The following is a 55958-nucleotide window of genomic DNA, read 5'->3' as shown; positions in this document are numbered from 1 at the left end:
GCAGATCCTCGTCGGCCGCCTCTCGATCGTCGCGCTGGGCGCGCTGACCACGCTGGCCGCGCTCAACCCCGCGTCCTCGATCGCGGCGCTCGTGGGCTACGCGTTCTCGCTCGCCGGCTCCGTGCTGTTCCCGATGTTCTTCCTCGGCATGTGGTGGGAGAACGCCAACCGCCAGGGCGCGCTGGCCGGCATGACGACCGGGCTGACCCTCTGGTCGATCCCGATGATCAACGAGATCGTCCCGACGTACATCGGCTCGCTCGAGGCGCCGCTGTCGGCCGGGTTGGCGACGTGGATGCCCGCCATCGGCTCGGCGCTCATCACGCTCCCGGTCGTGCTCGCCGTCACCGTCGTCGTCTCGATGGCGACCGACGAGCCGTCGCTCGAAACGAAGCGGATCGTCAGGCAGTGTCACAGCCCCGAACCGATGGGACAGCAGGAGACCGCCGAGGACGTCGTCGCCGACGGCGGCGAAGACATCGCGACGGATGGCGGCCGCGCAATGGACGACGCGGCTGCGGACGGCGGCCGCGCAATGGACGACGCGGCCGCGGACGGCGGCCGCGCTGACGACGCGGCCACGGAGGAGTAATCCATGTACGAACGCATCCTCGTCCCCACGGACGGAAGCGACGTCGCAGAGTCTGCCGTCGACCACGCGCTCGACCTCGCTGAGAAGTACGACGCCGAGGTCCACGCGCTGTACGTGGTCGACATCGACTCGGTGAACTTCAGTCTCGGCACCGAGCAGGTCGACCGGCTCAAGCAGGGTCGGTTCGACGAGATGGGCGAGCTGAAAGAGCAGGCCGACGAGGCGACCGGCGTGGTCGCCCACCGCGGCGCCGACCGCGGCGTCGACGTGGTCGAACACGTCTCGGGCGGCCGACCGCACAAGGTGATCGCCGACTACGCCGAGAACCACGGCGTCGACCTCATCGTGATGGGCAGTCACGGCCGGGCCGGCGTGCGCCGCGCGCTGCTGGGCAGCGTTACGGAGCGCACCCTGCGGTCGACGCACGTCCCGGTCCTCGTCGTCGACTACCTCGACGAGAACTGAGGGCGGCGCACCGGTCCGCGGTCCCGTTCCTCGCGCAGTCGACCCGCGCGATTCCGCAACACCGACGTAACCCCCCACATACACTCATAGCATGCCCGACTCGGACGCCGCGGAGACGCCGGACGACCAGCCGACCGACCCGAGCGTCGCCGACCGCGCCCGACACGTGCTCAGCGAGAACGGCACCGGGATGCTTCAAGACCTGCTGTTCGCGCTCGTCTGGGTGGGACTCGCGTCGGCGCTGTACAACGTCGCCTTCCCGACGGCGCCGCAGTGGGTGCTGTACATGTTCATGCTCGCAGGGATCCCGGCGTACTTCGGCTTCTTCATCTCGCTGGAGATGGCCAAGGAGCGCCGCGCGCGCTGACGCGGCGACGCCGAGAGACCGGTCCCACGTCGCGGGCCGCCCCGCCGCTCAGCCCGCGAGGTCCCGGATGTCGGAGACGTCGAGCAGCCGTTCGTCCGGGTCCAGCGCGGCGCGGTACGTCGCCCGCGCGACGGTGTCCACCGAGAGCGGTCGCGACTCGCCGAGTCGGGAGGCGATGGGCGGCGCGCTCGCGGCGAACCGGAGAACGCGGTCGGCGACGCTGGGGATGTGCGGCTGCCCCTCCCCGTACACCGGTCCCGGGCGGAGGGTGACGACGTCGAGGTCGAGATCGGTGAGAGACGCCTCCGCCCGGCGCTTGGCCGTCAGGTAGGCGTTTCGGATACCGGGCGGCTTCGCGGCCGCGGAGAGGAAGACGAACGCATCGACGCCGGCCCGCTCGGCCTCCAGTGCCGCGAGGAGCGCGGCGTCGCCGTTGACGCGCTCGAAGGTGACGCCCTCCGTCGGCGCCTCGGTGAGCGTCCCGACCGAGTGGACCACGGCGTCGACGCCGTCGAGGCGGTCGCGCCACGCGTTCGGGCTGAAGAGGTCCGCGCTCGTCCACGAGACGGCGTCCGCCCACGCCTCGTCGATGTCGGGGCGACCGCTCCGGGAGACGCTGCGGACCTCGTGGTCGTCGCGGACCGCGAACCGGCAGACGTCGCGTCCGATGAAGCCGCTGCCGCCGACGACGAGGAGGGTGGCCATGCGACGGTGTACGCCCCGCCCCGTCTTGGGGCTTCGGGACGTGGTACGGGAGAACGAGGAGACGCGGCCCTCCGTTTAGCGACGCAGGAACCCGAGGAGCCGGTAGTCGCCGTCGGGGTCGTACCGGCGGAACAGGAGGCTGTTCGTCAGCACCGAGACGGAGGAGAACGCCATCGCCCCGGCCGCGAGGACGGGCTGGAGCAGCCCGAGCGACGCGAGCGGGATCATCGCCGTGTTGTAGCCGAGCGCCCACACGAGGTTCTGTTTGATCTTCTGGAGCGTCGCGTCCGAGACCCGGATCGCCTTCACGACGTCGAGCGGGTCGTCGCGCATCAGCGTCACGTCGGCCGCCTCGATGGCCACGTCGGTCCCGGAGCCGATAGCAGTGCCGACGTACGCGACCGCGAGCGCTGGCGCGTCGTTGACGCCGTCGCCGACCATCATCGCCCGGCGACCGTCGGACTGGATCTCCTCGACCGCGTCGGACTTGTCCTCCGGGAGCACCCCGGCACGGACGTTCTCGGGGTCGATCCCGACCTGCTCGGCGACCGCGCGGGCTGTCCGCTCGTTGTCGCCCGTGATCATCATCACGTCGATTGCGCGGTCGCGGAGCTGGCCCACGGCGTCCTTCGCCGTCGGTTTCACGGTGTCAGCGTCGGCGACGACGCCGAGGAGCTCCCCGTCGTCGGCGCCGGCGGGCACCCGCGCGACGAGCATCGCCGTCTTCCCCTCGCGTTCGAGCCGCTCCATCGTCTCCGCCGCGGGGGAGGGGTCGACGCCGGCGTCGCGTAGCAGCTTCCGGTTGCCGACGAGCACCTCGGCGCCGTCGACGGTGGCCGTCACGCCGTGCCCGGGGACGTTCTCGAAGTCCTCCGGGTCGGCGAGGTCGAGCCCGCGCGCCTCGGCGCCGTCGACGATGGCGCGGGCGAGGGGGTGTTCGCTGCCCCGCTCCGCGCTCGCCGCGAGCCGGAGGACCTCGTCCTCTGCCGTCGCCGTCGACTCGCCTGTCGCCGCGTCGGTCCCGTCCTCGACGACCGCGCCGCCGTCGGGGACCTCGCCGACCGCGACGACGTCGGTGAGCTCCATCTCGCCTTCGGTGAGCGTCCCCGTCTTGTCGAAGACGACGGTGTCGACATCCTTCGCGCGTTCGAGGACGTCGCCGCCCTTGAACAGGACGCCGTTCTGCGCGCCGATGGTGGTCCCGACCATCGTCGCCGCCGGCGTCGCGAGCCCGAGCGCGCAGGGGCACGCGATCAGGACCGACGAGGCGAAGACGACGATCGCGAACTCGAACACCGAGACGGTGCCGCCGACCGGCGCGGGCCCGCCCGCGACCTGCCCCCACAGCGGGAGCCAGTCGACGAAGGCGGCGAGCGCCTCGGGGAAGGCGAACCAGACGACGGCCCACAGCAGCGCGTTCGCGATCACCGCGGGCACGAAGTACGCGGAGATGCGGTCCGCCAGGTTCTGGATGTCGGGCTGGCGGGACTGCGCCTCCTTCACCGTCTGGACGATCTGCTGGAGGGCGGTGTCCGCGCCGACTTTCGTCGCCTCGACGACGAGGAGCCCGTTCTCGTTGATGGTGGAGCCGACGACCTCGTCGCCTTCGGCCTTCTCGACGGGGACGGACTCGCCGGTGACCATCGATTCGTCGACCGCGGACTGTCCCTCCACGACGACGCCGTCGGTCGGGACCTGCTCGCCGGGGCGGACCTTCATCCGGTCGCCGACCGCGACGTCCTCGATGGGGACCTCGCGCTCGGTGCCGGCCTCGTCGACGAGCGTGGCGGTGTCGGCCTCCATCTCCAACAGCTTCCGGAGCGCGTCGCCGGCCTGTCCCTTCGAGCGGGCCTCGAGGTAGTTGCCGAGCGTGATGAAGACGAGGATCAGCGCCGCCGTGTCGAAGTAGACGCTCCCGGCGACTACGTCGAGGAGGACGGCGACGGAGTAGACGTACGCCGTCGTCGACCCGAGGGCGATCAGCACGTCCATGTTGGCGCGCCCGTTCGTGACGAGCGCCTTGTAGGAGTTCACGTAGAACGGCCGACCGAGCACGACCTGGACCGGCGTCGCGAGCGCGGCCGCGACCCAGTGGACCCCGACGCCGAAGAGCCGGTCCGGCACGACGGCGCCCCCGAGGAGGAGGTTGTCGACGAGGAAGAAGAGGAGCGGGACGGACAGCGCGGCGCCGAACAGCGTCAGCCGGAGCTGTTTTCTAATCTCCGCGTTCCGGGCCGCGTCGCGCGCGCTCTCGTCGGAGCCGCCGCTTTCCCCGTCCGCGCCCTCGCCGTCTCCGGCCTCGTTCTCTCGGACGGGGGAGTAGCCCGCGTCCTCGACGGCGTCGTACAGCGCCGACAGCGAGGTCTCGGCGGGGTTGTACCGCACCTGCGCCTCGTCGGTCGCGTAGTTCACGTCGGCGTCGACGACGCCCGGCACGGACGCTAACGCGTCGCGGTTGGCGTCCGCGCAGTTCGCACACGTCATGTCGGTGATCGCGACGGTCGCGGTCTCGGAGACCGCGCCGTAGCCGGCGTCCTCGATCGCGTCGTAGATCGCCGCGAGCGACGTCGCCTCCGGGTCGTACTCGACGGTCGCCTCGTCCGTGGCGTAGTTCGCGTCCGCCCGCGAGACGCCGTCGAGCGCCGCCACGGCGTCGCCGACGCTCGCCGAGCAGTTGGCGCAGCTCATCCCCGTGATGTCGAGGTGGGTGGTTCTGGTGCTCATCTTGGGTATTACTACGGGGTACTCCCTTAGTGCGTTTTCCCATTAGAAAACAAAGCCTGTGACGGGTTCAAATTCGGAATCGAAAGCGATCACCGGTGCGGAGCTACTTTGGTTCGATCGCGCCGCCGGGATCGCGGCACACAACACTTATATCCACGTCGGGAGACGTATCAGGTGCGATGGCGACAGGCAAGGTCGACTTCTTCAACGACACCGGCGGCTACGGATTCATCGAGACTGACGACGCTGACGAGGACGTGTTCTTCCACATGGAAGACGTCGGCGGCCCGGACCTCGAAGAGGGACAGGAGGTAGAGTTCGAGATCGAGGAGGCGGACAAGGGTCCGCGCGCGACGAACCTCACTCGGCTGTAGCTCGGTCGCGGCATCCGCTACCGGCGAACTCGGACAGCTCTCGAAACGCGTTCCGCGTATATTACACCCGCCAGCGACGGCGCCGCCGTTTTGGTCTCCGAGCCGGGATCGGATCGCATGGAGGCAGACGATCCCGACGCCCAGGCGGACGACTTCGACGCGCACGACGACGACCTCGACGCGCACCCCGACGACCCCGACGCGCACACCGACGACCTCGACGCGTTCGTCGCCGCGAACCTCGACCGCTACGCCGAGACGCAGGGCGTCCTCCCCGAGCGGTTGGCGGAGTTCGGCGACCTGTACCGGTCACAGGGGCACCTGACCCGCGATCAGCTGTACGAGATCGCCTACGAGTCGTCGACGCGGAGCGCCTACCACGTCGAGAAGAACCCCGAGGAGCGGTGTCTGGAGGTGACCCGTAACGCCCGCGCCGTCGACGGCGACTTCTCGACGATTCACCTACTCTCCGGCCTCGCCGGGTTCAAGGCGCCGACCGCGTCGTGCGTGCTGGCCGCCCTCGACGGCGACCGCCACGCCGTCGTCGACACGCGCGTCTGGGCGTCCTTGGAGCGGCTCGGCTACCTCGACGGCCGGAGGGAGTCGTTCGACGCCGCCGACTACGTCGCGATGATCGAGCCGATTCGCGAGATCGCCGACGAGACGGGGTACCGCGCGGTCGACGTGGGGTACGCGCTGTTCGCCCACGACGCGCACGTCCGGGAGGGGACCCTCCACTGACGCCGCGGACTTGCGGCGGGAGCGGGTTAGAGCGGGTACTCGACGCCGGTCGCCTCGGTCGAGTACTCCCAGAGCTTCCGGGCGTCCTCGCGGTCGTAGGAGGCGTCGTTCGACCGGCCGACGGTCGGGTGCCCGCGCATGTTCATCAGGCCGCCCGGCTCGACGTAGGCGCCGCCGTCGACGTCGGCCGTCGCGGCGTACAGCATCGGCTCGACCCCGATCTCGGGGTCCTGACCCAACACCGCGTTCGCGGCCTTCATCCCCACCTTCATCAGTGGGTTGCCGCTCTCCTCGGCGGTGCGCAGCTGGAGGTTCGTGTCGGTGTAACCGGGGTGGCAGGCGACGCTGCGGATCCCGAAGCCGTTATCCTCGTCGCTCGCCTTAGAGCCGCCCGTCGCGTCGAGGCGTCGTTGGAGCTCGTAGGCGAAAAGCAGGTTCGCGAGCTTGCTGCGCCCGTACGCCTTCCACTTGCCGTACGACCGCTCCCAGTTAAGGTCGGCGAAGTCCATCTCGCCCTGCTCGTGGGCGCCCGAGGACTGCGTGACGACGCGGGCATCGCCTCCGATCCCCTCGGCCGCGTCGAGGAGGTCGAACAGGCGTCCCGTGAGCGCGAAGTGGCCGAGGTGGTTGACGCCGAACTGCGTCTCGAACCCGTCCTCGGTCTCGCTCCGCGGGATCGCCATCACGCCGGCGTTGTTACAGAGCACGTCGACCGCGTCGTAGTCGGCTTCGAGGCCCTCGGCGAACGCCGCCACCGAGTCGAGCGAGGCGAGGTCGCACTCGCGCACGTCGAGGGCGCCGTCGACCGCGCCCCCGGCGTCGGCGCGGATCTCCTCGGCCGCCGCCTCGGCGCGCTCGACGCTTCGACACGCCATCGCGACGGTCGCGCCCCGCGCGGCGAACTCGCGGGTCCCCTCGAAGCCGAGCCCGCTGTTCGCGCCCGTCACGACGACCGTCTTCCCGTCCAATCGCGGCATCTCGTCGGCCGTCCATTCTGCCATGGGCGATCGAAGGGGCGTCGCGGGGAGAAACCTGTCGGCGGGCGAACCGATGCCCGGCACCCCGCGCCGGAGGGAGGCGACCCGATCGCCGATCAGACCCGCTCGAATCCCCCAAGCATCACGGCGACCGTGTCCTTCGACGGAACGTCGCGGACTCCGTACTCGGTCGGGTGCTGCCGGTCGTGCGGGTACTCCTGCGGCTGCGGGACCTCGTACGTCTCGTTCCCGCCGAAGCCTAAGAGGAAATCCCGCGTGATCATCGGCTCGACGAACGCCAGCCGAGAGGTTTCGGCGTCGCCGACGAACCCCTGAATGAGCGTGTTATCGAAGTTTTCCGGGGTCCCCGGCTCCCCCGGCCCGTCCGGCAGCTCCGGCGCGTCCGCGGGGGCCGTGTGTTCGCCCATGTCCGTGATGTATCGCTGGTCGGCGACCACGTCGGGCGAGCGCGTGTACCCTTCGGGAAGCTGGTCGTAGTCGAAGTTCGTCTCGTCCACATTTCCGTTGGGGTCCGGCTCAGGGCTGCCGGGATCGTACTCACCGTTCCCGGTGTCGTACGGCGGAAGCCGCGGTCCCTCGACGGCGTCGACCCGCGCGGGGTCAAGCATGTGGAAGTGAATGTCGAAGTGCGGCTTCAGCCACGCCCCCGCTCCGCCGAAGTGGCCGCCCGGGTTCCAGTTGAGTCCCAGGAACGTGAACGGGGTCTCCTCGGCGTCCGGGAACGGGACGAAGAACTGGAGCGACTGCTTGAAGTGGACCTTCGTCGCCTGCCCGCCGGCGCGATACTTGTCGGTCTCGGCCCGGTTGTCGGCCGCCGCGAGGGCGTCTGCGCCCGGCAACCCCTCCAGTGCCGCCCGGTCGAACTCCACGCCGTGGTACTTCGGCTCCCCCGACGGGGTCTCCGTCGTGAACGTCCTCACCGATCCGTTTCCGAGGTCGACGCGCCGACCGTACTCGGTGATTCCCTTCGGCGGGAATCCGCCGCCGGATGCCCCGGCGGAAGCGTTCCCTCGCCCCGGTTCGCCCGCGACTGCCCCCGATCCCCAGACGACGGCGGCGCCGGTCGCGGCCACCCCCCTGAGCACCGCCCGTCGGTTCGCCGCCCGCGGCCGGGTCGTGCTTTCCGCCCGATTCCCCCCGCTTTTCGCGTCGTCGTCTGCCATTTGCGTGCTCCCTCCCGTCACAGCTGTCAGTAACCCCCACGTCACTGCGACACACTATTCAATTAATTTATATTATTTCAATGTAACGACGCGCGAGGGTCGACGGCACCGCCGACACCACCGGTCCGCGTTCGTCACGACACCTCGTCCGCGATTGCGACCCACACACCCGGACGAGACGGCGTCTGACGCGGAGATCCACTTTCACCGCGCCGGCGGTGCGTTTTTAGGTGCCTCGGTGAAAGGGAAGAGTACCGAATGACGTCCTTCCAGTCGACGATCGGCGACGAGGAGGGGATCGCGGAGGAGCTGGCCGAGGGCCAGCGCGAGATCTCCATCGCCGAGTTCTTCGAGAAGAACAAACACATGCTCGGGTTCGACTCGGGCGCCCGCGGGCTCGTCACCGCCGTCAAGGAGGCGGTCGACAACGCCTTGGACGCGACCGAGGAGGCCGGCGTCCTCCCCGACATCTACATCGAGATCGAGGAGCTGGGCGACTACTACCGGCTCGTCATCGAGGACAACGGGCCGGGCATCACGAAAGAACAGCTCCCAAAAGTGTTCGGGAAACTTCTGTATGGTTCAAGGTTTCACAAACGTGAACAAAATCGTGGTCAGCAGGGGATCGGAATTTCAGCGGCTGTATTGTACTCTCAGTTGACTTCCGGCCAACCGGCGAAGATCACCTCGCGCCCGAAGGGCCAGTCGCGGGCGCAGTACTTCGAGCTCATCATCGACACGGACACGAACGAGCCGGAGATCCAGGCCGACGAGGAGACCACCTGGGACCGCCCTCACGGCACGCGGATCGAGCTGGAGATGGAGGCGAACATGCGCGCCCGCCAGCAGCTCCACGACTACGTGAAACACACCGCGGTCGTCAACCCCCACGCGCGACTCGAACTGCGGGAGCCGGGGCTCGACGAGCCGCTAAAGTTCGAGCGCGCGACCGACGAGCTGCCGGCGGAGACGGAGGAGATCCGCCCGCACCCGCACGGCGTCGAGCTCGGCGCGCTGATCAAGATGCTTGAGGCGACCGAGTCGTACTCCGTCTCCGGCTTCCTCCAGGAGGAGTTCACGCGGGTCGGCAAGAAGACCGCCGACGGCGTGATCGACAACTTCCGCGACGTCTACTACGGCCGCGAGCTGTCGTGGTCACCGCCGCGCGCCCACGACGACCGCGACGTCGCGAGCGCGGTCGCCGACGCCGTCGCAAACAAGGGCGCGGCGGCGACGACCGCCTTCGCGGACGGGGTCGCCGAGACGGTCGGAAACAACGACCGGGTCACCCGCTCTGCGGTCGCAGAAATCGTGGACAACACCGCGGAGACGGTCGAGGACGAGACGGGGAAGACGTTCGGCGGGACCGTCCGCGAGAACGCGGTCGACGCCGCGTGGCGGGCGGTGACGGGGCTCGGCGGCGACGAGGACGCAGACTCCGGCGAGGGCGGTGACGGCGCCGACGACGCCGATGCGTCGCCGCTCGTCTCCGACGCTTACGCCCTCGTCGACGAGGCGACGTCGACGCGGAAGGACGATGAGGCGGTTCAGGCGATGGCCGAGGCCCTCGCGCGGCGGTTCGAGGACCTCGACGGCGACGCGTTCCGCGTCACGCGCGACGACCTCGAACGCCTCGTGGCGGACGCGGCCGGCTTCGTCGCCGAGCAGCACGACGCGACGTTCGGCGAGACGGCCCGCGAGAACGTCGTCGAGGCGTTCTGGTCGCGTGCCCGGACGGTGCCGGACGACCCGCCGAAGGTGAAGGCGATCGGAGGCGACCGCGACGCGGCCGCCGACCTGCTCGAAGCGATGCGGACGACGGACATCCTCGCGCCGCCGACCGGGTGTCTCGCGCCGATCACGGCCGAACTGGTCGAGGCCGGGCTACGGAAAGAGTACGACGCCGACTTCTACGCGGCGGCGACCCGCGACGCCGACGTCCACGGCGGCGACCCGTTCATCGTCGAGGCCGGCATCGCCTACGGCGGGGAGATTCCGGCCGAGGGGTCGGTCGAGCTGCTCCGGTTCGCGAACCGCGTCCCCCTTGTCTACCAGCGCGGCGCCTGCGCGACGACGGACGTGATAAAGCAGATCGGGTGGCGCAACTACGGGCTCGACCAGCCCGGCGGCTCGGGGATGCCGAACGGCCCGGCGGTCATCAGCATTCACGTCGCCTCCACGAACGTCCCGTTCACGAGCGAGTCGAAAGACGCGCTGGCGAACGTCCCGGAGATCGAAGACGAGATCGAACTCGCCGTCCGCGAGGCCGCCCGCGAGCTGAAGTCGTATCTCAGCAAGCGGCGCTCGATGCAGCAACGTCGGGAGAAACAGGACGTGCTGGGCCGGATCCTCCCCGAGATGGCCGACAAGGTCTCGGAGGTCACGGGCCGGCCGCGCCCCGACATCGACGGGGCCCTGGCGCGGATCATGAACAACGTCAGCGTCGAGCGCGAGGTGAACGGCGAGACGGTGACGCTTGTCGTCGAGAACCACTCGGACGTGAACGAGCAGCTTGAGATCACGGACATCGTCTCGACGGAGCCGACCGACCTTTCGGACGGGACGGTGGTGGACATGGACGGCGAGTGGTTCGTCCAGTGGAAGCCCGATGTCCCCTCGGGCGACGAGCGGGAACTGACGTACGCGGTCGACGGCGACCCCGAGTTCGAGGTCAGCGTCGGCGGCGTGGAGACGGAGAAACTCACGGTGAACGCCTAAATGACGACCGAAAGCGACGCACGAGACGAGCTGATCGACCTGGCCGCGGATTTCTACGACCAGTTCGCGGCGGGGAACATCCCGGAGATGACGCTCCCGACGCGGACGAAGAGCAACATCCAGTACGACGAGGAGAGCGGCGTCTGGACCTACGGCGACCGCACCTCGACGCGCAGCGCCAACTCGGTGCGGGGCGCGCGCAAGCTTTTGAAGGCCGCCTACACCATCGAGTTCCTCGCGAACCAGCTCGACGACGACCGCTCGTCCACGCTGCGTGAGCTGTACTACCTCTCGGAGTCGTGGGACAACAACGAGGCGCAGTTCTCCTCGCAGGACGAGTCGAACGACCTCGTGGAGGACTTGGAGATCGTCACCGGCGTCACCCGCGAGGACTTCCACATGCGCCCGGAGGAGTCGGGCGCGAAGGTGATGGGCCCGCTGGAGATCCGCGAGCAGACCAACCGCGGCGACCGCGAGATCCACTGCCAACTTGACGTCGGACAGGGGGGGTACCAGATCCCCAACAACCCCGACACCATCGAGTTCCTCGACAACGACGCCGAGTTCGTCCTCTGCGTGGAGACCGGCGGCATGCGCGACCGGCTCGTCGAGAACGGCTTCGACGAGGAGCACGACGCCTTAGTCGTCCACCTCGGCGGCCAGCCCGCCCGCGCCACGCGCCGGTTGACGAAGCGCTTCCGCGACGAGCTTGACCTCCCCGTGGTGGTGTTCACGGACGGCGACCCCTGGTCGTACCGCATCTACGGCTCCGTGGCCTACGGCTCGATCAAGTCCGCGCACCTCTCGAAGTACCTCGCGACGCCCGAGGCGCGGTTCATCGGGATCCAGCCTGAGGACATCGTCGAGTACGACCTCCCCTCGGACCCGCTTTCGGACTCCGACATCAACGCCTTAGAGTCCGAGCTTGAGGATCCGCGGTTCCAGACCGACTACTGGGAAGAGCAGATCGAGCTCCAGCTCGACATCGGGAAGAAGTCCGAACAGCAGTCGCTCGCGAGCCGCGGCCTCGACTTCGTCACCGACACCTACCTCCCCGAGCGGCTCGGGGAGATGGGGGTCCTCTGAGGGCTTCGTCGAGAGCGCTCCGTTACTCGTCTTCGTAAACGATCTCGTCGATCTCGCGGCGCTCGCCGTCAGCGTCGTCATTTTTGTATTTATAAACGGCACTGTCTTGCTCGTCCGTCGTCGCGTTGTGCGAGCCGTCACAGAGCGGCTTCGAGTCGGAGAGGCCGCACTGACAGACGTAGATCAGGCCGTCGTCGCCCTTGTCGTCGTCATCGAGCACCGCCGGGCCTCGCTCCTCGTGCGTGACTTCGCGAGCCATGGGGACCGATCCGCCGCGAGGGTGAAACCAGTTGGGTGGGCATCGACGCGCCGTCGCGGTCGCCTCGACCGCCGCAACCCCCTTGCCCGTGCGGCGTGTATCGGTGGTATGAGCGAGATCGACGAGCGCGACCCGAGCGAGCTGACCGACGAGGAGTGGCGCGAGCGGCTCTCCAAGGAGGAGTACCGCGTCCTCCGCGAGAGCGGCACGGAGGCGAAGTTCTCCGGCGAGTACGTCGACCACCACCCCGACGACGGGGAGTACCGCTGTCGGGCCTGCGGCACCGTCCTCTTCGAGGCCGAGACGAAGTACGAGTCCGGCTGCGGCTGGCCCGCGTTCTACGCCGCCGAGGAGGAGTCGGTGACGACGACGGTGGACACCAGCCACGGGATGCGCCGCACCGAGGTCCGGTGCGCCAACTGCGACTCCCACCTTGGCCACGTGTTCGACGACGGCCCCGAACCGACCGGGAAGCGGTTCTGTATCAACTCGGTCGCGATGGAGTACGACGACGAGTGACCGAGTAGGAGCGTTCCCGGCGTCAGCTGGACCAAACGGTTCTGCCTACCCGAGCAGCGACGGCCGCTCGCCGGCTGCGGCATGGAAACCGTACGCCCGCCCCGAGTCGAGGACGACCAGACGCTCCCCGATCGCGAACAACCCCTCCGGTTCGATCCCCTCGGGCAGCGGCGCCCGCCACCGCACCGCGCCGTCCGGGTCGACGGCGACCGCCCGCGGTTCCGCGTCGTCGCCAAAGCCGCCGGCGTTCGTCACGACGTACACCCCAGCCGCGTCGGCGGCGAAGTGACCCGACGGCAGGTCGGACCGTTCGAACGCGACCTCCTCCGCGTCCACGTCCACCGCGGTGACGGTCCCGCCGCGAGAGTAGTAGAGTCGCCCCTCGCCGGGCGGTACGTCGCTCGGCCGGGTGGTCGGCGCCCGGACGTCCAGCGAGAACCGACGGTCGAGCTTCCGGTCGTAGCCCGTCAGCGACGCGCCCGGCGCCCCGGTCACGACGGTCCCGCCGACGGCGACGAGCCACTCGTTGTCGCCGGCGACAGGGCGCTCGACGCGCCCGTCGCCCGACCGGTCGTACCCGACGACGGCGGCGTCGTCGTCATCGGTAGCCGACGCGCTCTCCGGGATGAGCGCCCACACGGTCTCGCCGTCGACCGCGACCCGCGAAGTCGCGTCTGTCGGGGTTCCGCCCCCGCCGTCCGCGTCGGTCCAGAGGTCCGGGACCGAGAACGCGGGATCGCCCGTCTGCGCGTCGAACGCCGCGACACCGCGTGCCCCGACCGCGACGGAGAGCGCGTCGCTCGCGCGGACGCCTTGGAGGGACGAACCGGTCGCGTCCGCCCCGTCGTCCCCGGACTCGGTCGTTTCGTCGTCTCCGGCCTCGCCCGCGAGGAGCGACCCAGCATCGACTCGCCAGCGGACCGGGTCGTCCATCGACTGTCCCTCGTCGCGGTCAGCCGGTTCGGCCGCGCCCGACCCACCCCCAGACGGCGCGCCGCCCGCCAAGTCGACCGCCGTCAGCCGCCCGCCTTCGACCGGGAGGAAGGCGGCGCCGTCGGTGACCGCGGGGGCGCCGGTCACCTGCCGCTCCGTCTCGCCGACGCCCCGGGCGGCCCCGTCCGGGGTGAGGAGGGAGACGGCCGCGTTCGAGAGGTCGCGCCAGACGTTGTCCTCGAAGTCGAAGGTGCGTCCCGAATGGTTCTCGACGGTGACCAGCCGATCGTTCGTCGCGCGGTACCACCTGTCGGAGGCGAACGCGAGCCCGCCGGCCGGGAGGGACTCCTCCCACGCGAGGTCGCCGCCGCCGGGGACGTAGCCGCAGCCGGCGGTCGTCGCCGCGAGGCCGGTCGCGGCGGCCGCGAGGAAGCGTCGGCGACTCGGCGTCGGCGGGGTGGGCCGGCTCTCGCCGTCCGTCACGTCTCCTCACCCGCGAGCTCGCGGAGCCGCGCGATCCGGTCCCGGGTCGGCGGGTGCGTCTCGGGGAACACGTCCGTGCTGACGAGTTCCTTGTCGCCGAACGCCCGGGCCTCCAACGGGGCGAGGTAGAGCGCCTCCGCGCCGCCGTCGAGTTCGCGAAGGTCCCGGTCGGGGACCTCGGGCATCGCCTCGTCGACGGTCCGGAGCGCGCTCGCCAGCGCGGCGGGCGACCCGGTGATCTCCGCGGCGCCTCGGTCTGCCGCGTACTCGCGGTACCGCGAGAGCACGCGGTGGATCAGCACGCTCCCGAACCAGAACATCGCGGAGACGGTGAGCGTCAGCAGTGCGCTGACCGTGATCACCACGAGGCCGACCAGGAGCGCGCGGCCGTCGCGGTCGCCGCCTCCGCCCCCGCCGCCGAACCGGAGGAAGTTGTACAGGCCGTAGAGGACGTAGAAGGCGAGGACCGCGACGTAGTAGGTGACCGTCGGCAGGACCCAGGCGACGGTCATCAGGCTCGCGTCGCGGTTCGCGAGGTGCGATAGCTCGTGGGCGATCACCGCGTCGAGCTCGTCGCCGTCGAGCCGGTCGAGGAGCCCGGTCGTGACGACGACGGTCCCGTCGCCGGGCGTCCCGACCGCGAACGCGTTCGGGAGGTCCGTGTGCTTGACCGCGACGTCCGGGGCGGGCAGGTCGGCCTGTGCGGCAAGCCGCGTCACCGCGGCGTGGAGTTCGGGGTACTCGTCGGGGGAGACGCGGCGGGCGCCGACCGAGCGCAACACGGTCCGGGGGCCGTACCGGTACTGGACCGCGAGGCCGCCGAGGACCACGACCGCGAGGAAGACGGGGTTGACGTACACCTCGCCGGTGTAGGGGCGCTCGTTCGCCCACTCCAGCAGGGGGAGGCCGACCGCGTTGATCAGGAAGACGAACGCGTACACGAACGCGAACGGGAGCGCGACCACCAGCGCGGTCGCGACGAGCATCCGGATCCGGAGCCCGCGATCGGACCCGGGCGCGCCGGGCCCGCGCTGTGCGTCGGACCTGCCGGAGTCGAGAGGGCCGGCGTCCTCGTCGTGGGACAGCGATCGCTCGGCGCTCCCGGAGGAGGGAATGGAGGGCGACATCGGGTGTCGACTCACCGGTTCGAGGCGAGCTGTTAAATGCTCTCGGTCGGCCGCGAGCAGCGCAGACAGAGGATCCCGGTCCCCGCCCAGTTCACGTGGTTCGACCCGCAGTCCGGACAGCGGTGTGAGTCGTTGTCGTACTCGGTGGTTCCCCGGGGCGCCGCGAGGTGCCCGTCGTCGACCGCACGCTGGATTAATCCCGCGAACCGCTGCTTTTTAACTCGGGCGCGGTGGGCGAGGAAGTCGCCCGGTCGGTCGGGGTCGGGGCCGTGAAGGTCCTCCCACTTGATCGCTATCTCGCCGTCCGCCTGTCCCCTCGCGACCTGCTTTATTGTCGCGGCCGCGGCCTCGAAGAGGGGCGTCGTCGCGAGCGCCTGCGGCGAGTCGATCTCGTCGGCGGCGGCCACATAGCGCTCCGCGGCGTCGTCGTACGCCGCCTCGGCGTCGCCGAGCCCGCCGGCGACCCGGAAATCCGCGACGAACTCCGCGAGACAGGCCGCCTGTCCCGGTCGCCGGAGCGCGGACTCGAGGTCGCGCGCCGCGGCGATCCCCTCGGCCGCGCGTCGGCTCGCGCGCCCGTCGAGGCCGGCGACGCGGTACGCCACCGCGGCCGCGAGCAGCTGCTGGAGTCCCTGCCCGACCCACCCTTTCTCGTCCGGTTCGAAGGGGTCGACCTCCGGTCGGGGGTCGGCGAGGACGCGTCGCCCGCCGCGGGTGTAGCGGTTCCCCGCGCGCTCGTACTCCCGGACCGCCAGCGCGTCGACCGCCGCGTCGTGATGGCCGCCGTCGTCGGTGTTCACACCCGCGGTACGGGCGGCGACGAGTTACGCCTGACGGCCGCGTGGAGGCGTCCGATCCGAGAGGCCGCGGTAGAACGCCACGGAGTAGGCCGCCCATACCGCGCCGAGGACGCCCGTGACCGCTATCACCCCGATGCCGACCCCGACGGTTCCGAGCGCGCCGATCTCGGCGCTCGGAACCCACGCCGGGACGGACTCCGTCGCCGGCGGCGGCGCGAGCGACAGCGACGCGGCGCCGACGAGGAGGCCGAACGCCGCGCCGCCGACGGTCAGGAGTCCGGTGTACAGGAGCGCCACGCCGAGGTTCGACCGCACGAGCCGGACGCCGCGGCGAAACGCGGCGACGAGTTCCGCGTCGTCGACGACGACCGCGTGCGCGTAAAACTGGATCAGGAAGGTGACGAGCAGGTACGCGCCGAACAGGCCGACGGCGATGATCGCGAGCACCGCGACGACCGTGACGTCCTCGGCGGGGACGGCGACGAACCCGGACGGGTCGCTGAGGAGATTGCCGGCGATCCCGATGAGCAGCCCCACGAAGACGAGGAAGCCGAACGCGAGGCTCACGCCGAGGACCGCGAGGTACGCGACCAGCAGCGGCGGGTAGTGGTCCCTCCCCGCGGCGACGAGTGTCGCGAGCCGCGCCTCTCCGTCGAGCGCCTCGTCCGCCATCGCGAGCAGGCCGCCCTGGAAGAACGGGACGACGAGGATCAGTATCCCGAACGTCACCGCGGACACCGCGGCCGAGAGTCCCGGATCGGCGGCCGATCCGACGAGGAGGTCCGGGAGCTGTGCGAGCGCGAACAGCGCCGAGACGCCGACGAGGACAGGGTTCCTGGCGACGGCGCTAACGGCCGGTCGGATCGAGCGGAGGGCTGGCATTGGCGGCTCTTCGCTCGGAGACCGGTAAAAGGCTCCCGACGGACGCGAGGTCCAGACCATACTTACTTCCGGGCGCCGAACCGATCGCATGGACCGACCGGACAATACCTCGTCGTCGGGGCGGGCGTCGCCTTCCGGGCGGGCGTCACCGTCGGGGCGGGCGTCGCCGTCGACGAGCGGGGGCGTCGAGTGGCTCCTCGTCGTCGCCCTGCTCGCGGTCCCGATGGCGATGGTTCCGGGCGGCGACGACGCCCCGACGCTCGTGAGCCTCTGGGGGTTCGTAACGCTCGGCGGCGACGGGGGCGGACTGGGCGGCTACCCGGTGTGGGCGTACTTCCTCGACCAGCCGCGTCCGTTCGCGACGCTCCCGCCGTCGATCCGGGCGTGGCCGCTCGCCCTCGGGTTCCACCTGCTCGCTGTCGGGAGCGCCACGGCCGGGGTCGCGCTCGGGCGCGAGGACCGCCGAGTCACGGGCGGGCTGCTGGTGCTCGCGGCGGCCGCGACGCTGTGGGTCGCGGCGGGGTTGGGCGTACGATTCGGCGTCGGGGCGACCGCCGGCTGGCTCGCCGTCGTCCCCGTGAGCGCGCTCGCGACGCTCCTCGTCGCGCTCGGAGCCTACGGCCGCGACCTCCGGCACGCGGTGGCCCGCTGACCGCGATCCCCGGACCGGAGACCGGCGACGGCCGCTCCCCGCCACTTTATCAACTCGCGTGCGGTCACGAAACGCATGACAACGCTCGCCTCGGTCCTCGGCGTGACGAGCGTCGCCGGGCTCGCGACGGGTCTCGGGGCGCTTCCCGTCTTCTTCCGAAACCGCGTGACGCATCGGATCTACGACGCGGCCCTCGGGTTGGCGGCCGGGCTGATGGTCGCCGCCAGCGTGTTCGGGCTCGTGATCCCCGGCATGGAGGAGGGGACGCTCCGCGCGGTGATGACGGGGATCCTCCTCGGGGGGTTCGCGCTGCTCGGCGGCAACTACCTCGTTCCGCACCTCCACGCGGAGTACCGGGAGTGGTTCGCGGAGGGCGGCGCGACCGACGACGACGTCGCCGTGATGGAGTCGCCGGCCGAGGACTCGGACGCCGAAGCGGCCCCTCCGACCGACGAAACCGAGGCCGAGTCGGCAGCGAGCGCGAGCGGGCTCGTCGACGAGCGCGAGTCCTCGCTCCGGAAGGCGGTGCTCATCGGCGGCGCGATCACCCTCCACAACGCCCCGGAGGGGCTGGCCATCGGCGTCGCGTTCGCGTCCGGGTTAGAGGAGGTCGCGCTGCTGCTCGCGGTCGTGATCGGACTTCAGAACATCCCCGACGGGTTCGCGTTCGCCGTGCCGATGGCCGAGACGGGGATGTCGAACCTCCGCGTGATCTGGTACACCACCCTGTCGGGGGTCGTTCCGCAGGTCGTCGCCTCCGTCTTCGGCTACTCGCTCGTCGGGCTCGGCGCCGGGCTGTTCCCGGTCGCGTCCGGGTTCGCGGCGGGCGCGATGCTCGCCGTCGTCTTCCGCGAGCTCATCCCCTCCTCGCACGGCCACGGGCATGCCGACGCCGCGACCGGCGCCTTCCTCGTCGGCTTCGTCCTGCTCGTCGTCGTCGACGCCGTCATCGTCGTGTGAGTCGCACGGACGCACGACGCTTTTTCAACGCGGAAGTCCGTATGTCCGGATATGTCTACGACCGTCTCGACGCCCGAGGCCGACGAGACCTGCGCGTACTGCGGCTCGCGGATCTTCGACCACGACCCGATCTGCGTGCGCGACTGCGACGACGACTGCGGCTCGCCGACGTACTTCTGTAACTACGCCTGCCTCTCGGCGCACATCGACGAGAACGACCTCACCGCGGGGGACGCCTGCGAGTGGTCGCCGGGGGAGTAGGTGGTCGGGGGTAAGCGATTCGCCCGCTACTCGTTGTCCGGGCTGCTCGGGTGGTACTCCGTGTCGTACTGCCCCGGATTCCCGTCGACGCGGTCCGGGTTGATCCGCCCGCCGAGCAGCATGAAGTCGAGGACGGTGCAGTAGAGCATCGCCTCGACGACCGGGACGGCCCGCGGCGGGAGGACCGGGTCGTGCCGGCCGACGACCTGGACCTCCTTCTCCTCGCCCGTCTCCCAGTCGGCGGAGCGTTGCTTCTTCGGGATCGAGGTGGGCGCATGCCACGTCGCCTCGCCGTAGATCGGCTCGCCGGTGGTGATCCCGCCCTGGAGCCCGCCGTGGTCGTTGCCGACCGGCACCGGGTCGCCCTCCTCGCTTTCGACGTGGTCGAACGACTCGCCGTCGTCGAACGTCCAGTCCTCGTTGCGGTCGCTGCCGGCCACGTCCGTCGCGCCCTTCCCGAGCCCGTACTCGACGCCGGTCGTCGCCGGGATCGAGAACATCGCCTGCCCGAGGCGGGCGGGGAAGCTATCGAAGCGCGGGGCGCCGAGCCCGCGCGGGACGCCGCGGCACTCGAAGTAGATCGAGCCGCCGATCGAGTCGCCCCGCTCCTGGTACTCCTCGATCAGCGCTTGCATCTCGGCGGCCGCCTCGGGGTCGGCACAGCGCACGTCGTTCTCCTCGCTGTTCGCGAGGATCTGCTCGAAGCTCACGTCGTCGGCCTCGACGTCGCCGATGCGGTTGACGTGCGCTTTGATCTCGACGTCGTGGTCGGAGGCGTCGAGGACCTGCTCGGCGACCGCGCCCGCGGCGACCCAGTTCACGGTCTCGCGCGCGGAGGAGCGCCCGCCGCCGCCCCAGTTGCGCGTGCCGAACTTCGCGGAGTAGGTGTAGTCGCCGTGCGAGGGGCGCGGCGCGGTGACGTACGGCTCGTACTTACCCGAGCGCGCGTCTTTGTTCTGGATCACCATGCCGATCGGGGTGCCCGTGGTGTAGCCGTCTTGAACGCCGGAGTTGACGACGACCTCGTCGGGCTCGCCCCGCGAGGTGGTGATCATCGACTGGCCCGGCTTGCGCCGGTCGAGCTGCGCCTGGATTGCTTCCTCGTCGAGTTCGACGCCCGCGGGGACGCCGGAGACGGTGACGCCCATCGCGTCGCCGTGGCTCTCGCCGTAGGTCGTCAGCTGGAAGAGTCGGCCGAACCGGTTCCCGTTCATATCGGTACGTATGGCCGGGGGCATATAGGGGTTGCAATCCGCGCAACGGGGCGGTCGGCGCTCAGAGGTGGTCGGGCGGCCGGGGCGGCCACCGACGACCGCGACCCGGCGACTCACCGCGCGACCGATGGGAGTATGTAACGGGAACGCGTTGGTGGGTGCGTGCGCGAACGTCTCACCTCGGACCTCGGCGTGTACGCCCTCTCGGGGTTGTTCTCGCTTTTCGTTTTCGCCCTCGCGCTCGGGATCCTCTCGCGGACGCTCCCCGACGGGCTCGCAAGCCGACAGCTCGGGGGCCTGGTCGTCGGCTACCTCCTGTTCGTCGGCGTGTACACGACGGCGTGGTTCATCTACACCGGGATCGATAGCCGCGAAGAGGTGTGAGGGCCGCGTCGCGGGGGCTCCAGCAGAGGGGCGGCTCCGGCTGCCGAACCGTTTTTACGCCGCCCTGCGAGGGGGCCCATATGAGTCGGGACACCATCTCCTTCGATGTCGACGACCGCGGGGTTGCGACGATCACTGTTGACCGACCGGAACAGCTCAACGCGCTCACCGTCGAGACGCTCGAAGCGATCGAGGACGCGCTCGACGAGGCGGCCGACCGCGACGCGCGCGTTCTCGTGATCGCCGGCGCAGGCGACGACGCGTTCGTCGCGGGCGCGGACATCTCGCACATGGTCGACCTCTCGACGCCCGAGGCGCAGGCGTACGCCGAGCTTGGTCACCGCGTCGCGGACGCGATCGAGTCGTTCCCCGCGCCGACGATCGCCGCGGTCGACGGCTACGCATTCGGCGGGGGCTGCGAGCTCGCCTTGGCCTGCGACATGCGCGTCGCCGCCGAGAGCGCTGTCCTGGGCCAGACGGAGATCGACCTCGGGATCATCCCGGGCTGGGGCGGCACGCAGCGGCTCCCGGCGCTCGTCGGCGACGAGGTCGCCCGGCGGCTAATCTTCCTCGGCGAACGGATCGGCGCCGACGAGGCGGCCGAGGTCGGTTTCGTCGGCGAGGTCGTCGCGGACGATGAGTTCGACGACCGGATCGACGAGCTGGCCGGTGAGCTGGCGGCGAAGCCCGCGACCGCACTGCGGGCCGCAAAGGAGGCGCTGAACGCGGCCGGCGAGGGCTCGGCGGCGACAGGACTGGCCCTGGAACGGCGGGCGTGGGCCGGTCTCTTTGGCACCCACGACCAGCGCGAGGGAATGAAGGCGTTCTTGGAGAAGCGCGAGCCGGAGTTCGAGTAGCGCGACCGCAGACCGGCTATCAGTACTGGAAGGTGGCGCGTGCCGACGAGCGCCCAGAGGGCGCGAAGTCGCACGCGCGAGGGAGTCGGCCGGCCTCCGCTTCGCTCCGGCCGGCCGACGAGGCTGGGGAGGCGTGAGGCGCGGTTGCGGTGCGGGGCGGGACTCAAAGAGGCAGCCGCGAGGCCACAGTAGGCGACGTAAGCACCGCAGGGAGCGAACGAAGTGAGCGACCGAGGAGCGCAGCGAGCGTACTGTGGCCTCGCGGCTGGGGCTTTGGAGAAGGTCGCCATCGATCAGAAGAGACCCACGTATAGCCGAGCGACTGGGGGTTCAGTGGTGAGACACACAGCGACTACGCGTCCTAGTTTCGTGCGATCGCGCTCCACGGAGCCGGGGGATCGCCACGCTTTATTAATCCGCCCGAGTACCGGCGACATGGACCAGTTGCGGCAGTCGCTCCTCGACGCGCCGATCATCGAGAAAGGCGAGTACCAGTACTTCGTCCACCCGATCAGCGACGGCGTTCCCATGCTCGAACCGGAGCTGCTCCGGGAGATCGTCATCCGGATCATCCGGAAGGCGGAGCTGGAGAACGTCGACAAGATCGTCACCCCCGCCGCGATGGGGATCCACATTTCGACCGCGCTCTCCCTGATGACCGACATCCCGCTGGTCGTCATCCGCAAGCGCCAGTACGGGCTCGACGGCGAGGTCCCGCTGTTCCAGGAGACGGGCTACTCCGAGTCGGAGATGTACATCAACGACGTTGAGGAGGGCGACCGCGTGCTCGTGCTCGACGACGTGCTCTCGACGGGCGGCACCATGAAGGCCATCCTCGACGCGCTCACCGACGAGGTCGGCGCGGAGGTCGTCGACGTCGTCGCCGTGATCAAGAAAGCGGGCGAGAACGAGCTCGACGACACCGACTACAACGTGAAGACGCTGATCAACGTCACCGTCGAGGACGGCGAGGTCGTGGTCGTCGACGCCCAGGGCGACGAATAGGTCGTTGACAGCGAGCCGGCGGCAAACGCTGTCGAATCCCCGGCCGCTCGGTTATAAATTGCTGACAGTAGATCGACAGCGAGCACCGCCAAAGCCCCAGCCGGGAGGACTCGGTGCGCTCGCTGCGGTCCTCGTCACTCGTTTCACTCGTTCCTGCGGTCCTTGCGTCACGCGGCTTCGTCCTCCCGGCTGCCCCTTTGAGTCCCGCCCCGCACCGCAACCGCACCTCACACCTCCCCAGCCTCGCCGTTCGCTCCGGGCTCCCTTCGGTCGCCCGTCACTCACGGCGTCCCTCGCACGCGCTCTCGCCGGCGGCTCCGCCGCCGGCTGTCAGAGAGACCTTCGGTCTCTCCCTACTCGCGGCCGCCGGGGCGGCCGCTCGGAGGCGCGCGCCGACCGCACCGCTACGTTCATTTATAAACACCGCGCCGCCCCTCGCCGCTGCCGGGCGCGGACACCTTTTATGTCGAGGTCACGAATAACGGGGTACACATGAGTAGCGCGTTATTCGTCGTGAGCGAAGAAGGCTACTGGGCCGAAGAGTGTATCGAGCCGCTGACGACGCTGGAGTCGGAGGGCGTCGACGTGACCGTCGCGACGCCGTCCGGGTCGCCGCCGGTCGTCGACGAGCGCTCGCTCGAACCCGACGCCGCGGGCGGCGAGGAACGGGTCGCGGAGCTCCGCGAGGTCGACGAGGAGCATCCCGAGCTCAACGATCCGGCACCGGTCGCGACGGTCGACGCCGCCGACTACGACGCCGTCGTCTTCCCGGGCGGCCACGGCACCGTCTGGGACGTGAACCAGGACCGACACGCCCGGCAGCTGCTGCTCGACGCGGTCGCGGGCGACGAGAGCGTCGCCCTGGTCGTCTGTCACGCGGTCGGCATCCTCGCGTTCACGCGCGAGGCCGACGGGACGCCGCTCGTCGAGGGGCGCTCCGTCACCGGCTTCCCCAACGAGTGGGAGGACGGCATCGTGGACGACGAGGACGTGATGCCCGACGGCCGGAAGCTGCCGTACTGGGTCGAAGACGAGGTCCGACTGGCGGGCGCCGAGTGGGACGCCGATCTCGACGCCGACACCAGCGTCACGGTCGACGGCGACCTGATCACCGCGCGCGGCCCGGGCTCTTCCGCGGCCGCGGCCACGACCCTGCTCGACGAACTGTAATCCCGAACTGACTCCTTACCGGATCACGAACGCCGGTTCCTCGATCCGCTCGCTTTTACACTCCGGACACCGCGACGGCTCGTTGACCGGGTCGTCGAAGCCGTCGAAGCCGCACTCGCGGCAGGTCGGCGGCGCGACGAGAAACTCCTCGCCCCTGCTCCCGCCCCCGTCGCCGCTCGGCTGGTCGCCGTCCGCGACCGACCGCGAGACGTGTTCGAGGTGTTCGTACACGACGGGCGTCGGCAGCGAGAGCGTCGCCGCGAGGTCGCTCGCGGTCCGCGGCTCCTCGCGGAGCGCGTCGGCGATCCGCTGGCGCGTCGTCTCCATACGGATTCTTCGCGGCGCGCCGAGTAAAACCGTCCGGGATCGCGACGCGGATCCCCGACGACGGCGACGCGCTCGCTCTGAACGATGACGCGGGCGCAAGAGGTATGTCACCGGGGTGAGACGGTAGCCGTATGAAAGCAGTCGTACTCGCGGGTGGCTACGCGACTAGGCTTTGGCCGATCACCGAACACCGGCCGAAGATGTTCCTCCCGGTCGGCGACAACACTGTCATCGACGAGATATTCGAGGACTTCGAGGCCGACGACCGGGTCGACGAGGTGTTCGTCTCGACGAACGAGCGCTTCGCCGACACGTTCGCCGACTACCTCGACGACAGCCCCTTCGAGAAGCCGACCCTCTCGGTCGAGGAGACGGTCGAGGAGGACGAGAAGTTCGGCGTCGTGGGGGCGCTCGAACAGCTCGTCGATCGCGAGAGCGTCGACGACGACCTGGTCGTCGTCGCCGGCGACAACATGATCAGCTTCGATCTCGGCGACTTCGCCGACTTCTTCGAGGACAAGGGGACGCCGACGCTGGCGGCCTACGACGTCGGCGACCGCGAGCGCGCGAAGTCGTACGGGCTCGTCCAGCTGAACGGCGACGAGGTGATCGACTTCCAGGAGAAACCGGACGATCCGGAGTCGACGCTCGTCTCCATCGCCTGCTACGCGTTCCCGGCGGAGACGCTCCCGAAGCTCACGACCTACCTCGAAGACGGCGAGAACCCGGACGAGCCGGGCTGGTTCCTCCAGTGGCTTCAACAGCGCGGAGCGGTCCACGCGTACACCTTCGACGGCGCGTGGTTCGACATCGGCACCGCCGAAAGCTACCTCGACGCGGTGGAGTACGCCTTAGACGGCGGGACGCTCGTCGCCGACGACGCGACCGTCGAGGGGAGCGACCTGGGCGACGTCGTCCACGTCATGTCGGGCGCGACCGTTACGGACTCGACGCTCGACCGCGCCGTCGTCTTCGAGGACGCGACGATCACGGACTCGGAGATCCGCAACTCCGTGATCGACACGGGTGCCACCCTCGAGGGCGTCGACCTCTCGGGCGCGCTGATCGGCTCGTACACCTCGATCACCGAGGGCGACGACTTCTAAACGCGCCGTCCGCGGACGGCCCCTTGCCGACCGCGCTCAGTCGCCTTTTTTGTCGGGTGCCGCCCGCTCGCTTGTGCCGGCCTGCTCGTGTGTGTGATGGTAACAGTCGAGCGCGGGGTCGCTGCCGTCGCTCACCGGCTGGAAGCAGACGCGCTGGTAGCGTTCGTTGTCGATCAGGTTCGCGACGAACCCCTCGGTGTGCCGGGAGACTGAGTCGTACGGATCCCCGCAGGCGGGGCAGTCCGGCGGCGGGTCCTTGGGAACGTACATGCGGCGTCTGTCCGCGGCTACGGCGCCAAGCCGGAAAACGGCCCCGCCGAGGCGGCGCTTCCAGGGCCGACAGTTGCGGGGGTTAGGACCCGTTCGAGCCGTCGCCGCTCCCGCCCTCGACGCCGAGCGCGTCGAACAGCTTCCGGCGGACCGCCTCCTCGGTGAGGTGGAGGAGCGTGTCGCGGTTCTCGCCGCTCGCCTCGATGCCGGTGAAGATGCCGAGCGGGATCTCTAATGAGCCCTGCGTCGAGTGGCCGGCGGCGTCGCCCATCTCGGAGAACGCCTCGTCGAGGACGTTGCCGATGTTCAGCCGGATGTCCTTCGAGCGCGCCGCGAGGTAGATCTTCTCGTCGGCGATGCCCAGCACGGCCGTCGTCGTGATTCCCTCCAAGTTGAGCAGGTGTTGGGCGGCCTGCGCGAGCGCCTCGCGGTCGCGGATAAACCCGGCCGTCGAGAAGAGGTGGCTCCCCTGGACCTCGCGGTTCTGGATCGCCTCCGCGAGCACGTCCAGCGTCTCCGGGCTCATCGACGGCGACTCCACCTGTTCGAGCGTGTCGTGGTTCGCGAACGGGTGGAGGTACGCGGCGGCGGTCAGGTCCGCCGGGGTCGTGTCCCGCTTGAAGTCCAGCGTCTCGGCGCGGATCCCGTAGAGGAGCGCGGTCGCGACCGCCTCCGACGGCGACTGGTCGAACTCCTGGAGGTACTTCGTGAGGATCGTCGACGTCGAGGAGACGTTGGTCCGCACGTCGACGAACCGCGCGTCGAACGGCACCTCGGACTCTAGGTGGTCGAGGTAGATGTCGATCGACGTTTCGAGTTCGAGGTCCTCCGCGGCGGCCTTCGCGAGGTCGACGGCCGCGACGGTCGCGTACTCCGAGAGCGCCGGCGCCTCGCCGCGGGCGAGCAGGTCGATCCCGAGGAGGTTGACGAACGCCCGGTTCTCTTGGTGGCCGACGTCGCCGGAGTAGATGATGTCGGCGTCGACGCCGAACGCTTCGGCGATCGCCTGGAGCGCGGTCGCGGACGCGATCGAGTCCGGCTCGGGGTTGTCGTGGGTGAGGATCGCCATCCGGTCGCCGCCCTCCCCGATTATCTCCGCCAGCTGGCGGGCCATGTACTCTAGCTCGCCCGTCTCCAGCGACTGGAGCGCGCTGTCGGCGATCACCGTCGAAGGGTTGATCACGACGTCGGCGCCACGCTCGCGCAGCTCGTCCTCGCTGACGGGATCGGAGGCCCGGACGACGACGTAGTGGTCGCCCCCAGTCTCTCTGACCGCGGAGACGGCGGCCTTGTTCGCCTCCACGTCGCTGGCGAGGATCAACACGATGTCGCGGTCGGCGAGTTCGTCGACGACGTCGGACTCGGCGATGTCCTGGACGCGCGCGTTGAGGTCCTGATCGCGGAGCGCCTCGACCCGGCTCTCGTCGCGGTCGAGGATGAGGACGTCCTTGCCGCGCTCGGTCAGTTCCTCCGCCACCGCGTGACCGACGCTCCCACAGCCGAGGATGGCGTAACGGGTCCGCGCGGATCCGGATGCCCCACTACTCATTAGGGGGAATTCCGCGGCGCGACACTTAACGAGTGCGCTCTTCGCGCGAAACGGCATACGCGACCCCGGTACGGGCGGTACGGGCGGCGCGGGCGGTGCGGGCGGTGCGGCCGCAGACGACCGACCCTACTGTGAGGCGGCGTCCGCGGACTCCTCCGCCGTCGACGGCTGAGCCGTCCCGCCGCTCGCGCGGCGCAGATTCCGGACGAGCGCGACGGCGAGGATGCCGGCACCGACCCCGCGCGCCGCGACATCGTTCGTCACCGAGTAGAGGGAGACGTCGACGCCGACCAGCCCGAACGCGGCGCTCGCCGGCAGCAGCACCATTCCGGGGACCGACAGCAGCACGGCCGCGGCGACCAGCGAGACGCGCGACCCGGACCGCACGTCGGTCCGGAAGTAGCCGATGATCGCGACGCCGAGCGCGTACACCCCAGCGAACATCGCGACGATCGGGACGACCACTTCGGGGAGGAAGTAGCCGAGGTCGGCGACGTCGGCGCCGGTGATGATCGACCCCTGGCCCTCCCGCGTCCGAAGGAGCAGGATTCCCGGCGAGAACACGAACGCGAAGGGGACGAGGATCTTGTTCAGGGACAGCAGGAACGCCTGTTTCCCCGTGTCGAACGGGTCGGACTTCGCGATCCCGGCCGCGGCGTACGCGGCGACCATCACCGGCGGGGTCACGTCAGCCATCAGCCCGAGGTAGAGGACGAACAGGTGGACCGCTAAGATCGCGATCCCGAACTCGGGGAGAACCGGCCCGAGCAGCACGACGATGATGATGTACATCACCGTCGTCGGCATCCCCATCCCGACGATCACGGCCGCGAGCCCGGCGAGGATCAACAGGAGGACGAGCGACCCGCCGCTCACGCTGATGATGAGCGCGCGGAGGCTCCCGCCCAGTCCGGTGATCCCGATGACCCCGGGGATGATCCCGGCCGCGGCGACCGCGACGACGACGATTGTCGCGGTCTTGGCGCCCGACTCCATCGCCTTCAGCACGAAGGTGCCGAACTGTCCCGCCCGGGACGACGCGACGTCGGACCCGCCCCGCTCGTCGAACCAATTCGCGGCGCCGACCACGTCGTCGTCGAGGTCGAGCAGGGGCGCGTCTCCGCGCGGGTCGGCGAGGAGGAAGGCGAGGCTGATCGCCGTGATGACCGTCGGCAGAGAGGACAGGGCCTCGCTCAGCGCCGCCGTCAGGCCGAACTCGGCGGCCTCGGCGCCGTACGCCAACTCGATCGGCGTCACGCCGAGCGTGGCCAGCGAGGCGGCGAACAGCGCGTAGCCGGCGGCGATCGCCCCGACGAGGTACCGGCCAGTCCGCTCGTTATACGCAGCGACCATCGCGATAAGCGCGACCGTCGCGACGATCGTGAGCCACCCGGCGCGGCCGACCGAGAGCCGGGCGATGACGAGGTAGTAGAGGAGGAGCCCGAGCGGGACGAGGTAGAACCAGCCGCGGCGCATGTGTGGCCCCAGATCGAGCAGCTCAGACCGAGAGAGCCCGCCGATCTCGCGTTTCGCGGCCTCGAAGTGGACCATCACCCACATCCCGAAGAAGAAGGCGATGGCCGGCAGCGTCGCGGCGATGACCACGTCGCGGAAGGGGGTCCCGGTGTACTCGACGATGAGGAACGCGGCCGCGCCCATCACCGGCGGGAGGATCTGGCCGCCGGAGGAGACGGAGGACTCGACGGCGCCCGAGAACTCCGGCGAGTAGCCCGAGCGTTTCATCAGCGGGATCGTCAGCGCGCCGGTCGTCACCGTGTTCGCGACGGAGGAGCCGGAGAGCATCCCCATGAACCCGGAGGCGACGACGCTGGCCTTCGCCGGGCCACCCTTTCGAGTGCCCGTGATCGAGTACGCGAGGTCGATGAACCACTTGCCCGCGCCGGACATCTCGAGGAACGCGCCGAACAGGATGAAGATGTAGATGAACCGCACGGAGACGCCGACAGGCACGCCGAGGATCCCCTCCACCGTGTACCAGAGGTTCTGGACGATCTGGCCCCAGCGGAGTTCCGAGGTCGCGAACGTCCGCGCGACGGGGAGGTCCCGCGGCAGCAGGTAGCCGTACTTGGCGTACAAAAGGAAGAGGCTCACGAGCAGCGTGAGCAGCAGGCCGAGCGCCCGCCGGGTCGCCTCCAACACGAGGAGGATCGCGAGCACGCCCATCAGGTACGCGAGGCTGTACTCGGCGAGGAACCCGACCTCCGCGAACGAGAGCCACGGGACGACCTCCCCGAGAGACCCGGCGCCGCCGAGTCCCCGCACGCGGATGATGTCCGTGATCTCGTCGTACTGCGTGAGGTAGTAGGCGGTCGGGAACGTCGACAGCAGGACTAATCCGAGGTCCGAGGGCGTGATCCGCGTTGACCCCTCGTCAACGAACAGCCACCAGACGCCCCGGCGGACCCCCTCGACCGCGCGCGTCGCCGAAGAGTCGCCGAGGCGGTCCCGCGCGAGCGACGGGAGGGCGGCGAGGCGACCCGTGATCGCACCGGCTCCGTTCGATCCCGGAAAGAGCAGGAACGCCATCACGAGCGCGAAGTTGACGTGGATCGCGCGCACTTGGAGCGAGGAGAGCGCGCCGAGCCTGACCGTCGTGAGGCCCGGCACGGTGAACTCGAAGACGAATCCCCGAGCGCCGAGCCACAGCTGGTACGCCGAGAAGACGATCCCGACGAGCGCCACGGCGACCAGTCCGACCCCCGTCAGCGAGCGCCTGTTGTCGATCTCCTCGAATACCTGATCGGCCACTTCGGTCCCTTCGTCGTCCGATTCGACCCCGTCCGATGTGTTCGTGCTCACAGTTGTGTCACCCTCGTGTCACCGTCTCGCGACCGGTCTCCCCGGCGGCGATTACAGCGCCGGGATCGCCCGCCGTTCGACCGTCAGCTCGACCGCGCCGCCGTCGGTCATCCCCGCGATGTCGTACCGCTCGTCGCCGACGACCAGATCGTGGTCGGCGACGGTCCCCGTTTTGAGGTGTAGCGTCGAGTACGATTCTGACGGCGGTTCAAAGACGTATCGACCGTCGCGTTCGGTCACGTCCGCCTGCGACGGGAGCCCCGCCCCGAAGGAGCTGAACTCCATCCGAGTCATCACTAGCTCCCCGTCTCTCGGGACGTACACGTCGCGGACGGTCGTCTTCTCCACGCTGTGCGTGTACTCGATGACGACCTCCGTCTCCTCGGAGACCGGCGCCGTCACTAGTTCGGTACCGCTGTCGTCGGTCACGACCAGCGTCGGGCCGCCAGCGACGGCGTCGACCGCACCGAGGGCGTACCCAGCCCCGGTCGCGGTCGCGAGGGTCGCCGCGAGGGCGACCGCGAAGAGGGCGGTTCCGCGCCGACTCGACGGCAGTCGCGACCCGGATGTCACGCTACTCGAAGTAGCGGGCCGCGCCCTCGTGGAGCTCGATCGACATCCCGTCCTGCGCGGAGTCGGCGCTGATGAAGTCCGTCTTGATCGAGAGCTGGTCGAGGTTCTCGAAGATGGCCTCGGTGACGGCCTCCACCGTGTCCGCCGAGAACTCCGACCGCGTCGCGATCATCGCCTGTACCGAGACGGTGTCGACGTCCTCGTCGATGCCCTCGTAGGTGCCGGCGGGGATGGTGTCGTCGGCGAACCACGAGGCGTCGTCGCGGGCGGCCTGCCGCTCCTCGTCAGACATGTTGAGGATCTGGACGTCCGTGGTCGTCGCGAGCTCTTCGACCGCGCCCACGGGCCAGCCGCCGACGACGAAGGCCGCGTCGACGTCGCCGTCGCGGAGCTGGTTCGCCGCCTGCGTGAAGTCGGTGTTCTGCTCTTCGAAGTCGTCGGTCGTGAGGCCGGCCGCCGACTCGAGGATCTGGAGCGCGTTCACCTGCGTCCCGCTGCCGAGGTCGCCGGTGTTGACGCGCATGCCCTCGAGATCGGACAGCGAGCCCACGTCCGCCTCGGGGTTGAGGAGCACGTGGATCGTCTCCGGGTACAGCGTCGCGACGCCGCGGAGGTTCTCCACCGCGGCGCCCTCGAACGCGTCGAGGCCCTCCCCGTTGCGGGCGAAGTAGGCGACGTCGTTCTGGATCAGCGCGAAGTCGGCGTCGCCGTTGCCGAGGCTGCCGACGTTCTCGACCGACGCACCCGTCGAGGAGACCTCGACCGGGAAGTCGGTCGTGTCCTCGATGATCCCCTCGAACTCACCGGAGAGCGGGAAGTACGTCCCGCCGGTGCCGCCGGCGTGCCAGCGGATGACGTCTGCGCCGCCGCCGTCGCCGCCGTCGTCTCCATCGCCGCCGTCATCTCCGTCGCCGCCGCCCGAACAGCCAGCTAGTCCGACGACACCTGCCGCGGCCGCCCCGCGGAGGAGCGTCCGACGGTCAACACGTTCTCCGATTGGGTTGTCTGACATACGACACTCGTACATCACGGGTGTTGATAACCGTTTCCCATGATAGCGAGCGTCGGGGGTGCGGCATCCCGGTCTCATCCGTCGATTTCTCGGTCGACCGACGCGGCTCGCGCGCCGCCGAATGAAAAGGCCTTTTACGTCGACGCTGATACGACTGAGTGAGGGCCGGTAGCTCAGTTAGGGAGAGCGACGGACTCTTAATCCGTCGGTCGCGTGTTCAAATCGCGCCCGGCCCGTGTTTTAACCGACGAGCGACGGCGGCGCCGAGACTCCCGCGTCGAGGTGGGAATAGCGAACGCCTAACTATCGGCCGCCTCCCCGTCTCCGATCCATGGACGCTGTCAACCCCGCGACTGACGAGCAACTCGACTCCTACGAGGAACACACGGAAGGGGAGGTCGACGACGCCCTCGACCGGGCGAGCGACGCCTTCGAGGAGTGGCGCGAGCGACCGATGCGCGACCGGGAGCGGCTGCTCTCGGCCGCGGCCGACACCCTTCGGGAGAACAAGCGCGAGTACGCCGAGACGATCACCCGCGAGATGGGGAAACCGATCGACCAGGCAGTCGCGGAGGTCGAAAAGTGCGCGCAGGGCTGTGATCACTACGCCGAGCACGCGAGCACCTATCTGAGTGCCGACCATCATCCCAGCCCGCCGGGGACGACCGCGAAGACGGTCTACGAGCCGCTGGGACCGGTGCTGGCGGTGATGCCCTGGAACTTCCCGTTCTGGCAGGTGTTCCGGTTCGCCGCGCCCTCCCTCGCGGCTGGTAACGTCGGCCTGCTCAAACACGCCTCGAACGTGCCGGGCTGCGCGCTCGCCATCGAGTCGGTGTTCCGCGACGCCGGCTTCCCCGAGGGCGCGTTTCAGTCGCTACTGATCTCCTCCGACCGCGTCGACGACATCCTCGCCGACGACCGTGTCCGGGCGGCGACGGTAACCGGGAGCGGGCCGGCCGGCAGCGCGGTCGCGGCGACCGCGGGCGAACACCTCAAGAAGACCGTCCTCGAACTCGGCGGGAGCGACCCGTTCGTCGTCCTCGACGACGCCGACGTCGCCGACGCGGCCGAGACCGGGGCCTGGGCGCGCAACAAGAACGGCGGCCAGTCCTGTATCGCGGCCAAGCGGTTCGTCGTCCACACCGATGTCTACGACGAGTTCCGCCGCCGCTTCACGGACGAGGTCGAGTCGTTCGCCGTGGGCGACCCGATGGCCGACGACACCGACCTCGGGTCGCAGGCGAAGCCGGACCTACTGTCGGACCTCCACGACCAGGTGACGGCGAGCGTCGAGGCGGGTGCGACGCTCGTCACCGGCGGCGAGCCGCTCGACCGCGAGGGGGCGTTCTACCCGCCGACGATCCTGACGGACGTGCCCGAGGGGTGTCCGGTCGACAGCGAGGAGACGTTCGGGCCCGTCGCGGCGGTGTACGAGGTCGCCGACGAGGCGAGCGCGGTCGAACTCGCGAACGACACCGAGTTCGGGCTGGGCGCGAGCGTCTGGACCGCGGACCGCGACCGCGGCGAGCGCGTCGCCCGCCGGATCGACGCGGGCTGCGTGTACGTCAACCAGCTCGTCAAGTCCGACCCGCGGGTCCCCTTCGGCGGCGTGGGCGACTCGGGGTACGGCCGCGAGCTCGCCGGCGACGGCATCCGCGAGTTCGTCAACCGCAAGACGGTGTGGGTGGAGTGATGAAGGTCTCCGACCTGCTCGTCGCCTGCCTCGAACGCGAGGGCGTCGAGCGCGTTTACGGCCTGCCCGGCGAAGAGATGGAGGACCTGCTGTTCTCGCTGCGCGACTCCTCGGTCGAGTTCATCCCCGTCCGCCACGAGCAGGGCGCGGCGTTCATGGCCGACGTCCACGGACGGCTGACGGGGGACGCCGGCGTCTGTCTCGCCACGCTCGGCCCCGGCGCGACGAACCTCCTGACCGGGGTCGCCGACGCCCACCTCGACAAGAGCCCGCTGGTGGCGATCACCGCGCAGGGCGGGCTCGAACGGCTCCACCAGGAGAGCCACCAGGCGATCGACGTCCTCCGGACGTTCGGCGCCGTGACGAAGTGGAACACGCAGCTCGACAGCCCGGACATCGTCCACGAGTCGGTCAGGAAGGCGTTCAAGCTCGCGCAGTACGAGAAGCCCGGCGCCACGCACCTCGAACTCCCCGAGGACGTGGCCGCGGCGGAGACCAAAACGCGGCCGATGGACCCCGGCGACCGGGTGCCGTTCGCCGCGCCCGACCCCGACGCGCTCGACCGGGTGAAAGCGATGTTCCGAGACGCCGACCGGCCGATACTCGTCGCCGGCAACGGCGCCGTTCGCACGCACGCCGCGACGCGGCTCCGGGAGTTCGTCGACGCCGCCGACGTCCCCGTCGTCTCCACGTACATGGGGAAGGGCGCGGTCTCCGACGCCGACCACCGCTCGCTGATGACGCTCGACTCGGGCGCGAACGACGAGCCGACCCGCGCCATCGCGGCGGCGGACCTCGTCGTCACCGTCGGCTACGACATCGCCGAACACGACCCTGCGGCCTGGCGCGATGAGGGGACCGCGCTCGTCCACGTCGACAGCGAGCCCGCGGAGGTGTACGAGGCGTACGACCCCGACGTCGAGGTCGTCGCGGACATCGAGCGGACGCTCGGGTCGCTCCTCGACTGGTACCGCGACGAGGGACCGTCGTACGACGCCGACTGGTACCGGGAGTACCGCGAGCGGATCGCCGCGGACGTCGACCGAGACCCGCCCGACGGCCCGCCGTTCACCGTCCGGTCGGTGCTGCCGGCCTTACGCAAGGCGATGGCGCCCGAAGACGTCCTCGTCTCGGACGTCGGCAGCCACAAGATGGCGATCGCGGCGAACTTCCCGACCTACGAGCCCAACACGTGTATCGTCTCGAACGGCTTCGCCTCGATGGGGATCGCGGTCCCGGGCGCGGTCGCGGCCGACCTCGCGGTCGACGCGAACGTCGTCGCGGCGACGGGCGACGGCGGCTTCCTGATGAACGCCGCCGAGATCGAGACGGCGACGCGCATGGACTGCTCGTTCACGATCCTGCTCTTCAACGACGACGACTACGGGCTCATCTCGGAGAAACAGACCGCCCACACCGGCGAGTCGTTCGGGACCGAGTTGACGAACCCCGACTTCGTCGCGTTCGCCGACAGCTTCGGGATCGAGAGCTACCGTCCGACCTCGCTCTCGGAGCTCCGTTCGGCCCTCGAAACCGCCACGGAGGACGAGCTGTCGCTCGTCGTCGTCCCCGTCGAGTGAGCGGGACGCATCAGTGCCCGGCCGCGTTCGCGGTTCTCGGAATCTGACTCCGGTCGGTCGATACAGCTTCGAGCGCTCACTGTAGAGATAGCGACGATCGATAGCGGAAGTCAGAGAATCAGATCTGCGGCGGTGGTACGGTGTATAAAAGGTGTGAGCGACAGCAGTAGTCGTTTATAAAGGGAAGTACGCTGGCGCGTGCCTGCGAGCGGCCGCCATCGGCGGCCGCGAGTCAGCACGCGCGAGGGAGTCGGCCGGTCGGAGCGAAGCGGAGACCGGCCGACGAGGCTGGGGAGGCGTGAGGCGCTGTGCTGTGCGGAGCGGGGTGGGACTCAAAGGGGCAGCCGCGGGGGCGGCGCAGGCGATGTAAGCACCGCAACGAGGGAGCGAACGAAGTGAGCGACCGAGTGAGGAGCACAGCGAGCGTGCGCCGCCCCCGCGGCTGGGGCTTTAGAGATGTCCGCCGTCGATCCACCGTCTACCATTTATAAACGAGCGGCTGGGGCTTTAGAGATGTCCGCCGTCGATCCACCGTCTACCATTTATAAACGAGCGGCTGGGGCTTTGGAGGTGTCCGCCATCGACCCACCATCTACGATCTATAAGCGAGCGGCTGGGGCTTTGGAAATGTTCGCCGTCGATCCACCGTCTATCATTTATAAGCGAGCGGCTGGGGCGTTGGCGTTGTTCAGCACAGTGGTATCAATCGCTTATAAACAGTCGCGAGAAGTACCGCCCGTTCACTCAGTGGGGTATCTGTATCTCTCTATTTTTCTCAGACACCACAAGAGATTAGATCAGAGCAAATCGCCGTAACGCATACGCAACCGCAGATGATATCATCCCGATTGGGACGCCATACAACATTGCGGTCCCCACGCCGGTTAACAGTCCATAGTCGGGTTGGGGGTGAGCAAGAGCGGTGGCACTGTACAGTGTATAGCCGCTCACGATGATCGCGGCGACGGCGATACTCATGAGTAGTCCGTCGTTTCGATACGTGTGTATCCCCGCCAAAATAGTCGCTACTACAGTGGCTCCAAGCGGACTGATAGATAAACTCGATGAGTTTCCGATCTCCGAATTTCCAGCAAGATAGAGCTGACCGAAGCACAAGGCCATGAGAACGACCGCGTACCCGAGATACCGGAGCGATCGTTTCAACGACTCCCCGAGAAGAAACGATACGACCCGCGAATCCATACATGGCGATGGTTCACCGGTTGTATAAGCTTTTTATTGACCGCAGGAAATCGGAGATATCGATAGTAGGTGTATGTGGTTCTGTTGACCTCCTTCGGAGGTGGAATTATTCACACCCTTGATCGCTCAGTAGAGGGAACTCACGTACCGATGTCGAACGCCGACCTCTCCACGGCGTGTCAGTAGCAGCGTGCGAGATACAGTGGCTACAGTCATCACTAGCCATGAGAAATCGTCGAGATCAACATCGGGATTTGTAGTATACTACGACGCTTGCCGGACGCCGTGACACACCTCGAAGGATAGGTACATTGCCACTCTTGCGTTCAAAACCGAGTTAACACTCTCAAGCGGAGGCCTCCTATCGCATCCGAAGTATTGACATCCCCAATGCGGTAACTAGTGACACAATTCTCGGCGCTTGCCACCCCTACCCGCTGCGGCAAGGCAAGTAAGTGTAGACCGCCAGTTCACTCCTTGTCGACGTTTGGGTCCGAGACGTCGAACCCGTCCCCGTAGCACGGCCGACACGAGTGTTCGACGCCGTCGACGGCCGGACACTCACAGTCGTCGCGCCGGCCGTCGTCGCCGGCTTCGATAATGCTACGGTCCGCCGCAACGACCTAGGGGCCGCGCGAGATCGCAACACGAGGGACGTGACGAGTACACTTGTGACCCGCTCCGACGACGTGAGCGTCCTGCCCGTCACGCCGCTCGGAGGATGGGCTCGGCGTACTCGACGAGCAAGTCGGCGGCCGTCTTGAGCACAATGAGCACGACGAGCGCGAACAACGGGGACCCCAACGTCGCGGCCCCGAAGCCGCCGATGAGGACCGCGTAGTGGAGCACGAGGAGCCGTGGAAACACCGCGAACACCTGGGCGACCGGAGCGGTACGCTCCCAGGCCCCACCGGCGAGGAACCCCATGCCAAACGAGAGACTGTGGCTCAGGGCCATCGCGCCAACGGCGGGCAGGAGCGTCGGCAACACGGCCAGTGGCTCCCAGCCAAGCGGCTCGAAGGCGAACCTGGGGAGCAAGAAGAGCACCGCGCCGTGCACCACCCAGAGCGGCCCGTATTGAAAGCAGAACAGCGCCACGGCCCCGAACCGGACGTTGCTTGTCCCGGCACCCGGCCCGGTGTATCTGTCGAACCCGAACAGCGCGCCCAGGCCGGTATCGTTCGGGTCACCCATGGCCAGCAACACCCGCACCACGGTGAACACGCCGACAACGGCCGCCTCAAGCCAGTACAGTAGCAGGAGGTCGAGCGCCTGCCATCCGAATACGAGCACACCGACGATGGGAACGAGGTTGGCGATGACCAGTCCCGTCAGCGCGGCGAGAGACGAGATGCGCACGAGAAGGACAGTCTATCGGCGGATATAAGATCATCGGGAATTCGGGGCGGGGCCGGAGCGGTCGCTTCTGCGCCCGGCAGCACGATCAACATGAGATCTCGCCATCCCACCAGTCGCGACCGACGGGTTGGTGTGGGGCATATGCACGTACATTTTGCACGGCAATCAGAACATCCCTCTGAGCTGGTAGAACTGTCAACGACTAGTTCGCAAGCGAGATCGTGCGGTTGATTCAGCCGCGCAACCCCGGAAGTATCGACCGTAGATCGGTCAGTACAGAGATCGGGTGAGCTAGCGGGAGTACGTGTATCGGTACAGTTGGTCGGTCGTTTATAAGTCAGAGCACGGTGTTGCTGTCGGTCATTTATACGCGACCGGCGCTGCTGGGATGCCGATCTCCAAAGCCCCAGTCGCTCGCTTATAAATGGCTGACTGTGGATCGACGGCGAACACCTCCAAAGCCCCAGCCGCGAAGCCGCCACACACTCGCTGCGCTCCTCACTCGTTCGCTCCGCTCACTCATTGCGGTGCTTGCGTCGTCTGCGGCGGCTTCGCGACTGCCCCTTTGAGTCCCGCCCCGCACGGCACCGCAACCGCAGCCTCACACCTCCCCAGCCTCGCGGTTCACTCGGGCTCCCTCCGGTCGCCCGTCGCTCACCGCGTCCCTCGCGGGCTGGCTCGCGGCCGCCGGTGGCGGCCGCTCGCAGGCGCGCCACCGCATAGGCCTTTATAAGTGATCGCTGTGGTCGCTCACGACTATTTAAATACCGTTTCGTCGCCACCGATCTGCGATACCCACTCCCGAAATCGCTCAAGAGGCACCTCCACTGAACTGCTTTTCGCATGGAATTCCTCCCGAAGAACGGATATCGACGGAAGCGGCGTCGAGGCCGTCACCGGGGCTCCACCGTCTTGACGGCATTCGGACGGCGGCGCCCCATCAGGACGACGTTCGTCGCAGCGCCGATCAGGATCACCAGGGCGCCGAAGTAGAGGAACGTGATGAGGAGGATGACGCCGCCGATGACGCCGTAGAGGTCCCCCGCCGACGAGTAGCGGACGTAGATGCCGAACCCGGCGTTGAGCAGCGCCCAGCCGACGGCGGCGACGACGGCGCCGGGGAGGACCATCTTCACGGAGAGGTCCGCGTCGGGGAACACGTAGTAGATGGGGACGAACACGACGGAGAGCCCGACCACCAGCAGCGCCTCTCGCACCAGCCTCGGGAACGGGAGGTCCGGGAGGTACCGCAGGCTCAGCCCCGCGACGACCACCGCCAACAGCGCGCCTGCGAGGGTCACCAAGACGACGACGCCGTCCGTGAACTGATTCCGGAGGTCGTTCTTCGCGTGGGTGTCGTATATCGCCGAGAAGGCGGTGTCGAGCGCGCGAAAGACGCGGAGTACGCCCCACAGCAGCACGAGGAGGCCGAGGACCGACAGCCCGGTCTGAGTACCGGCCTGCCCGATGCTGTCGGCCAGCAGGGTCTGGCCCGCCGGCGAGAGGTAGCTCTCGGTGAGCCGCTGGACGCGGTCCGCGAGCGCCTCGCCGCCGATCACGGAGGCTGCGATCACCAGCAGCAGCACGAGCGGCAGCAGCGAGACGAACGCTGAGTACGCGATGCTCCCGGCCATGAACGGGACGTTCTTGCGTCTGCTCTCGCTGACGATCCCCCGGACGACCCGGACGGCGGTCTCAGCCGACCGCCTGTATCGGAAACTCACGTTCCCCCTCCCCACGGGTCGGTCACGCGGCGGGCCCCGTCCGTCTCACAATCGCTCGGTCAGGTGCCCGGTCGGCCGGGCGCCGGTGTCGGAAGCGACCGGGGATCACGGTCGAGTTCTCACCTCGACCGTCGACTCCGAGAGCAGCTGTTCGACGAGGTGGGAGTGGCCTCGGCGGAGGCGCTCGGAGACGGCTTGATGCGACACGCCGAAGTCCGCGGCCAGTTCCTCCAGCGTGGTCCCCCGCGGGACGTCGTAGTAGTCCGTCTGAAACGCCTGGGCGATGGTGTCGTACTGCGTCGTCGACAGCCCCGTCGTCTCTCCCTCTCGGCAGGAGAGGCTACCGACGCGGGCGAGCGACGGCTCGAGGCCGTCGTCGCGCCACGACTGGAACGTCTCGGAGGCGGACGCGCGGTCGGAGAACAGGATCCGAAACGTCCACCGGTCGGCCGTGCCCTGGACGTCGAGCATCGAGCCGTCGGCCTCGGCGAACTCGTCGATGAGCCGCGCCGCGTCGGCCGTCCAGTCGATCGAGTACAGGTGGCGACCGTCCTCCCGGGACAGCCGGTTCACGCGCTCCGTGGACGGGTCGTTCACGAGCGCGGCCGTCAGTCGCTCCGGCCGTCTGGTCGACGCCCAGAGGAAGGGCATGGCACACGCCGAACTGTTGACGGCGAACCGGACGGCCTCCAGTTCGACGTCCGGGACCCGCGCGAGGGTCTCCTCGAGGACGAACTGATCGGTCGGAATTGTGGCGTCGACGACGGTTTCCATGTGCGCCCGATGTCCGCGACGGGATTTTAGTATGAACAGCGTAGTCGGGCGACGGTCGTTCGCCCCGGACGGCCGCGTAGATCGGCTTCCGCGACCCCGCGATCGACGACCGGATACGCTCGCCTTATTGATCGTAGCGCACCGTTATATCGGTCAGATAGCCCGGGAGGAGAGCGCACGCCGCCGCGGGTCGTCGCCGGGTCGACGGCGGCCGTGAGACGCTGCTTACCGCGAGCCGAAGCTCCGATTCGGCCGAGTTCCAACTTCCGGCGTCCCGGCTCTGTCGGTCCGGCGACGACGGCCTCAGGCCGGGAACATCGAGTAGCGCGTCTCCTCGTCGGTGAGGTCCTGAACGTCGGCCTGTAGCCGACCGGCCTGTCGTAACCGCCGCGTTCGCGCCGCAGACTCGCCGAGCCGTGGCGGGCCGCGGAGCCTCGACGAGAGGGGGTCGTACGCCGCGGTGTCGAAGCCCAGCTCCCGGAGGTACGACTCGACCGTCGGGGAGTCGAGCCCGGACTCGATCGCCCGCCGACTCACGTCGCGGAGGGCCTCGAACTCGGGAAGCTTGAGACGGTCGTTCTCCAGCCTCGGGGCCCCGAACTCGACGGGGGCGGTCGCCGCGCGCGAGACGAGGCGTTCGACGTCGCTCGCGAGCCGCACGACCTGGCTGGGGAGCGTCGCGTCCGGCGCCCGCCACTCGACCGTCGGCTGGCACTCTCGGAGCCGAACCGGGTTCAACACCGTGTTCTCCGGCGCGAACAGCGCTTCGATCGTCTCACCGGAGACCCCGCGGTCGGCGGCCAGCCGCTTGAACCGCTCGTACTTCTCGTCGACCCGGTCCCGCCACTCGGAGAGACTGTCCGCGTACTCCCACAGGTCCGTGAAACAGCGGAACTCGTCTCCGCAGTCCGTCCGATACGCGAGCGCGCGCGCCGAGTTCGCCCGGCGTTCGCCCGCGTAGTAAGGCGAGGAGCTCGTCAGCGCCAGCGCCGGGTCGAGCGCGGTCAGGAGGTTGAGCTGGTCGACGGCGTCCTCCCGCTCGAAGTGGATGTGCGTTCCGGCGCAGTTCTTCGCGCTGCGGACGCCGTCACCGTACACCGTCTCGAACACCCGTCCGCGCTCGCAGTTCGCCGGGGGGTCCGCCTCGGTCAGCGGCGTCCCCAGCGGCACGAGGCGTTTGCTGGCGCGCTCCGCGGCCAGGATGGCCGTCTGGAGGACGGACTGAAGGTCGCGACGGAGGTCGCGTTCGCTCGTGTGCGGCTCCGTCTTCACCTCGATGAGCGGGTTGATGAACTCGGGTTCGATCCGCGGATGCGCCTCGATCACCTCCGTCCCGTCACACAGCCGTCCCCTCTCGTTGACGACCCACAGTTCCAGTTCGACGCCGGTGGTGAGCGTGTACATGAGTTAGGTCGGTGTCGCTCGTGGCCTCTCGATGCGCCGCCTCTCGGGGGCGGACTCCGAGCCGTCCGTCGCGGTCGACGCTCCGAAGGCCACCGCGGGACCGCGGCGGCGTTCGGCTCCCGCGGCACCGGGCGCGTCGTCGGACGCCGCCCTCGCCGCCGCGAGCGGCGGCCGGTCGCCCGCCGCTTCGACTCGGATCCGGACTTCCCCCGGTGTATCGGACATGATTTGTCTCCGATGAGAGATACCGACGAGAGCCGTGTGAACTCTCCGCCTAAGATCGTAGAATGCCGTCTTCCGTCGCGGCGACGATACCCGCTCAGTCCCCGTTTTCGGACGGCACGAACGGGCCGACGGAGACGGTCTGTCGCGCGACGGTCGCCGCCCGGAGAATGTACGCGACGAACAGCGCCAGCGGGGCGACGATGGCCCCGATCCCGGCGCTCACGACGACGGGGAGCGTCGCCGCCGGGAGCGTCGTGGAACCCGTCCGGTAGACGAGCGTCACCGCGATCACGGCCACCAGGGCCGTCATCCCCGAGTAGATGAGCTGCCGCGACAGCGTCGCGAGGTCCCGCTGGATGGCGATCGTCTTGTAGAACTGGCGACTTATCGCGACCGACTCGAGGAGCTCCTCGATGGCCTCAAACTCCGCCGACACGCCCTCCGGGGCCGACGCCGCGTACTCGTTCCGCAGGTGGCGGACGGCGGTCATGTTCCGCGCGTACTCGGTCCCGAGGATCGCGCCGAGAACCGTGGTCATCCCGTCGTTGGCGTCGAGGTTCTCGTCCAGGCTCTCGCCGTACGCGGCGAGGTCGCGAAGCGCGTTCGCGAGCTCTTCGGGCGGGTCCCAGTCGGCGCCGTCGGCGGTCGCCGCCAGCCCGCGAGCGCGGTCGGTCAGCGTCGTCGCGATCAGCGAGAGGAACGCCGCCGGATCGTTGGGGCTCGACGGGACCCCGGCGATCGATTCGACGGTCTCCCGCAGCTCCCGCGACCCGTCGAGCCGCTTCGCTAGCACGTCGACCGACCCGAACACCCGCGACAGGACGAGCTGATTGATCGAGAGCGCGATGGTGAGCAGCGTGACGACCCCCGAGGTGAGGCCGCTTCCAAAGAGGCTCGCGACGGAGCTCTCCGGCCCGACAGCGAGCGCGCCGGCCGCCACGAGCGCCCACACGACGCCGGCGACCCCGACGGCGAGACAGCCCGCGACGGCTCGCCGGTCGCCGCCGAGAACGACCCAGTCGGCCGCGCGTTCGAGGGCCGTCCCGGCGTCGGTGACGGAACGCGCCACGTCCGGTTCGCGGCTCATGCGTCCCGTCCGGTCGGTGAACTCGGGAACGCCCGCGCGGGCGCCTCCGGCGGGGCGAGGCGGGACCGAACGCGGTCCGCTCCGGTGAATCCGCGCGCGCTCTCGGGCGTGCGGTGGAACAGGTCAGTCCTCTTCGACCGCGGTGATCGCCTCTCGCGGCGCGTCGCAGTTCGGACACGACCCCGGCAGCCCGTCCTCTAGCTCGTCCATCTCTCCGCACTCGCCGCACCGCCACATCAGGTACCCCTCGCCGAACTCCTGGCCCGGGACCTCCTCGACTTCGCTCTCGTCGTCGGCGATGATCTCCGCCTCGAACCCGGCGTCGGTGACGCCGCTCACCCGTCCCACGACCTCGCTGTTTCTGTCGTACAGCAGCTCTCCCGGTTCGACCGACACGCTCTGGACGTGCGTCTGGTTGTCCATACCGTGTCCGTCGTCCCCTCGCGTAATCAACGCGAGCCCAACACACGTGGAATCCCGCGGCCGCGGAGCGTCGGGCCCGCCCCCGCCGTCGTGCCGCCCACCGCACCGTGGGGCCCGTGATCGGTACGCGAACCAGAGCGGTCGCAGCCGCTCTGGCGGCCTCACTCGGGGACGCATATACGCCCGGCACAGGCAAGCAGAATCCTTAGCGCCGAGACCGCCCTCGATGGGCTCGTAATGCGAGACCACGTGGCGCTGACCGAGGAGGAAGAAGGGAAGAACGTACTGAACGCCGCCGGCGACACGGTCGGCCGCGTCACGGCCGTAGAAGACGAGAAAGCGCACGTCGACCCCGCACCGGGGCTGAGCGACGCGACCCGGTCCAAACTGGGCTGGGGCGACGACGACGGCAGAGACTACGTCCTCGACTCCTCCAGCGTCGAGTCCGTCTCCGACGACGCGGTTCACCTAGGCAGGTGACGTCGCCCCGGACCGTCGCCGGTCCCTCGCAGCCCCGTACTTCTCGAAACGAGAGGCCGACGCCGCGGCGCGCGAACGCGACCGACTCGGAACCCATCACCGCTTCCACCAATCATGAACGTCCGTCTCGCAGCGTCTGACGACCGAGAACAGATCAGTGCGATCGCAGGCGACTCGCTGCGATCGTCGTACTCACTGAGTCCGGCACAGATAGAGACGATCCTCGAATCGGAGTTCGACGACGCGTCGCTGGCCGCCATGCTCGACGACGCGGACACCCTCGTGTTCGTCGCCGACGAAATGGTCGACGGCGACCGGACCGTCCGCGGGTTCGTCACCGTCGAGGTCGGCGCGAAGGCGACGGTCCGGTGGCTCCACGTCGACCCGACCGCACGGGGCGGGGGCGCCGCCACGGCGCTGGTCGAGCGCGTCCGCGAGCGGTTCGGCGAGAAGCCGCTCGCGGCGTGTATCCTGGACGCCGCCGTCGAGGGCGGCGAGTTCCTCGAAGGGTTCGGGCTCAAGCGGTCCCATCACGACCGCATCCCGATCGGCGGCGAGGAGTTCGACGTCGCCGTGTTCACCGAGGGCCAGTCGACGGAGACGTCGACGGAACCGAGCGTCGCCGTGCCAGACACCGTCTCCGTCGACGGTGCCGACCGGTTCGTCGACGGCGGCGACGGCGTTCCCGGCAGGGAGGCCCCGTTCTTCCCCGTCTACTCCGCGGTCGACGAGACGGACCCGTACGGCTACTTCTGCTCGCAGTGCGGCAGCACGGACGTCTCCATCGACGGGCAAGACAGGCTGGAGTGCGGGAACTGCGGCAACACGCACCTCGCCGACGAGTGGGACGATGCGTACCTCTGACGCGGGCCGATGAGCGACGGCGACGGGGGCGCCCGCTCCGACTCGGCCCCGGCGGGCCGACGCGGCAATGACGCCGCGGCGCGGATCGACGTCGGTGTCCTCGTCGCGCACTCGCCGGACGCCGACGCCGATCTGCTGGCGTCGTTCGCCGATCGCACGGCCCGCGACGCCGTCGACGAACTGGCCGCGGCGACGGACGCGGACTGGCGGATCCACTGCGCCGAACCGGACCCGCTCGCCGACGGCGCCCCGCGACGCCCGTCCGAGTTCCTCGACGAGGCCGCGCTCCACATGGTGAAACGCCCCTACGATCTCGTCGTCGTCGCGACCGACGTCCCGCTGACCTCGCGCGAGGAGCGAGTGGTCGAGGGGCTCGCGTCCCCGCTCGCCCGCGTCGCCGTCGTTTCGACCCGACGACTGACTCGGCGCCCCGGCCGGGAGGCGGTCCGGACGCTCGACTCGCCCGCGGTTCGCTGGAACGCAGCGACCCTCCTCGTCCACCTCTTCGGCCACGTGTTCGGCGGGAGCCACGACGACGGCGGCGTGATGGCCCCGTTCTCGTTCGACCCTTCGAGGCGGAGCGTTCCGTCGTTCGACGCGGACGTCGCGAGCCACCTCGACGCGATCGCGGCCCGCATCCCTGAGGCGGACGCCTCGCGCGGGCGGCTCAGACGCCTCGCGTTCCACGCGCTGAGCCTCGCGCGGAACCCGCGGATCGTGTTCTCGACGCTCCTCCAGAGCCGCGCGCCGCTGCTCCCGTTCTCGCTCCCGCGCCTCTCGACGGCCGCGGTGACGCCGACGCTAATCCTGGTGTTCAGCGCCGAGGCGTGGGATGTCGGGCTCAACCTCACCAACCGGACCGCCGCCCTGTTCGCCGCGGGGAGCGTCGTCGCCGCCGCCGTCCACATCCTGTACGTCCAGCGGCTCTCCTTCCCCCGCGAGCACAGTCAAGTGATCACCGAACACATGGCGCTCGTGAACGTGACGGTGTTCCTCATCCTCGTCGCGGCGATGGCGGGCCTCTTCGCCCTCGTCGGGTCGATCATGCTCCTGATCGAACTCGCCGTCTTCCCGCCGAACCTGATGACGAACTGGCCGAGCCTCGAGGACCCGACGGTCGGGATGGTCGACCTCGTTCGCGTGGGTGCGTTCATCAGCACGCTCGGCGTGCTCTCCGGGGCGCTCGCGGGGGGCATCGAGAACCGGATGGCGCTCCGACACCTGGCGCTCTTCCGCGACCGCCCGTAAGGCGGCCGCGAGGACGCGTGAGACCGCACGGCGCTCCGGGGGATCAATACACGTTGGCGACATCCTGTTGACGGTAGTCGGCGAACTACGAGCGTGATAACAGGATTCGTCGGTTCGGCAGTCGCGTTCGTCGTCGCCCTCCTGATCGGGGGGCTCGCGATCTACGTGAGCGCCCGGGTGATCGCGGACACCGACGACTACGGCCACGCGGTCGTCACCGCCCTGCTCGGCGCCGTCGCGTGGGCCCTGACGGCGTGGCTCCCGCTTTTCGGCCCGATCCTCGCGCTGATCGTGTGGGTCGCCGTCATCAACTGGCGGTATCCGGGCGGCTGGGGGCAGGCCGCGCTCATCGGAATCGTCGCCTGGGTCGCCGCGCTCGTCATCCTCTTCGTCCTGAACGGGTTCCTCGGGCTCGGAATCGGCGCCTTCGGGGTGCCGGGGGCCTGACCGTATGATTTCCCTCCAGCTCCTCGGGACCGCGTGGACGGTCTGGAACCTGGCGCGCAGGCGGGTCGGCCCGGTCGGCGCCCTGCTCGTCACTGCCGTCGTCATCGGCGGGCTGGTCTACCTCAGACCTCGGTTGGGCGAGCGGTTCCCCGCGCTCGCGGGTGCGGTTATGCACGTGGAACGCGGCGAGGACGCGGAACGCGGTGAGGTCGCTCCTTCCGGATAGAGCGGCCGCGAGCTGATCGACTCGTCTCGCGGCGTCGCCTCGGCGGTGACCATCGAGCGGTCGCGCGGTCTCAACTCGGTCGCCGAAGCTGACTAGCGGGGGGCGTCCGGGTCGGACGGCTCCCACGGCGAGGCGGGGACGCCGTCGTCCTCGCCGCCCTCGAACACCGCCTCGAACAGCGTGCGTTCGGCCCCCCGGAAGTGCTCGCTGAAGGTGGCCTGCGTGACGCCGAGCAGGTCGGCCACCTCCTCGCCGGTGCTCTTTCGCGGCCAGTCGAAGTAGCCGGCGTGATACGCCGCCTTGAGTACGGCGCGCTGCTTCTCCGTGAGCTGGTTTTCGAAGGCCAGGTGGAAGTCGGTGATCGCCGGGTCGTCGCGGGCGACCGTCCACTGGGCGCGGAGCGTGGCGTCCGCGCAGTGGTCGTGAACGATGTCGACGATCTGGTGTTTGTCCCGCTCCGACGGCACCTCGACGACGAACCGGAACTCGCCGTCGGCGACGGTGAGCGCCGTCACGAGGGCGCCGTGTTTCGCGAGGGCGGGGACCAGCTTCTCCCCCCACCCCGTGGTGAGTTCCACCTCGTAGCCGTCCGCCTCGGGAGAGAGGATCCGGAGCCCGTCGACTAGCTGCGACCGCTCCGCGATCCCGCGGAGCTCCTGCTTCTCTATCCCTTCGACGGTGCCGTACGCGAGGACGCCCGAGTCGGCCCCGATGAGACGAGCGACGTCGAGGCGCCACCCCGCGGTGGAGGCGGCGACGAGCGCGTCGGCCTCGCGCTCCAGACTGAACGTCAACTGGAACACCGTGTCGCTCGTGAGCGCGTCCCTGCGTTCGACGGCGGCGATCGCGTGCCCGATGATCTCCCCAAGCCGCGAGAGGCTCTCCCGGTCGGTGCTGACGAAGGCGTCCGGCGACTCGTCGTAGATCGCGACCACGCCGTAGCAGATGTTCCCGTATGCGACGGGGATGGCGGCCGCGGCGCGGTAGCCGGCCGCCCGGATCTCCTCGTGACAGCGGTCGAACTCGGGCGGGGTCTCGCCGTCCTGAACGACCTGTACCGTCCGGGTACGGACCGCCTCGACCTCGGGTCGCTCGCCGTCCGCGTCGCCGGCCGACGGGCCAGAGACGACGTCGAACTCGGCGTCGGCCGGCGCGAACTCGCGGCTGGAGAGCTGTTCGGTCGCGCGGTTCACCTCGCCGACCCAGGCGACGTCGTAGGCGTCCGGTTCGACGAGTCGCTCGCAGACGGCCCGTTCGAGGCCCTCTCGGGTCGGTTCCGTGATGAGCGCGTGGACGATGTCCTGACTGATCCCGTACAGCCGATTGAGCGCCTCCAGCTGCTCGCGGTGCTGGACTCGTTCGCGCTCCTGGCGGGCCTGCTCGACCGCGTACCGGATCGAGCTGATCAGGAGGTCGCCCGTCAGGTCGCCCTTGACGAGGTAGTCGCGGGCCCCCTCCTGGATCGCCTGGATCCCGAGGTCGCGGTCGTCCCGGTCCGTGAGCACGACGACGGGCGTGAAATCGGCCGCCTCGAGGACCCCGACGAGCGCGTCGAAACCGTCGCTGTCGGGAAGTCCCAGGTCGAACAGTATCACGTCGACATCGCCGTCTGACAGCCGCCGCAGCCCCGCTTCGAGGGTCGATTCGCGGTGAAGCACGGACCGATCGGGAACCGACCCGTCGAGCTCGATCCGGTTGAGTTGCGTCCCAGATTCGAGCAGCTCGGCGACGCGTCGAGCGTCCGCGGGGCCGGACCCGAGGAGAAGAACGTCGAGGGCCTCGTCAGTCATGTCCCTCTCCCGCCGACGGGGGTCGAACGACTGCCGTGTCGGCGGTGACTGCGGGGATATTCCGCTCGCTGCCGCTCCGCGGTGGGCTCATACACTCGCTCTCAGGGACGGTTGCCGTTTAGACACACGCCGCTTAACGGGCCTGTAATCGCGTCTTACCCCGCGAAATCGGAACTACCGGAAGATGCCCCCGGCTGCGACACCCCCGAACTCCGGGTCTGTGGACCGATTCCCTCCCGGTCGCGGTCGTCTCACTCGGACGCGGAGTCGTCGCCGAGACGGATCCGCCCCGAGAGCTCGCGTTCGGCGGGCTGGTTGACGGTGATACCCTCGGCCTCGAACCGGTCTTTGACCCCGCGAGCGTACGCCGACCTGACCGCGAAGACGTCGCGTCGAGTCGGGTCGGTGATCCAGTAGTGGACCCGGACCGACACCTCGTCGGCGCCGAGGTCGTCGACGTACGCGGCCGGGGACGGCTCCGCGAGGACCCCCTCCGTCTCGCCGGCGACGTCCGTGAGCTGCTCCAGCACCTCGTCGAGGTCGGCCTCGTACCCGACTCCGAGCTCCTGGACGATCCGATGGTTCCCCCGCCCGTAGGGGCGGGTGATCTCGCCGGCGGTCAGGATCGTGTTCGGGATCGTCACGAGCTCGCCGGCGGCGGTCTCGACGCGGGTGATCCGGAGGGCGATCGACTGGACGACGCCCGCACCGCCGTCCCACTCGATGTGGTCGCCGACGTTGAACTCCGGGTCTAAGACCAGCGCGACGCCGCTGACGAGCGAGCCGATCACCTCGCGCGCGGCGATCCCGACCGCCAGCGCGACCGCGCTGATGACGAGCGCGGAGTCGCCGAGGAACCCTCCGTAGCCGGCGACCGCCACTCCGACCAGCGTGCCCGCCAGCGCCACGAGGAGGCGGAAGTACAGGACGACGGCCGCCTGAAGCGTCGGGTTGTTGCGGTTCCGACGCCGGACTGCCCGCTTGAGGACCGGCTGGACGAGGAGCCACCCGATCAGGACGACCGTGAGGAAGCCGGCGAGGAACCAGCCGAGCTGAACGAGGAGCGGCCAGAACACGGCCAGTTCGTCCGGGCCGGGGTCGGGCTCGGTGGGCAGTTGGAGCGCCGCCGTCGTGAAGGACGTCGCTGCGAACGGCGCCGTCATCATCCGCTCGTCGGTCGACCGTCCGGTCTCTTTGAGCCCCTCCGGCGCGCGGTGACCGATCGAACCCGCCCGATGCGGCCCCCGTCCTCGGCCGAACCCATCGGCCGGCCACCCGCCGGGGGCGTCGTCCGGCCCTCGAGATCCATACGCTGGCGAGACGCTCACGCGGATTAAGTAATCGCGACCTATCGGCGCGCGCCGGTCGGTTCCGACGGGCGGGTCGCGGACAGCAGAGCCCCCGCGGTCCGGATCATTGTAGTGTATTGGCCGCAGGGTTTTGCCGCTCTTTCCCGGTGTTGCTGCCATGGAACCGAACGCGCGGCGGAACACCGGCGGGTCTCGACGGGTCGAGCGGCCATGAACCTGGGACGCGCCGTTCGCCGGTGGCGAGACTGGTTTCCCATTCCGTCCGCGGACGGCGAGTTCGGTATCATCCGGTGGGTGCTACTGGAGGCCAACCGGCTGGCCGTCACCGGGGCGCTGCTCACGTTCGTCTTCGTCTCCTTCGTGCTCTTGGGGACCGTCTGGACGTTCGAGATGCAGAACCTGCTGACGGAGACGTCGGCGGTCCAGACGATACTCGACACGCTCCTGAGCGGGATGATCCTCCTCGTGTCGATCGTCGTGTCGATAAACTCGATCGTCCTCTCGCACGACATGAGCTCCGTCTCCAACCAATCGGACCGCGTCGAGGGAGCGTCGGACTTCCGCGAGAAGCTGAGCAAGCTGTCTCGGCCCGAGGAGAACCCGTCCGACCCGGCGTCGTTCCTGAAGGTCATGTCGCGGGAGATCCGGGAGCGCGCCGAACGACTCGACGACGACGGGCTCGACTCGGAGGGGTCTGAGGACATTCGGACCTACGCGTCGACCGTCGCGGAGATGGCCGACAAACTCGGCGCCGTCGAGAACACGGGCGGGGCCGAGTTCGCCGTCCTCTGGAAGGGGATGGAGTTCAGATACGGCGCGCAGATGGAACGGTCCGGGACGCTCAGGTCCGCTCACAAGGGCGAGGCGGCCGACAACCTCGAGGACCAGCTCAACCACCTCACCGACGCGCTGGAGCTGTTCGCCGTCGGCAAGGAGTACTTCAAAACGCTGTACTACACCAAGGAGGTGTCGAAGCTCTCGCAGACGTTGCTGGTGACCTCCCTCCCGGCGATCCTGATCAACGCGTCGACGATCCTCGCCATAAACGCCGGGCTCCTCCCCGACTTCTGGGTGCTCGGTCTCCCGCCGCTCCAGACGTTCGTCGCCGCGGCGTTCACGATCTCGCTCGCGCCGTACCTGGTGTTCACCGCCTACATGCTCCGGCTCTCCGCGGTCGCCAGACTCACGGCGTCGGCCGGGATCTTCTCGCTTAACTGATCGGCGGCGACCACGGCCCCTCCCGAGGTCGTCCCGGTCTCGGCGCGCTGCCGCCGCGCTGGAGGCTCCGCCGGAAACCGAGACGTAGATAGGCCGAGTATACTTATACGGCCCTCAGCTCAACGGTCCGGCGCCATGTCATCAGAACGCGTCGTCGAGCTGCTGCGGCGGAGCTACGAGGACGAGATCGAGACCGTGATGAACTACCAGACGAACGCGATCATCCTCGAGGGCGTTCGGGCCGAGGAGATCAAAGAGAGCCTCCACGAGGACATCCAGGCGGAGCTCGCCCACTCGAACGAACTGGGCCAACGCCTCAAGCAGCTGGGCGCGCGACCCCCGTCCTCGACCGATTTCACGGCCCGACAGGAGTCGCTTCAGCCGCCCGAGGACTCGACGGACGTCCTCGCGGTGATCGAGGGCGTCCTCGACGCTGAGGAGGCCGCCATTTCGACGTATCACGACCTGATAGACGCCGCCGAGGAGGCGGACGACCCGGTGACCGAGGACCTCGCGGTCGGCATCCTCGCCGACGAAGAGGCCCACCGAAGCGAATTCAAGGGGTTCCAGAAGGAGTACCGGAACGACTGACTGCGGAGGATCGGCCGCCGTGGGGTGACCGGTCGCGTTCGGGCTCGGTCGACGGGTCGCACCGGGTGACCGCCTCACGTGGCCCGTCGGGTGACGAAGACGAGGACGCCGACGACGATGAGCGCGACCCCCCAGTAGACGGACGGAAACGGGAGAAACGCGAGCAGCAGCGTTACGACGCCGGACGTGATGAGCGACCACCCTATCGTCGTTCGAATCGCCATGCCCCCTCTTCGGCGCCGACCGAGGTAGTTAGTCGCACGGTATGGCCCGCTTCCGCTCCGGTCGGTACTTTCGCCTGAAAAACGCCCGGCGATCAGGGGTCGACTCGCCTCCGGGAGGGACTTCGACGGGCCTTCGCGGCGGGCGCGCAGAAGGCACGTTCCCGAGTCGGCTCCCACAGACGCGACCTTTTATTTCCGCCCTCGCCGATCCCACGGACATGACGGACCTCGACGGCGCGGCGGCGGTGATCACCGGAGCGAGCTCGGGAATCGGCGAAGCAACGGCGCACGCGCTCGCCGAGCGCGGCGCGAACCTCGTCCTCGTGGCGCGGCGACGCGAGGCGCTCGAATCGGTCGCGGACGACGTGCGGTCCGAGTACGGCGTCGAGGCGGTCGTCGCGGCCGGCGACGTCGGCGGCGGCGGTCGAAGCCGCGGTCGAGGAGTTCGGCGGCCTCGACGTCGCCGTCGTCAACGCGGGGCTCGCCCGCGGGAGCGACGTGGCGACGATGACCGACGAGGAGTACTTCGCGATGCAAGAGACCAACGTCGACGGCGCGTTCTTCCTCACGCGCGAGGCGCTCCCGCACCTCAGGGAGAGCGAGGGGACCCTCGTCGCGGTCGGCAGCTTCGCCGGAGAGTTTCCCCGGCCGTTCAACCCCGTGTACGCCGCGACGAAGTGGTGGATCCGCGGGTTCGCGCACAGCGTCGCGGCGCAGGTCGGCGACGAGGGCGTGGCGGTCTCGGTCGTCAACCCCTCGGAGGTCCGGACCGAGTTCGGCAGCGAGGACGGCGAGCCGTTCGAGGAGCGGTTCGAGCCCGGGAGCGTCACCGAGCCGGCGGAGGTCGCGGAGGCCATCGCCTTCGCCGCGTCGCGGTCCGGCTCGTCCGCGCACGAGATAGACCTCTACCGGCGAGATAAGTACTCGGACACGATGTAAGCGCGGCGGCGCGAGGTCAGCGGTCGCCGTCGTCGCGGCACTCGATCCGCGCCCCGCACTCCGGGCAGGTCCCGTCGGCGCGGGAGAGCGCCAGGTCGCACTGCGGACAGAACCGACGGTCGCAAGCCGAATCGCCCATGGCCGGCGTTCCCCGTCGAATCGTAATAACTCCAGCACCGCCGAAGACGGGGTTAGCCGGCGGCTTCCGCGCGATAAGCTGTCCGTACTTTAGTTACGCTCCCGCTTCGCGCCGACTATGCGATCGGAGTCACCCGACAGACCGACGAAGTTCGTGGTTATCGCAACGCTCGCCGCACTGCTGCTCGTCCTCGGCGCGCTCGGCGCGCTGAGCGCGGTCGGCGTCGCGGCCGAGGCGCCGTCGCAGACGGCCGACGGCGACCCGTTCTTCGCGGTGGAGATAACCGACTACGACGCCGCGGTGACCGAGGGCGACGCGCTCGTCGTCGAGGCGACGGTCACGAACGAGGGGACGACAGCGGACAGCCAGCAGATCCACCTCAAAGACGACCGCAACAATATTGTCGACTCGGTGGCCAGCCCGGCACTGACGCTCGAACCGAACGAGAGCAAGGACGTGACGCTCACGTGGGACACCGGCCCGGGTGACGCCGGGACGGAGCGCATCAAGGTGGTGAGCGACCACGGGGCGGACAACCGGACGGTCCAGATCGACGAGGGCTCGTTCTTCACCGTCGAGGGCGTCGAGACCGACTCGCCCGTCGAGGCCGGCGACGACCTGACGGCGACAGTCACCGTGACGAACGACGACCCGAACGTCACGACGCGAGACGTGTGGATCGAGGTCGACGGCGACAGCGTCGCGGAGAGTGCGGTGGAGCTCGCGCCGGGCGAGACTCAAAGCCAGACGCTCACGTGGACGGACACGGCGGACAGCGCCGGAAACTGGTCGCTCGCGGCCGCCACGACCGGCGACCGACTGACGACCGAGGTCACTGTCACCGAGTCGGAGTCGTCGGAGTCGACGGACGGCTCAGACGGCTCGGACGGCTCGGACGATTCCACGGACGGCTCGGACGAGTCCACGGACGATGACGACGGCGGGTCCGCGAACTCCTCCGACGATTCCGCGAAGGATGACGACGAGGGGTCCAGCTCCGGCTGGAGCATCCCGACGTATGTCGAGAAGCGAGACAACGGGGCAGTTGAGGGGGACGGCGTCGTCGAGCTCCCGGCCAACGAGGTGGCCGTCGTCGACTTCGATCGGGAGACCGTCTCGGGCCTGCTCATCGTCGACAAGCTCCGCGAGCTCCCCGAGGGCGTAACCGCGCCCGACGAGGCGGTCGGGATGTATCGGATCGACCCGGACGACGAGTTCGCGGACGAGAACGCGACGGTCACGTTCGCCTACTCGAACGAGACGCTCGAGGAGTCGGCCCTCGACCGCGTCGAGGTCGTGCGCTGGAACGGGACGGCCTGGACCGAGCTCGACGCCGAGGCCACGAGCGCCGACGGACGGGTCACCGTCGACGCCGAGACCCGCGGCTTCTCGCTGTTCGCGGTGACGACTGGGGGCGAGTCGAACGCGACCGCCGGGGCGGAGTCGCCCGCGAACACGACCCCGGGTGGGGAGGCGGCGGCGGACGCGAACGCCACGTCGAGCGCGAACGAGACGGCCGACTCGGAGGCGGCGGACGCGGACGCCAACTCGACGGACACCGACGAGACGGACGCCAACTCGACGGACACCAACTCGACGGACACCAACTCGACGGACACCGACGAGACGGGTGCCGACGAGACGGACGAGGACGCGGCGTCGAACGACTCGGAGACCGAAACGGCGGACGACTCGACGACGGACGCGACGGAGGCGAGCGAGGACGAGACGCCCGGGTTCGGCGTCGTCGCCGCGCTCCTCGCACTGGCGGTCACGGCGGGCGTCGCAACGCGCGGCCGTCGGCGGGAGTGACGACGCGGGCGGTGGTTTTTGAAAGGCCAACGCGTCAAAATCTGACTTTTGAAAAATAGGCTCTGTTGAAATCCTCCGCAGGAATACATTCTGACTGGCTACCGTCAGAACAGTGCCGCTCTCAACTATGCCGAACCTTCTTCGATTAACGGAAGGAGCAACGTCGCCAGTTCCTCTGTTCCTCTCGAGGCCACCGACGTGTCCGGATGGGGTTCCTCGCCCACGTAGACGGTCTCAAATCCCGCTTCGCGTGCTGGAGTGATGTCCTCCTCGAACGTATCTCCGATATAGACGAACACTTCTGCGGGAAGTCGCTCTTTGGCCGCTTCAAAGATCTCTCGATTCGGTTTCCGTGTCCCAATCTCGTTCGAAACGATAACTGTGTCAACGAACTCGTCGAGCCCGTGTTCCTCGATTTTCCGACGTTGCATCCGTCCGTCGCCGTTTGTGAGGATACCGGTCTGGTGGCGAACTGCGATGGACGCAACAAGCTGTCGTACTGTGTGAGGGATGTGTGTTGAACTCGCTTCCTTCTCAATGTATTCTGCTGCGAGCCGCTCTGTATCCAGGTCGAGGTCGTATTGTTCGCAAACCGCGTCGAAAGCCCGCTGGTACGGTTCGTCCTCTACCTGTGTAATACTCGTAAGTACCTGTTCAGAATACGTTTCAATCATCTCTTCGGTAGCATCAGTTGGAAGTGTCTGTACGAAAAGTTCCGAAAAAGGGGTACTGTAATTGAGAAGAGTGCCATCAAGATCGAAGTAAACTGATGTCTTCATCGTTTATGGGTGATTACATTCCAAGAAAATAGAGTTTGATATCTCTGTAGTCATATTTTCATGCCACGCGCAATATTAGTCGGTGAAATTAACTCAGCTCATATGCCGGACTCGCGCTCTATATTCAGCACGCCTCCGAAAACTTGTAATTGGCTGAGGTTTCAGCAGAGCAAAAAAAGGAGCGACGGCGCGGCCGGTCACCTGTTCTGCGAGGCGGAGGAGACCCGTCGGTCCTCGACGAGCGTCTCGAGTCCCTCGCTGAGGCCGACGGACGGCCGGTATCCGAGCTCCTCGCGGGCCTTGCTGATGTCGGCGCGGCTGTGGCGGACGTCGCCGTCGCGCGCGTCGCCGTGGACGATCGGCGAATCGCTCCCGACCGCGCGTCGGATGCGCTCCGCGAGGCCGCGGATCGTCACCGAGTCGCCGGTGCCGACGTTGTACGACGCGCCGACCGCGTCCGTCTCCGCGGCGAGGAGGTTGGCCCGCACGACGTCGTCGACGTGGACGAAGTCGCGCGTCTGCTCGCCGTCGCCGTGGACCGTCAGGGGCTCTCCGGAGCGCGCCGCGCGCAGGAACGCCTCGATGACGCCGGCGTAGTCGCCGCCGGTCTGTCCCGGCCCGTAGACGTTGAAGTAGCGGAGCGCGACGGTCTCGAGGCCGTACAGCTCGTGGTATAGCCGGAGGTAGTGGTCCAGCGCCAGCTTGCTCAGCCCGTACGGCGAGGTCGGTTCGAGCCGGGCGCCCTCGGCGAGCGGGACCCCCTCCGGGTCGCCGTACACCGCCGCGCTCGACGCCGCCACGACCCGGGCGTCGTGTCGGCGGGCGGCCTCCAGCACGCGCAGGGTCCCCGTCGCGTTCACCGCGTGGGTCTCGTTCGGGTCGTCGATCGACCGCTCGACGCTGACGATCGCCGCCTGATGGAACACCACGTCGACGTCCGCGACCGCCTCCTCGACGGCCTCGCGGTCACGCACGTCGCCTTCGATCGCGGTGACTCCCGCCGGGGGATCGGGGTCGGTGTCGAGCGTCCGCACGTCGTTGTCCGCCCGGAGCGACGCCGCGATCGCTCCGCCGATGAACCCCGATCCGCCAGTCACGAGTACGCGTTTTCCGTCCATGCTGACTCGGCGTTGCGCGAGCGGCGGGATTAGTAGCCGCCGGCTACGCGGCGAGCGGGCGTCGAAGCGGGCGAAAAGCCGCGGAGCGGATCCGTGTCGGTCGACCTGTCCGTGTTCCCGCTCGGCTTAGAACTCGTCTTTCAGCCGGATCTCGTCGTCGGTCACCGTGTCGATGCGCGTCGCCTCCAAGGCGTAGTCGCCCTGA

At 68.9% G+C, this 55958-nt stretch carries 56 protein-coding genes, 1 tRNA gene and 1 pseudogene (2 of these 58 running past the window's edge); 28 read left to right on the top strand and 30 right to left on the bottom strand.

Features of this window, described 5'->3' with window-relative positions; genetic code table 11:
- The 3 genes from F3H13_RS05115 to F3H13_RS05105 form a co-directional block, all read left to right on the top strand.
- Positions 1–592, top strand: partial view of a VC_2705 family sodium/solute symporter gene (locus F3H13_RS05115; protein ID WP_149797975.1) — the 3' end only. 1196 nt of this gene lie to the left of the window's left edge; only the last 592 of its 1788 coding nucleotides appear in the window; the start codon falls outside the window, past its left edge; it ends in the stop codon at positions 590–592.
- 3 nt (positions 593–595) lie between these two features.
- Positions 596–1057: a universal stress protein gene (locus F3H13_RS05110; RefSeq protein ID WP_149797974.1), complete on the top strand. Its 462-nt coding sequence runs from the start codon at positions 596–598 to the stop codon at positions 1055–1057.
- A gap of 91 nt (positions 1058–1148) precedes the next feature.
- Positions 1149–1424: a hypothetical protein gene (locus F3H13_RS05105; RefSeq protein WP_149797973.1), complete on the top strand. Its 276-nt coding sequence runs from the start codon at positions 1149–1151 to the stop codon at positions 1422–1424.
- 48 nt (positions 1425–1472) lie between these two features.
- Here F3H13_RS05105 and F3H13_RS05100 read toward each other — a convergent pair whose 3' ends face one another.
- Positions 1473–2129 (bottom strand): NAD-dependent epimerase/dehydratase family protein, encoded by a 657-nt coding sequence (locus F3H13_RS05100; RefSeq protein WP_149797972.1) that lies wholly within the window; start codon positions 2127–2129, stop codon positions 1473–1475.
- A gap of 75 nt (positions 2130–2204) precedes the next feature.
- Positions 2205–4853, bottom strand: coding sequence for a heavy metal translocating P-type ATPase (locus F3H13_RS05095; protein WP_149797971.1), 2649 nt, complete (start codon positions 4851–4853; stop codon positions 2205–2207).
- Between the two features lie 179 nt (positions 4854–5032).
- Here F3H13_RS05095 and F3H13_RS05090 point away from each other — a divergent pair, with 179 nt between their 5' ends.
- Together F3H13_RS05090 and F3H13_RS05085 are read left to right on the top strand one after the other, a co-directional pair.
- Complete coding sequence (locus F3H13_RS05090) at positions 5033–5227, top strand: cold-shock protein (RefSeq protein ID WP_004045866.1); 195 nt, start codon at positions 5033–5035, stop codon at positions 5225–5227.
- A 117-nt stretch (positions 5228–5344) separates the two neighbouring features.
- Positions 5345–5968, top strand: coding sequence for a hypothetical protein (locus F3H13_RS05085; RefSeq protein WP_149797970.1), 624 nt, complete (start codon positions 5345–5347; stop codon positions 5966–5968).
- Positions 5969–5994: 26 nt separating this feature from the next.
- On the opposite strand, the gene F3H13_RS05080 is transcribed toward F3H13_RS05085, so the two are convergent.
- Together F3H13_RS05080 and F3H13_RS05075 are read right to left on the bottom strand one after the other, a co-directional pair.
- Positions 5995–6969, bottom strand: coding sequence for an oxidoreductase (locus tag F3H13_RS05080; protein WP_149797969.1), 975 nt, complete (start codon positions 6967–6969; stop codon positions 5995–5997).
- 92 nt (positions 6970–7061) lie between these two features.
- Positions 7062–8129: a hypothetical protein gene (locus F3H13_RS05075; protein WP_149797968.1), complete on the bottom strand. Its 1068-nt coding sequence runs from the start codon at positions 8127–8129 to the stop codon at positions 7062–7064.
- Positions 8130–8387: 258 nt separating this feature from the next.
- Here F3H13_RS05075 and F3H13_RS05070 point away from each other — a divergent pair, with 258 nt between their 5' ends.
- Both F3H13_RS05070 and F3H13_RS05065 read left to right on the top strand, forming a co-directional pair.
- Positions 8388–10847: a DNA topoisomerase VI subunit B gene (locus F3H13_RS05070; RefSeq protein ID WP_149797967.1), complete on the top strand. Its 2460-nt coding sequence runs from the start codon at positions 8388–8390 to the stop codon at positions 10845–10847.
- Positions 10848–11933, top strand: coding sequence for a DNA topoisomerase IV subunit A (locus tag F3H13_RS05065; RefSeq protein ID WP_149797966.1), 1086 nt, complete (start codon positions 10848–10850; stop codon positions 11931–11933).
- A 22-nt stretch (positions 11934–11955) separates the two neighbouring features.
- On the opposite strand, the gene F3H13_RS05060 is transcribed toward F3H13_RS05065, so the two are convergent.
- Positions 11956–12192, bottom strand: a complete 237-nt coding sequence (locus tag F3H13_RS05060) for a CDGSH iron-sulfur domain-containing protein (protein WP_149797965.1) — start codon at positions 12190–12192, stop codon at positions 11956–11958.
- A 108-nt stretch (positions 12193–12300) separates the two neighbouring features.
- Between F3H13_RS05060 and msrB the strand changes: the two genes are divergently transcribed.
- Positions 12301–12711 carry a peptide-methionine (R)-S-oxide reductase MsrB gene (gene msrB, locus F3H13_RS05055; protein WP_149797964.1) on the top strand — a complete coding sequence of 137 codons (411 nt, stop codon included), beginning with the start codon at positions 12301–12303 and terminating at the stop codon, positions 12709–12711.
- 45 nt (positions 12712–12756) lie between these two features.
- On the opposite strand, the gene F3H13_RS05050 is transcribed toward msrB, so the two are convergent.
- From F3H13_RS05050 to F3H13_RS05035, 4 genes are read right to left on the bottom strand one after another with little or no spacing between them, the layout of a single operon-like run.
- Positions 12757–14127: a hypothetical protein gene (locus tag F3H13_RS05050; RefSeq protein ID WP_149797963.1), complete on the bottom strand. Its 1371-nt coding sequence runs from the start codon at positions 14125–14127 to the stop codon at positions 12757–12759.
- Positions 14124–15254, bottom strand: a complete 1131-nt coding sequence (locus tag F3H13_RS05045; RefSeq protein ID WP_149797962.1) for a M48 family metalloprotease — start codon at positions 15252–15254, stop codon at positions 14124–14126. The genes F3H13_RS05050 and F3H13_RS05045 overlap by 4 nt, the downstream gene beginning before the upstream one ends.
- 32 nt (positions 15255–15286) lie before the next feature.
- Entirely contained in the window at positions 15287–16054 is a 768-nt protein-coding gene (locus F3H13_RS05040) for a hypothetical protein (RefSeq protein WP_149797961.1), read from the bottom strand.
- 24 nt (positions 16055–16078) lie between these two features.
- Positions 16079–16936, bottom strand: coding sequence for a DUF7847 domain-containing protein (locus F3H13_RS05035; protein WP_149797960.1), 858 nt, complete (start codon positions 16934–16936; stop codon positions 16079–16081).
- Between the two features lie 88 nt (positions 16937–17024).
- Here F3H13_RS05035 and F3H13_RS05030 point away from each other — a divergent pair, with 88 nt between their 5' ends.
- The 3 genes from F3H13_RS05030 (at position 17025) to F3H13_RS05020 (ending at position 18809) form a co-directional block, all read left to right on the top strand.
- Positions 17025–17588 carry a TIGR04206 family protein gene (locus F3H13_RS05030; RefSeq protein WP_149797959.1) on the top strand — a complete coding sequence of 188 codons (564 nt, stop codon included), beginning with the start codon at positions 17025–17027 and terminating at the stop codon, positions 17586–17588.
- Positions 17589–17663: 75 nt separating this feature from the next.
- Positions 17664–18548, top strand: coding sequence for a ZIP family metal transporter (locus tag F3H13_RS05025; protein ID WP_149797958.1), 885 nt, complete (start codon positions 17664–17666; stop codon positions 18546–18548).
- Between the two features lie 51 nt (positions 18549–18599).
- Entirely contained in the window at positions 18600–18809 is a 210-nt protein-coding gene (locus F3H13_RS05020; protein WP_149797957.1) for a hypothetical protein, read from the top strand.
- 26 nt (positions 18810–18835) lie between these two features.
- Here F3H13_RS05020 and aroC read toward each other — a convergent pair whose 3' ends face one another.
- A complete protein-coding gene (aroC, locus tag F3H13_RS05015) occupies positions 18836–20023 on the bottom strand; it encodes a chorismate synthase (RefSeq protein WP_149797956.1) in 1188 nt (395 codons plus the stop codon).
- Positions 20024–20185: 162 nt separating this feature from the next.
- Between aroC and F3H13_RS05010 the strand changes: the two genes are divergently transcribed.
- From F3H13_RS05010 to F3H13_RS04990, 4 genes are all read left to right on the top strand, one after another.
- The gene (locus tag F3H13_RS05010; RefSeq protein WP_149797955.1) at positions 20186–20407 is read left to right on the top strand and encodes a hypothetical protein; all 222 of its coding nucleotides are present in this window, start codon (positions 20186–20188) and stop codon (positions 20405–20407) included.
- Positions 20408–20487: 80 nt separating this feature from the next.
- A complete protein-coding gene (locus F3H13_RS05005) occupies positions 20488–21264 on the top strand; it encodes an enoyl-CoA hydratase/isomerase family protein (protein WP_149797954.1) in 777 nt (258 codons plus the stop codon).
- A gap of 435 nt (positions 21265–21699) precedes the next feature.
- The gene (gene hpt / locus F3H13_RS05000) at positions 21700–22269 is read left to right on the top strand and encodes a hypoxanthine/guanine phosphoribosyltransferase (protein WP_149797953.1); all 570 of its coding nucleotides are present in this window, start codon (positions 21700–21702) and stop codon (positions 22267–22269) included.
- A 492-nt stretch (positions 22270–22761) separates the two neighbouring features.
- Positions 22762–23439, top strand: a complete 678-nt coding sequence (locus F3H13_RS04990) for a type 1 glutamine amidotransferase domain-containing protein (RefSeq protein ID WP_149797951.1) — start codon at positions 22762–22764, stop codon at positions 23437–23439.
- A 15-nt stretch (positions 23440–23454) separates the two neighbouring features.
- On the opposite strand, the gene F3H13_RS04985 is transcribed toward F3H13_RS04990, so the two are convergent.
- The gene (locus F3H13_RS04985; protein WP_149797950.1) at positions 23455–23766 is read right to left on the bottom strand and encodes a transcriptional regulator; all 312 of its coding nucleotides are present in this window, start codon (positions 23764–23766) and stop codon (positions 23455–23457) included.
- A gap of 131 nt (positions 23767–23897) precedes the next feature.
- Between F3H13_RS04985 and F3H13_RS04980 the strand changes: the two genes are divergently transcribed.
- Positions 23898–24872 carry a sugar phosphate nucleotidyltransferase gene (locus tag F3H13_RS04980; protein ID WP_149797949.1) on the top strand — a complete coding sequence of 325 codons (975 nt, stop codon included), beginning with the start codon at positions 23898–23900 and terminating at the stop codon, positions 24870–24872.
- Positions 24873–24908: 36 nt separating this feature from the next.
- On the opposite strand, the gene F3H13_RS04975 is transcribed toward F3H13_RS04980, so the two are convergent.
- The 5 genes from F3H13_RS04975 to F3H13_RS04955 all read right to left on the bottom strand — a co-directional run bounded on the left by F3H13_RS04975 (position 24909) and on the right by F3H13_RS04955 (position 31096).
- Positions 24909–25142, bottom strand: a complete 234-nt coding sequence (locus F3H13_RS04975) for a hypothetical protein (RefSeq protein ID WP_149797948.1) — start codon at positions 25140–25142, stop codon at positions 24909–24911.
- 82 nt (positions 25143–25224) lie between these two features.
- Positions 25225–26691, bottom strand: a complete 1467-nt coding sequence (locus F3H13_RS04970; protein ID WP_149797947.1) for a DHH family phosphoesterase — start codon at positions 26689–26691, stop codon at positions 25225–25227.
- Positions 26692–26817: 126 nt separating this feature from the next.
- On the bottom strand, positions 26818–29511 hold the full coding sequence (locus tag F3H13_RS04965; protein ID WP_149797946.1) for a TRAP transporter permease: 2694 nt from the start codon (positions 29509–29511) through the stop codon (positions 26818–26820).
- A 51-nt stretch (positions 29512–29562) separates the two neighbouring features.
- Entirely contained in the window at positions 29563–30084 is a 522-nt protein-coding gene (locus F3H13_RS04960; protein WP_149797945.1) for a DUF1850 domain-containing protein, read from the bottom strand.
- Position 30085: 1 nt separating this feature from the next.
- On the bottom strand, positions 30086–31096 hold the full coding sequence (locus F3H13_RS04955) for a TAXI family TRAP transporter solute-binding subunit (protein WP_149797944.1): 1011 nt from the start codon (positions 31094–31096) through the stop codon (positions 30086–30088).
- Between the two features lie 162 nt (positions 31097–31258).
- On the opposite strand from F3H13_RS04955, the gene F3H13_RS04950 reads away from it, so the two are divergent.
- The 3 genes from F3H13_RS04950 (at position 31259) to F3H13_RS04940 (ending at position 34369) form a co-directional block, all read left to right on the top strand.
- Positions 31259–31332 (top strand) — tRNA-Lys (locus F3H13_RS04950).
- Positions 31333–31427: 95 nt separating this feature from the next.
- Positions 31428–32789 (top strand): NAD-dependent succinate-semialdehyde dehydrogenase, encoded by a 1362-nt coding sequence (locus F3H13_RS04945; RefSeq protein WP_149797943.1) that lies wholly within the window; start codon positions 31428–31430, stop codon positions 32787–32789.
- A complete protein-coding gene (locus F3H13_RS04940; RefSeq protein ID WP_149797942.1) occupies positions 32789–34369 on the top strand; it encodes an acetolactate synthase large subunit in 1581 nt (526 codons plus the stop codon). Before F3H13_RS04945 ends, F3H13_RS04940 begins: the two co-directional genes overlap by 1 nt.
- Positions 34370–35161: 792 nt before the next feature.
- On the opposite strand, the gene F3H13_RS16125 is transcribed toward F3H13_RS04940, so the two are convergent.
- The 7 genes from F3H13_RS16125 to F3H13_RS04905 form a co-directional block, all read right to left on the bottom strand.
- Complete coding sequence (locus tag F3H13_RS16125) at positions 35162–35572, bottom strand: hypothetical protein (protein ID WP_188128004.1); 411 nt, start codon at positions 35570–35572, stop codon at positions 35162–35164.
- A gap of 705 nt (positions 35573–36277) precedes the next feature.
- Positions 36278–36931 (bottom strand): DUF6498-containing protein, encoded by a 654-nt coding sequence (locus F3H13_RS04930; protein ID WP_149797941.1) that lies wholly within the window; start codon positions 36929–36931, stop codon positions 36278–36280.
- An 893-nt stretch (positions 36932–37824) separates the two neighbouring features.
- Positions 37825–38655, bottom strand: a complete 831-nt coding sequence (locus tag F3H13_RS04925) for a YihY/virulence factor BrkB family protein (RefSeq protein WP_149797940.1) — start codon at positions 38653–38655, stop codon at positions 37825–37827.
- Positions 38656–38760: 105 nt separating this feature from the next.
- Complete coding sequence (locus F3H13_RS04920) at positions 38761–39429, bottom strand: helix-turn-helix domain-containing protein (RefSeq protein WP_149797939.1); 669 nt, start codon at positions 39427–39429, stop codon at positions 38761–38763.
- 303 nt (positions 39430–39732) lie between these two features.
- Positions 39733–40833 carry a glutamate-cysteine ligase family protein gene (locus tag F3H13_RS04915; protein ID WP_149797938.1) on the bottom strand — a complete coding sequence of 367 codons (1101 nt, stop codon included), beginning with the start codon at positions 40831–40833 and terminating at the stop codon, positions 39733–39735.
- Between the two features lie 319 nt (positions 40834–41152).
- Positions 41153–42145 (bottom strand): hypothetical protein, encoded by a 993-nt coding sequence (locus F3H13_RS04910; RefSeq protein WP_149797937.1) that lies wholly within the window; start codon positions 42143–42145, stop codon positions 41153–41155.
- 123 nt (positions 42146–42268) lie between these two features.
- Positions 42269–42568: a DUF7130 family rubredoxin-like protein gene (locus tag F3H13_RS04905; protein ID WP_149797936.1), complete on the bottom strand. Its 300-nt coding sequence runs from the start codon at positions 42566–42568 to the stop codon at positions 42269–42271.
- Between the two features lie 237 nt (positions 42569–42805).
- Here F3H13_RS04905 and F3H13_RS04900 point away from each other — a divergent pair, with 237 nt between their 5' ends.
- From F3H13_RS04900 to F3H13_RS04880, 5 genes are all read left to right on the top strand, one after another.
- Positions 42806–43048, top strand: a complete 243-nt coding sequence (locus F3H13_RS04900; RefSeq protein ID WP_149797935.1) for a PRC-barrel domain containing protein — start codon at positions 42806–42808, stop codon at positions 43046–43048.
- Positions 43049–43162: 114 nt separating this feature from the next.
- The gene (locus F3H13_RS04895; protein WP_149797934.1) at positions 43163–43912 is read left to right on the top strand and encodes a DUF5816 domain-containing protein; all 750 of its coding nucleotides are present in this window, start codon (positions 43163–43165) and stop codon (positions 43910–43912) included.
- A gap of 9 nt (positions 43913–43921) precedes the next feature.
- Positions 43922–45160, top strand: a complete 1239-nt coding sequence (locus F3H13_RS04890) for a hypothetical protein (protein WP_223174377.1) — start codon at positions 43922–43924, stop codon at positions 45158–45160.
- A gap of 96 nt (positions 45161–45256) precedes the next feature.
- Complete coding sequence (locus F3H13_RS04885; protein ID WP_149798115.1) at positions 45257–45607, top strand: hypothetical protein; 351 nt, start codon at positions 45257–45259, stop codon at positions 45605–45607.
- A gap of 4 nt (positions 45608–45611) precedes the next feature.
- Entirely contained in the window at positions 45612–45833 is a 222-nt protein-coding gene (locus tag F3H13_RS04880; RefSeq protein WP_149797933.1) for a hypothetical protein, read from the top strand.
- Between the two features lie 92 nt (positions 45834–45925).
- Here the strand turns inward: F3H13_RS04880 and F3H13_RS04875 are convergent, their stop codons facing one another.
- Both F3H13_RS04875 and F3H13_RS04870 read right to left on the bottom strand, forming a co-directional pair.
- Positions 45926–47623, bottom strand: coding sequence for a bacterio-opsin activator domain-containing protein (locus tag F3H13_RS04875; RefSeq protein ID WP_149797932.1), 1698 nt, complete (start codon positions 47621–47623; stop codon positions 45926–45928).
- 251 nt (positions 47624–47874) lie between these two features.
- The gene (locus F3H13_RS04870) at positions 47875–48786 is read right to left on the bottom strand and encodes a mechanosensitive ion channel family protein (protein ID WP_149797931.1); all 912 of its coding nucleotides are present in this window, start codon (positions 48784–48786) and stop codon (positions 47875–47877) included.
- Between the two features lie 357 nt (positions 48787–49143).
- Between F3H13_RS04870 and F3H13_RS04865 the strand changes: the two genes are divergently transcribed.
- On the top strand, positions 49144–50151 hold the full coding sequence (locus F3H13_RS04865; protein WP_223174375.1) for a hypothetical protein: 1008 nt from the start codon (positions 49144–49146) through the stop codon (positions 50149–50151).
- 135 nt (positions 50152–50286) lie between these two features.
- Positions 50287–50742, top strand: coding sequence for a ferritin-like domain-containing protein (locus F3H13_RS04860; protein ID WP_149797930.1), 456 nt, complete (start codon positions 50287–50289; stop codon positions 50740–50742).
- 74 nt (positions 50743–50816) lie between these two features.
- Here F3H13_RS04860 and F3H13_RS16120 read toward each other — a convergent pair whose 3' ends face one another.
- A complete protein-coding gene (locus F3H13_RS16120) occupies positions 50817–50966 on the bottom strand; it encodes a hypothetical protein (protein WP_188128003.1) in 150 nt (49 codons plus the stop codon).
- A 218-nt stretch (positions 50967–51184) separates the two neighbouring features.
- Here F3H13_RS16120 and F3H13_RS04855 point away from each other — a divergent pair.
- A pseudogene (locus F3H13_RS04855) lies at positions 51185–51905 on the top strand (SDR family oxidoreductase).
- Between the two features lie 16 nt (positions 51906–51921).
- On the opposite strand, the gene F3H13_RS16500 reads toward F3H13_RS04855, so the two are convergent.
- Entirely contained in the window at positions 51922–52044 is a 123-nt protein-coding gene (locus tag F3H13_RS16500) for a hypothetical protein (protein ID WP_262488589.1), read from the bottom strand.
- 117 nt (positions 52045–52161) lie between these two features.
- On the opposite strand from F3H13_RS16500, the gene F3H13_RS04850 reads away from it, so the two are divergent.
- Positions 52162–53856 carry a PGF-pre-PGF domain-containing protein gene (locus F3H13_RS04850; RefSeq protein ID WP_149797929.1) on the top strand — a complete coding sequence of 565 codons (1695 nt, stop codon included), beginning with the start codon at positions 52162–52164 and terminating at the stop codon, positions 53854–53856.
- Positions 53857–53981: 125 nt separating this feature from the next.
- On the opposite strand, the gene F3H13_RS04845 is transcribed toward F3H13_RS04850, so the two are convergent.
- The 3 genes from F3H13_RS04845 to F3H13_RS04835 form a co-directional block, all read right to left on the bottom strand.
- Positions 53982–54635, bottom strand: coding sequence for an HAD family hydrolase (locus F3H13_RS04845; RefSeq protein WP_149797928.1), 654 nt, complete (start codon positions 54633–54635; stop codon positions 53982–53984).
- Between the two features lie 197 nt (positions 54636–54832).
- Positions 54833–55753 carry an NAD-dependent epimerase/dehydratase family protein gene (locus F3H13_RS04840; protein WP_149797927.1) on the bottom strand — a complete coding sequence of 307 codons (921 nt, stop codon included), beginning with the start codon at positions 55751–55753 and terminating at the stop codon, positions 54833–54835.
- 126 nt (positions 55754–55879) lie between these two features.
- Positions 55880–55958: the 3' end of a PRC-barrel domain containing protein gene (locus F3H13_RS04835; protein ID WP_149797926.1), read on the bottom strand. 167 nt of this gene lie beyond the right edge of the window; the window shows 79 of its 246 coding nt (coding positions 168–246); the start codon falls outside the window, past its right edge — the gene reads right to left on this strand; it ends in the stop codon at positions 55880–55882.

Source organism: Halorubrum xinjiangense, from assembly GCF_900102375.1.
Taxonomy (GTDB): Archaea; Halobacteriota; Halobacteria; order Halobacteriales; family Haloferacaceae; genus Halorubrum; species Halorubrum xinjiangense.
The sequence above is the reverse complement of the archived record's forward strand: the minus strand, read 5'-3'. Positions and strand labels throughout refer to the sequence as shown.

Coding starts and splice junctions, on each gene's coding strand:
- F3H13_RS05110 (WP_149797974.1), top strand. CDS start 596: ATGTACGAACGCATCCTCGTCCCCACGGACGGAAGCGACGTCGCAGAG.
- F3H13_RS05105 (WP_149797973.1), top strand. CDS start 1,149: ATGCCCGACTCGGACGCCGCGGAGACGCCGGACGACCAGCCGACCGAC.
- F3H13_RS05100 (WP_149797972.1), bottom strand. CDS start 2,129: ATGGCCACCCTCCTCGTCGTCGGCGGCAGCGGCTTCATCGGACGCGAC.
- F3H13_RS05095 (WP_149797971.1), bottom strand. CDS start 4,853: ATGAGCACCAGAACCACCCACCTCGACATCACGGGGATGAGCTGCGCC.
- F3H13_RS05090 (WP_004045866.1), top strand. CDS start 5,033: ATGGCGACAGGCAAGGTCGACTTCTTCAACGACACCGGCGGCTACGGA.
- F3H13_RS05085 (WP_149797970.1), top strand. CDS start 5,345: ATGGAGGCAGACGATCCCGACGCCCAGGCGGACGACTTCGACGCGCAC.
- F3H13_RS05080 (WP_149797969.1), bottom strand. CDS start 6,969: ATGGCAGAATGGACGGCCGACGAGATGCCGCGATTGGACGGGAAGACG.
- F3H13_RS05075 (WP_149797968.1), bottom strand. CDS start 8,129: ATGGCAGACGACGACGCGAAAAGCGGGGGGAATCGGGCGGAAAGCACG.
- F3H13_RS05070 (WP_149797967.1), top strand. CDS start 8,388: ATGACGTCCTTCCAGTCGACGATCGGCGACGAGGAGGGGATCGCGGAG.
- F3H13_RS05065 (WP_149797966.1), top strand. CDS start 10,848: ATGACGACCGAAAGCGACGCACGAGACGAGCTGATCGACCTGGCCGCG.
- F3H13_RS05060 (WP_149797965.1), bottom strand. CDS start 12,192: ATGGCTCGCGAAGTCACGCACGAGGAGCGAGGCCCGGCGGTGCTCGAT.
- msrB (WP_149797964.1), top strand. CDS start 12,301: ATGAGCGAGATCGACGAGCGCGACCCGAGCGAGCTGACCGACGAGGAG.
- F3H13_RS05045 (WP_149797962.1), bottom strand. CDS start 15,254: ATGTCGCCCTCCATTCCCTCCTCCGGGAGCGCCGAGCGATCGCTGTCC.
- F3H13_RS05035 (WP_149797960.1), bottom strand. CDS start 16,936: ATGCCAGCCCTCCGCTCGATCCGACCGGCCGTTAGCGCCGTCGCCAGG.
- F3H13_RS05030 (WP_149797959.1), top strand. CDS start 17,025: ATGGACCGACCGGACAATACCTCGTCGTCGGGGCGGGCGTCGCCTTCC.
- F3H13_RS05025 (WP_149797958.1), top strand. CDS start 17,664: ATGACAACGCTCGCCTCGGTCCTCGGCGTGACGAGCGTCGCCGGGCTC.
- F3H13_RS05020 (WP_149797957.1), top strand. CDS start 18,600: ATGTCTACGACCGTCTCGACGCCCGAGGCCGACGAGACCTGCGCGTAC.
- aroC (WP_149797956.1), bottom strand. CDS start 20,023: ATGAACGGGAACCGGTTCGGCCGACTCTTCCAGCTGACGACCTACGGC.
- F3H13_RS05005 (WP_149797954.1), top strand. CDS start 20,488: ATGAGTCGGGACACCATCTCCTTCGATGTCGACGACCGCGGGGTTGCG.
- hpt (WP_149797953.1), top strand. CDS start 21,700: ATGGACCAGTTGCGGCAGTCGCTCCTCGACGCGCCGATCATCGAGAAA.
- F3H13_RS04990 (WP_149797951.1), top strand. CDS start 22,762: ATGAGTAGCGCGTTATTCGTCGTGAGCGAAGAAGGCTACTGGGCCGAA.
- F3H13_RS04985 (WP_149797950.1), bottom strand. CDS start 23,766: ATGGAGACGACGCGCCAGCGGATCGCCGACGCGCTCCGCGAGGAGCCG.
- F3H13_RS04980 (WP_149797949.1), top strand. CDS start 23,898: ATGAAAGCAGTCGTACTCGCGGGTGGCTACGCGACTAGGCTTTGGCCG.
- F3H13_RS04975 (WP_149797948.1), bottom strand. CDS start 25,142: ATGTACGTTCCCAAGGACCCGCCGCCGGACTGCCCCGCCTGCGGGGAT.
- F3H13_RS04970 (WP_149797947.1), bottom strand. CDS start 26,691: ATGAGTAGTGGGGCATCCGGATCCGCGCGGACCCGTTACGCCATCCTC.
- F3H13_RS04955 (WP_149797944.1), bottom strand. CDS start 31,096: ATGTCAGACAACCCAATCGGAGAACGTGTTGACCGTCGGACGCTCCTC.
- F3H13_RS04945 (WP_149797943.1), top strand. CDS start 31,428: ATGGACGCTGTCAACCCCGCGACTGACGAGCAACTCGACTCCTACGAG.
- F3H13_RS04940 (WP_149797942.1), top strand. CDS start 32,789: ATGAAGGTCTCCGACCTGCTCGTCGCCTGCCTCGAACGCGAGGGCGTC.
- F3H13_RS16125 (WP_188128004.1), bottom strand. CDS start 35,572: ATGGATTCGCGGGTCGTATCGTTTCTTCTCGGGGAGTCGTTGAAACGA.
- F3H13_RS04920 (WP_149797939.1), bottom strand. CDS start 39,429: ATGGAAACCGTCGTCGACGCCACAATTCCGACCGATCAGTTCGTCCTC.
- F3H13_RS04915 (WP_149797938.1), bottom strand. CDS start 40,833: ATGTACACGCTCACCACCGGCGTCGAACTGGAACTGTGGGTCGTCAAC.
- F3H13_RS04910 (WP_149797937.1), bottom strand. CDS start 42,145: ATGAGCCGCGAACCGGACGTGGCGCGTTCCGTCACCGACGCCGGGACG.
- F3H13_RS04905 (WP_149797936.1), bottom strand. CDS start 42,568: ATGGACAACCAGACGCACGTCCAGAGCGTGTCGGTCGAACCGGGAGAG.
- F3H13_RS04900 (WP_149797935.1), top strand. CDS start 42,806: ATGCGAGACCACGTGGCGCTGACCGAGGAGGAAGAAGGGAAGAACGTA.
- F3H13_RS04895 (WP_149797934.1), top strand. CDS start 43,163: ATGAACGTCCGTCTCGCAGCGTCTGACGACCGAGAACAGATCAGTGCG.
- F3H13_RS04890 (WP_223174377.1), top strand. CDS start 43,922: ATGAGCGACGGCGACGGGGGCGCCCGCTCCGACTCGGCCCCGGCGGGC.
- F3H13_RS04880 (WP_149797933.1), top strand. CDS start 45,612: ATGATTTCCCTCCAGCTCCTCGGGACCGCGTGGACGGTCTGGAACCTG.
- F3H13_RS04875 (WP_149797932.1), bottom strand. CDS start 47,623: ATGACTGACGAGGCCCTCGACGTTCTTCTCCTCGGGTCCGGCCCCGCG.
- F3H13_RS04870 (WP_149797931.1), bottom strand. CDS start 48,786: ATGACGGCGCCGTTCGCAGCGACGTCCTTCACGACGGCGGCGCTCCAA.
- F3H13_RS04865 (WP_223174375.1), top strand. CDS start 49,144: ATGAACCTGGGACGCGCCGTTCGCCGGTGGCGAGACTGGTTTCCCATT.
- F3H13_RS04860 (WP_149797930.1), top strand. CDS start 50,287: ATGTCATCAGAACGCGTCGTCGAGCTGCTGCGGCGGAGCTACGAGGAC.
- F3H13_RS16120 (WP_188128003.1), bottom strand. CDS start 50,966: ATGGCGATTCGAACGACGATAGGGTGGTCGCTCATCACGTCCGGCGTC.
- F3H13_RS16500 (WP_262488589.1), bottom strand. CDS start 52,044: ATGGGCGATTCGGCTTGCGACCGTCGGTTCTGTCCGCAGTGCGACCTG.
- F3H13_RS04850 (WP_149797929.1), top strand. CDS start 52,162: ATGCGATCGGAGTCACCCGACAGACCGACGAAGTTCGTGGTTATCGCA.
- F3H13_RS04845 (WP_149797928.1), bottom strand. CDS start 54,635: ATGAAGACATCAGTTTACTTCGATCTTGATGGCACTCTTCTCAATTAC.
- F3H13_RS04840 (WP_149797927.1), bottom strand. CDS start 55,753: ATGGACGGAAAACGCGTACTCGTGACTGGCGGATCGGGGTTCATCGGC.